General features: G+C 61.0%; 51 protein-coding genes, 1 pseudogene and 1 riboswitch (1 of these 53 running past the window's edge). Of the genes and pseudogenes, 15 read left to right on the top strand and 37 right to left on the bottom strand.

Annotated elements, in window-relative coordinates:
• The 5 genes from IDH44_RS01250 to IDH44_RS01230 form a co-directional block, all read right to left on the bottom strand.
• Positions 1-319: the 5' end (the start) of a carbohydrate ABC transporter permease gene (locus IDH44_RS01250; protein WP_190913929.1), read on the bottom strand. The gene continues 563 nt to the left of window position 1, outside the view; only the first 319 of its 882 coding nucleotides appear in the window; its start codon is at positions 317-319; its stop codon lies off the left edge, out of view.
• Positions 320-336: 17 nt separating this feature from the next.
• Positions 337-1,230, bottom strand: a complete 894-nt coding sequence (locus IDH44_RS01245; RefSeq protein ID WP_317890085.1) for an ABC transporter permease — start codon at positions 1,228-1,230, stop codon at positions 337-339.
• A gap of 175 nt (positions 1,231-1,405) precedes the next feature.
• On the bottom strand, positions 1,406-3,205 hold the full coding sequence (locus tag IDH44_RS01240; protein WP_190913928.1) for a sensor histidine kinase: 1,800 nt from the start codon (positions 3,203-3,205) through the stop codon (positions 1,406-1,408).
• 51 nt (positions 3,206-3,256) lie between these two features.
• Positions 3,257-4,315: an alpha/beta hydrolase family protein gene (locus IDH44_RS01235; RefSeq protein WP_190913926.1), complete on the bottom strand. Its 1,059-nt coding sequence runs from the start codon at positions 4,313-4,315 to the stop codon at positions 3,257-3,259.
• 14 nt (positions 4,316-4,329) lie between these two features.
• Positions 4,330-5,604: a response regulator gene (locus tag IDH44_RS01230; protein ID WP_190913924.1), complete on the bottom strand. Its 1,275-nt coding sequence runs from the start codon at positions 5,602-5,604 to the stop codon at positions 4,330-4,332.
• 194 nt (positions 5,605-5,798) lie between these two features.
• Here IDH44_RS01230 and IDH44_RS01225 point away from each other — a divergent pair, with 194 nt between their 5' ends.
• Positions 5,799-6,692, top strand: a complete 894-nt coding sequence (locus tag IDH44_RS01225) for an AraC family transcriptional regulator (RefSeq protein WP_190913923.1) — start codon at positions 5,799-5,801, stop codon at positions 6,690-6,692.
• Positions 6,693-6,785: 93 nt separating this feature from the next.
• On the opposite strand, the gene IDH44_RS01220 is transcribed toward IDH44_RS01225, so the two are convergent.
• From IDH44_RS01220 to IDH44_RS01155, 14 genes are all read right to left on the bottom strand, one after another.
• Positions 6,786-7,499 (bottom strand): PIG-L deacetylase family protein, encoded by a 714-nt coding sequence (locus IDH44_RS01220; RefSeq protein WP_190913921.1) that lies wholly within the window; start codon positions 7,497-7,499, stop codon positions 6,786-6,788.
• Positions 7,500-8,032: 533 nt separating this feature from the next.
• Entirely contained in the window at positions 8,033-9,148 is a 1,116-nt protein-coding gene (locus IDH44_RS01215; protein ID WP_190913919.1) for an AbrB family transcriptional regulator, read from the bottom strand.
• Between the two features lie 23 nt (positions 9,149-9,171).
• Complete coding sequence (locus IDH44_RS01210) at positions 9,172-10,443, bottom strand: TRAP transporter large permease (RefSeq protein WP_190913917.1); 1,272 nt, start codon at positions 10,441-10,443, stop codon at positions 9,172-9,174.
• A 41-nt stretch (positions 10,444-10,484) separates the two neighbouring features.
• On the bottom strand, positions 10,485-10,946 hold the full coding sequence (locus IDH44_RS01205) for a TRAP transporter small permease (protein ID WP_190913916.1): 462 nt from the start codon (positions 10,944-10,946) through the stop codon (positions 10,485-10,487).
• A gap of 36 nt (positions 10,947-10,982) precedes the next feature.
• Entirely contained in the window at positions 10,983-12,089 is a 1,107-nt protein-coding gene (locus tag IDH44_RS01200; RefSeq protein WP_190913914.1) for a TRAP transporter substrate-binding protein, read from the bottom strand.
• Positions 12,090-12,116: 27 nt separating this feature from the next.
• A complete protein-coding gene (locus IDH44_RS01195) occupies positions 12,117-12,590 on the bottom strand; it encodes an aromatic-ring-hydroxylating dioxygenase subunit beta (RefSeq protein ID WP_190913912.1) in 474 nt (157 codons plus the stop codon).
• 102 nt (positions 12,591-12,692) lie between these two features.
• Entirely contained in the window at positions 12,693-13,859 is a 1,167-nt protein-coding gene (locus tag IDH44_RS01190; protein WP_190913910.1) for an aromatic ring-hydroxylating oxygenase subunit alpha, read from the bottom strand.
• A gap of 12 nt (positions 13,860-13,871) precedes the next feature.
• Positions 13,872-14,951 carry a zinc-dependent alcohol dehydrogenase gene (locus IDH44_RS01185; RefSeq protein ID WP_190913908.1) on the bottom strand — a complete coding sequence of 360 codons (1,080 nt, stop codon included), beginning with the start codon at positions 14,949-14,951 and terminating at the stop codon, positions 13,872-13,874.
• Between the two features lie 75 nt (positions 14,952-15,026).
• Complete coding sequence (locus IDH44_RS01180) at positions 15,027-15,239, bottom strand: hypothetical protein (RefSeq protein ID WP_190913907.1); 213 nt, start codon at positions 15,237-15,239, stop codon at positions 15,027-15,029.
• A 27-nt stretch (positions 15,240-15,266) separates the two neighbouring features.
• On the bottom strand, positions 15,267-16,082 hold the full coding sequence (locus tag IDH44_RS01175) for a DUF3891 family protein (protein WP_190913905.1): 816 nt from the start codon (positions 16,080-16,082) through the stop codon (positions 15,267-15,269).
• Complete coding sequence (locus IDH44_RS01170; protein ID WP_190913904.1) at positions 16,079-16,831, bottom strand: isochorismatase family protein; 753 nt, start codon at positions 16,829-16,831, stop codon at positions 16,079-16,081. Before IDH44_RS01170 ends, IDH44_RS01175 begins: the two co-directional genes overlap by 4 nt.
• A gap of 10 nt (positions 16,832-16,841) precedes the next feature.
• The gene (locus IDH44_RS01165) at positions 16,842-17,210 is read right to left on the bottom strand and encodes a DsrE family protein (RefSeq protein ID WP_190913902.1); all 369 of its coding nucleotides are present in this window, start codon (positions 17,208-17,210) and stop codon (positions 16,842-16,844) included.
• A 339-nt stretch (positions 17,211-17,549) separates the two neighbouring features.
• Positions 17,550-18,170, bottom strand: a complete 621-nt coding sequence (locus tag IDH44_RS01160) for a TetR/AcrR family transcriptional regulator (RefSeq protein ID WP_190913901.1) — start codon at positions 18,168-18,170, stop codon at positions 17,550-17,552.
• Between the two features lie 110 nt (positions 18,171-18,280).
• Positions 18,281-19,717, bottom strand: coding sequence for an NAD-dependent succinate-semialdehyde dehydrogenase (locus IDH44_RS01155; RefSeq protein ID WP_190913899.1), 1,437 nt, complete (start codon positions 19,715-19,717; stop codon positions 18,281-18,283).
• Positions 19,718-19,865: 148 nt separating this feature from the next.
• Here IDH44_RS01155 and IDH44_RS01150 point away from each other — a divergent pair, with 148 nt between their 5' ends.
• Positions 19,866-21,269 (top strand): MDR family MFS transporter, encoded by a 1,404-nt coding sequence (locus tag IDH44_RS01150; protein ID WP_190913898.1) that lies wholly within the window; start codon positions 19,866-19,868, stop codon positions 21,267-21,269.
• Between the two features lie 519 nt (positions 21,270-21,788).
• Here the strand turns inward: IDH44_RS01150 and IDH44_RS01145 are convergent.
• Both IDH44_RS01145 and IDH44_RS01140 read right to left on the bottom strand, forming a co-directional pair.
• Positions 21,789-22,865, bottom strand: coding sequence for a hypothetical protein (locus IDH44_RS01145; protein ID WP_190913896.1), 1,077 nt, complete (start codon positions 22,863-22,865; stop codon positions 21,789-21,791).
• A gap of 273 nt (positions 22,866-23,138) precedes the next feature.
• Positions 23,139-23,287: riboswitch (cyclic di-AMP (ydaO/yuaA leader) on the bottom strand.
• A gap of 200 nt (positions 23,288-23,487) precedes the next feature.
• Complete coding sequence (locus IDH44_RS01140) at positions 23,488-25,866, bottom strand: serine hydrolase (protein ID WP_317890084.1); 2,379 nt, start codon at positions 25,864-25,866, stop codon at positions 23,488-23,490.
• Positions 25,867-26,148: 282 nt separating this feature from the next.
• Between IDH44_RS01140 and IDH44_RS01135 the strand changes: the two genes are divergently transcribed.
• The 3 genes from IDH44_RS01135 to IDH44_RS01125 all read left to right on the top strand — a co-directional run bounded on the left by IDH44_RS01135 (position 26,149) and on the right by IDH44_RS01125 (position 31,123).
• On the top strand, positions 26,149-27,522 hold the full coding sequence (locus IDH44_RS01135) for a dipeptidase (RefSeq protein ID WP_190913895.1): 1,374 nt from the start codon (positions 26,149-26,151) through the stop codon (positions 27,520-27,522).
• 114 nt (positions 27,523-27,636) lie between these two features.
• Entirely contained in the window at positions 27,637-30,684 is a 3,048-nt protein-coding gene (locus IDH44_RS01130) for a UPF0182 family membrane protein (protein ID WP_223869265.1), read from the top strand.
• Between the two features lie 202 nt (positions 30,685-30,886).
• Positions 30,887-31,123, top strand: coding sequence for an MDR/zinc-dependent alcohol dehydrogenase-like family protein (locus IDH44_RS01125; protein WP_190913893.1), 237 nt, complete (start codon positions 30,887-30,889; stop codon positions 31,121-31,123).
• Between the two features lie 207 nt (positions 31,124-31,330).
• Here the strand turns inward: IDH44_RS01125 and IDH44_RS01120 are convergent, their stop codons facing one another.
• Entirely contained in the window at positions 31,331-32,194 is an 864-nt protein-coding gene (locus IDH44_RS01120; protein WP_190913892.1) for an AraC family transcriptional regulator, read from the bottom strand.
• A 173-nt stretch (positions 32,195-32,367) separates the two neighbouring features.
• Here IDH44_RS01120 and IDH44_RS01115 point away from each other — a divergent pair.
• Together IDH44_RS01115 and IDH44_RS01110 are read left to right on the top strand one after the other, a co-directional pair.
• Positions 32,368-33,054 (top strand): annotated as a pseudogene (locus IDH44_RS01115) (phytanoyl-CoA dioxygenase family protein); the annotation flags it as partial.
• A gap of 474 nt (positions 33,055-33,528) precedes the next feature.
• Positions 33,529-34,818 (top strand): hypothetical protein, encoded by a 1,290-nt coding sequence (locus IDH44_RS01110; RefSeq protein WP_190913888.1) that lies wholly within the window; start codon positions 33,529-33,531, stop codon positions 34,816-34,818.
• Positions 34,819-34,943: 125 nt separating this feature from the next.
• Here IDH44_RS01110 and IDH44_RS01105 read toward each other — a convergent pair whose 3' ends face one another.
• The gene (locus tag IDH44_RS01105) at positions 34,944-35,663 is read right to left on the bottom strand and encodes a phosphatase PAP2 family protein (RefSeq protein WP_190913886.1); all 720 of its coding nucleotides are present in this window, start codon (positions 35,661-35,663) and stop codon (positions 34,944-34,946) included.
• 276 nt (positions 35,664-35,939) lie between these two features.
• Between IDH44_RS01105 and IDH44_RS01100 the strand changes: the two genes are divergently transcribed.
• Positions 35,940-36,368, top strand: a complete 429-nt coding sequence (locus tag IDH44_RS01100; RefSeq protein WP_190913885.1) for an organic hydroperoxide resistance protein — start codon at positions 35,940-35,942, stop codon at positions 36,366-36,368.
• A 256-nt stretch (positions 36,369-36,624) separates the two neighbouring features.
• Here the strand turns inward: IDH44_RS01100 and IDH44_RS01095 are convergent, their stop codons facing one another.
• Together IDH44_RS01095 and fur are read right to left on the bottom strand one after the other, a co-directional pair.
• Positions 36,625-37,275: an SDR family oxidoreductase gene (locus IDH44_RS01095; protein WP_190913883.1), complete on the bottom strand. Its 651-nt coding sequence runs from the start codon at positions 37,273-37,275 to the stop codon at positions 36,625-36,627.
• Between the two features lie 515 nt (positions 37,276-37,790).
• Positions 37,791-38,267 carry a ferric iron uptake transcriptional regulator gene (gene fur, locus IDH44_RS01090; RefSeq protein ID WP_190913881.1) on the bottom strand — a complete coding sequence of 159 codons (477 nt, stop codon included), beginning with the start codon at positions 38,265-38,267 and terminating at the stop codon, positions 37,791-37,793.
• 446 nt (positions 38,268-38,713) lie between these two features.
• On the opposite strand from fur, the gene IDH44_RS01085 reads away from it, so the two are divergent.
• The 3 genes from IDH44_RS01085 (at position 38,714) to IDH44_RS01075 (ending at position 41,152) form a co-directional block, all read left to right on the top strand.
• A complete protein-coding gene (locus tag IDH44_RS01085) occupies positions 38,714-39,169 on the top strand; it encodes a MarR family winged helix-turn-helix transcriptional regulator (RefSeq protein WP_190913879.1) in 456 nt (151 codons plus the stop codon).
• A gap of 19 nt (positions 39,170-39,188) precedes the next feature.
• Complete coding sequence (locus IDH44_RS01080) at positions 39,189-40,247, top strand: LLM class flavin-dependent oxidoreductase (protein ID WP_190913877.1); 1,059 nt, start codon at positions 39,189-39,191, stop codon at positions 40,245-40,247.
• Between the two features lie 80 nt (positions 40,248-40,327).
• Positions 40,328-41,152: an alpha/beta fold hydrolase gene (locus IDH44_RS01075; protein ID WP_190913876.1), complete on the top strand. Its 825-nt coding sequence runs from the start codon at positions 40,328-40,330 to the stop codon at positions 41,150-41,152.
• Positions 41,153-41,434: 282 nt separating this feature from the next.
• Here IDH44_RS01075 and IDH44_RS01070 read toward each other — a convergent pair whose 3' ends face one another.
• The 3 genes from IDH44_RS01070 to IDH44_RS01060 form a co-directional block, all read right to left on the bottom strand.
• Positions 41,435-42,289, bottom strand: a complete 855-nt coding sequence (locus IDH44_RS01070; RefSeq protein WP_223869264.1) for a protein kinase domain-containing protein — start codon at positions 42,287-42,289, stop codon at positions 41,435-41,437.
• A 100-nt stretch (positions 42,290-42,389) separates the two neighbouring features.
• Positions 42,390-42,584 (bottom strand): hypothetical protein, encoded by a 195-nt coding sequence (locus IDH44_RS01065; RefSeq protein WP_190913872.1) that lies wholly within the window; start codon positions 42,582-42,584, stop codon positions 42,390-42,392.
• A 33-nt stretch (positions 42,585-42,617) separates the two neighbouring features.
• Entirely contained in the window at positions 42,618-43,499 is an 882-nt protein-coding gene (locus IDH44_RS01060; protein WP_190913870.1) for a hypothetical protein, read from the bottom strand.
• A gap of 135 nt (positions 43,500-43,634) precedes the next feature.
• On the opposite strand from IDH44_RS01060, the gene IDH44_RS01055 reads away from it, so the two are divergent.
• Positions 43,635-43,895, top strand: coding sequence for a hypothetical protein (locus IDH44_RS01055; RefSeq protein WP_190913868.1), 261 nt, complete (start codon positions 43,635-43,637; stop codon positions 43,893-43,895).
• Entirely contained in the window at positions 43,892-44,281 is a 390-nt protein-coding gene (locus IDH44_RS01050; protein ID WP_190913866.1) for an aspartyl protease family protein, read from the top strand. Before IDH44_RS01055 ends, IDH44_RS01050 begins: the two co-directional genes overlap by 4 nt.
• Positions 44,282-44,600: 319 nt before the next feature.
• On the opposite strand, the gene IDH44_RS01045 is transcribed toward IDH44_RS01050, so the two are convergent.
• From IDH44_RS01045 to IDH44_RS01005, 9 genes are all read right to left on the bottom strand, one after another.
• Positions 44,601-44,915, bottom strand: coding sequence for a hypothetical protein (locus IDH44_RS01045; protein ID WP_190913864.1), 315 nt, complete (start codon positions 44,913-44,915; stop codon positions 44,601-44,603).
• Between the two features lie 489 nt (positions 44,916-45,404).
• On the bottom strand, positions 45,405-46,607 hold the full coding sequence (locus tag IDH44_RS01040; protein WP_190913862.1) for an MFS transporter: 1,203 nt from the start codon (positions 46,605-46,607) through the stop codon (positions 45,405-45,407).
• An 80-nt stretch (positions 46,608-46,687) separates the two neighbouring features.
• Positions 46,688-47,422 (bottom strand): isochorismatase family protein, encoded by a 735-nt coding sequence (locus tag IDH44_RS01035; RefSeq protein ID WP_190913860.1) that lies wholly within the window; start codon positions 47,420-47,422, stop codon positions 46,688-46,690.
• Between the two features lie 50 nt (positions 47,423-47,472).
• A complete protein-coding gene (locus tag IDH44_RS01030) occupies positions 47,473-48,189 on the bottom strand; it encodes an isochorismatase family protein (RefSeq protein ID WP_190913858.1) in 717 nt (238 codons plus the stop codon).
• Positions 48,186-49,436 carry an MFS transporter gene (locus tag IDH44_RS01025; protein WP_190913856.1) on the bottom strand — a complete coding sequence of 417 codons (1,251 nt, stop codon included), beginning with the start codon at positions 49,434-49,436 and terminating at the stop codon, positions 48,186-48,188. The genes IDH44_RS01030 and IDH44_RS01025 overlap by 4 nt, the downstream gene beginning before the upstream one ends.
• Before the next feature lie 28 nt (positions 49,437-49,464).
• Entirely contained in the window at positions 49,465-51,906 is a 2,442-nt protein-coding gene (locus IDH44_RS01020; protein WP_190913854.1) for an ABC transporter ATP-binding protein, read from the bottom strand.
• Positions 51,907-52,008: 102 nt separating this feature from the next.
• On the bottom strand, positions 52,009-52,899 hold the full coding sequence (locus IDH44_RS01015) for an ABC transporter permease (protein WP_190913852.1): 891 nt from the start codon (positions 52,897-52,899) through the stop codon (positions 52,009-52,011).
• A gap of 66 nt (positions 52,900-52,965) precedes the next feature.
• Positions 52,966-53,913 carry an ABC transporter permease gene (locus IDH44_RS01010; RefSeq protein WP_190913850.1) on the bottom strand — a complete coding sequence of 316 codons (948 nt, stop codon included), beginning with the start codon at positions 53,911-53,913 and terminating at the stop codon, positions 52,966-52,968.
• A gap of 116 nt (positions 53,914-54,029) precedes the next feature.
• Positions 54,030-55,637, bottom strand: coding sequence for an ABC transporter substrate-binding protein (locus IDH44_RS01005; protein WP_190913848.1), 1,608 nt, complete (start codon positions 55,635-55,637; stop codon positions 54,030-54,032).
• A gap of 164 nt (positions 55,638-55,801) precedes the next feature.
• Between IDH44_RS01005 and IDH44_RS01000 the strand changes: the two genes are divergently transcribed.
• Positions 55,802-56,692: a LysR family transcriptional regulator gene (locus tag IDH44_RS01000; RefSeq protein ID WP_190913846.1), complete on the top strand. Its 891-nt coding sequence runs from the start codon at positions 55,802-55,804 to the stop codon at positions 56,690-56,692.
• A gap of 267 nt (positions 56,693-56,959) precedes the next feature.
• Positions 56,960-57,391 (top strand): VOC family protein, encoded by a 432-nt coding sequence (locus tag IDH44_RS00995; RefSeq protein WP_190913844.1) that lies wholly within the window; start codon positions 56,960-56,962, stop codon positions 57,389-57,391.
• Positions 57,392-57,671 lie beyond the last annotated feature (280 nt).

Below are 57,671 nucleotides of genomic sequence, written 5' to 3'. Positions count from 1 at the left end.
TGCGTCCCTTCAGATACCCCTTGGAGAGCGGGTAAGCAGTCACAATATAGAGCAAGATGCCGAAAAAGACGCCGCACACCGTGACGATGATCGTGTTCAGGTAGCTCGACCAAAGGATCGGCTTGGACAGCATCTCCCGATAAGCCGCGAAGCTGAATTCGTCCGGCCAGATGCGTGTCGGATTTTCGATATAGGCGCTGTATGAGCTCAAGGACACCGCCAGCACGTTGGCGAACGGATAAAGCATGGCCATCGAGACAAGCACGATTAAGCCGTAATTGATGACGTCGAATCCGGTCAACCGTTTTAGGCTGCGCATAGCACGCCCCCCCTTTCCTACCAGATCGATTTTTTGCTGATTTTGCGCGCCAGCGAGTTGGCGCTCATGATGAGTGCGAAGCCGACCACCGCTTTGAACAAGCCGACGGCCGTGCCGTACGAAATGCGCCCCTGCTGCAGGCCGATCCGGAAGGTATAGGTCTCGAACACATCGCCCGTCGCATACGTCATCGGATTGTAGAGCAGATAGATCTGCTCGAAGCCATTGTCCAAAATATTGCCCAGCTTGAGCAGCAACAGGATGACGATCGTGGCGGCGATGCCGGGCAGCGTAATATGCCACATTTTCTGGAAGCGGTTGGCGCCGTCGATGGTAGCCGATTCGTAGAGCGTCGGGTCGATCCCGGATATCGCGGCGAAATAGATGATCGTCCCCCAGCCGACCTCCTTCCACACCTCCGAGCTGACAATGATCGAGCGAAAGTATTCCGGCTTCAGCAAAAACGCCACCGAATCGAAGCCCAGCGTATGCAACACGTAATTGACGATCCCGGTCGAAGGGGAAAGGAAGCTCATCACGATGCCCGCCATGACGACCCACGAAATAAAATGCGGGAAATAAATGATCGTCTGGGTCACCCGCTTGAACGCCAGATGGCGCACCTCGTTGAGCATGAGCGCGAGCAGAATCGGGGCCGGGAAGCCCCAGACAATCTGGTAAAAGCTGAGCAGCAAGGAATTCCGAAGCACGCGGTAAAAGTTGCTCGAAGTCAGCAGCGTTTCGAAGTGATACCACCCTACCCAATCGCTGTTCAGAATGCCCTTGGTCAAGCTAAGGTCCTTGAACGCGATGACAATGCCGGCCATGGGCACGTACTTAAAGAGAAGCAAATACGAGAAACCGGGAATCAGAAATATGTAGAGCCAGTAATGCCGTTTGAGGTATTGCACCGGATCACACCTTTTTTCTTCTGGTTTGTCTCTCTATTATAAAGAAGCCAAGGCAGGCGAAAAATCCGGCGCACCCTATGTTTTAGGGGGCTGTGAGAAGGTTTACATCGCGGCGTTTGGTAGGGGAAGGAATAGGTGGCGCTTCGACCTTGTCTGTGCACCACCTCGCGCAGCTTCAACGGCCGGGGCGCTTCGGAATACGCAGCTCGACCAGCGCTCCCTCGCCTTCCTTGCTGGCGATTCGCAGTCCGTACGCGCTGCCGAATACGAGCTTGATCCGTTGATTGACGTTGCGCAGGCCGATGTGCTCGTTTTCTTTGATCGGCGATTGCAAAAAGCTCTGATTGAGACGGTCGGCGACGGCCCGCGCCATGCCGACGCCGTTATCCTTGATTTTCAATACAATGGACTCCCGCTCCGCATAGCCGATCACGCTGATCGCGCCGGGTCTGCGCGAGGGCTGAATGCCGTGCACGATGGCGTTCTCCAGGATTGGCTGGAGCGTGAGCTTGATGACCGCGCAATCCAGGATGCTCTCGTTGACGAGCCACGTCACCTCCAGCCGGCCCTGTCTGCGCATCTGCTGCATCTGCACGTACAGCCGCGCATGCTCCAGCTCCGTCCGCAGCGGAATCATATCATCCTCCGTCATCAGGCTCAGACGCAGCAAGCGCGACAGCGTCTGGATCATCTCGGACACCTCGTTTTTCCCCTTCGTCAGACGCATCGCCCGCAAATTAATGGATTCCAGCGTGTTGTAGAGGAAATGGGGCTTGATCTGCGCCTGCAGCGCAATCGACTGCGATTTTTGCAGCAATTCGTAGCGCCGCTGGAGCTCCAGTTCCATCGCCTTTCGCTTTTCGTTCGAGTTGGCGAGCGCAGCGGATATGACGTTCACTTCGTTAAATTTGGCCGGACGACGTCGCAACTCCGCCTTGTCGCCCGGATGCAGCATCGAGAGGATGCCGCTGATCGGCCGGTAGCTCTGCAGCGACAAGATCATGGCGAACAGCAGGCTGGAGACGACGGCCAGGAGGACAAGATACGTCATGAACTGCTTGAATTTCACCTGCTTGGGATAATAGTGCTGCAGCGGCACCAAGGACACGTACCGCCAGTCTTGATAAGCGGAGGGCGCCGCCGACAACACCAGATCAGTCTCCCCGAGCCGGACAAGCCTGGACAGCGAGCCGTCGCCGATATCGGCGGCCGCCTCCGGATACAGATCGGCGAAGCGCCGACTCAACTGCCCGCTGTCCGGGCCGTAGACGATCCGGCCATCGGCGTCGAGAATGAACAATTGCTGCGTCCGGTCGTCCACGCCCAGCAGCTCCTGCAGCCGGGACATGTCGATCGAGATGAACAATACGCCCCTCCGGTCGGCGCTGTACACCGGCAATTGCCGGAAATGCGCCAGCGTATCGGGCGCCGCGCCAGCGGTACCCGATACGCTCTGCAAAAATTCGATCCATGCGCGTTCCTGCGTTTGCTTCTTCCGGTAGGCGTCGATCCACCACGCATTGTCAAACTTGCCGCGTTGTCCTCCGCTCGCCCCGGTAATGACAAAATCGCTGTTCTCGACATAGAGCGAGATGGCGCTGAAATTTGCGTTCGTCAGCTGCACCATATTCATTGACGCCTGAATGCTGTGAATCTTGTCGATCAGCGCCGGAGACAACGGGTAGCGGAAGTCCTCGCCCATGACCGAGGCATAATCGGAATAGCTCGCCATTTGAAACGAGACATTCGCCAGGCCGAGCAAGGTGTTGTCGATGGCGTCCAGCACACGAACCAGCTCCGTCAGATTTGAGCGCGTGATTTCATCCTTCAGCATTTCGTCGTTGTACTTGTAGACCGCCAATTGCACCAGTCCGATCGGCACCATTAGCAGCAGCACCGTCATGACAAAATAGCGCACCAGCACACTGTTGAACTTGTACGTGCGAATATCGTTCCATACGCTCCATCTTGCCACGGCGCTGCCCCATTTCGCTTGTGGAATCCCGAAGAATCGCTGACCTGGCTTCTAAACGGTCGGGTCCGGTGTGCAGGTTCCGGCGACAGTCGCCCCGTCGGCCAGCGTGATCGTATAGCGATACGGTCCGCGCGCAGTCATCCGGAAGCGCGACTGCGCCAGATCGTAGTCCAGCCAGGCGAACTGGCCCATATGCTCCAGCCGCACGCGCAGCGGCTGCGTCACCACATAGCCGCCGACGGCCAGTCGCCCGCTGGACGGCAGGACAGGCGGCGCCGCGTGCCGCCGGCGATTGTCCTCCGAGGCCTGCAGCATCATCGTCCGCTGCTGCTCACTCATCCCATCCTGATGCCCTTTGCCGCCTACACCGTGCAAGACGTCTAGCTTGGCGAGCCGCTGCTTGCCGCAGGCGCGCAGCGTCTCCATGTACGCACGGCTATGCGACACCGGCACCCGGATATCGTGCTCGCCATGCGCCATATAGAGCGGCGTCAGCAGATTTGGTGCGAGCGCGCAGCCGCTCCTGGCGCGATACCGCTCCGTGTCCTCGGCCGGGGGACCGCCCACCCATACGTCCAGCTCGTCGCGGAATTCGCCCGTCTGATCCTGCTCGTACCATGCCGCGTAGTCGGACATACCGTAATACGCGGTCGCCGCCGCGAACAGATCGGGGAACTTGCCCACGGCGGCCATCACATTGCCTCCGCCGCCGCTGCCGCCTTCGAGATAGACGAGCTCGGGGGCGCTGATCCACTGCGCATATTCCGCTCGGACGAACTGCACCGCGTCGTAGAGATCCATCAATTCCAGACCGTTGCAGTCCGGCCGCCCGTCCGAGAATGCCCGTCCCCGCATATCCACCTGGACCATCAAGTAGCCGTTGCCGGGCAGCGGACTGTCCCTGCGCGCCGGCGCGGGCATGCTCATGTGCCAGCCATGCAGCTGCATCAGGACGGGACCGGGCCGCTGCGGCTTGATCACGTTGACCCCGAGCCGGATACCCGGAGTCACCGATGAAGCATGCTTGCGGAAGTCCTGGTAGGGCGAGACGAATTCCGCCATTTCGGTACGCGCTTTGAGACGAATGTTGTCCTCGTATTGTTCGAACATGGATTTCCCTCTCCTTATTCCATAGGCTGCTGCCCATCGCGATATTCGCTCGGCGTGACGCCGACGTGCCGCTTGAACAGCTTGTAGAAGTGCTTGATATCCTTGTAGCCGACGCGCTCGCAGACCTCGTAGATTTTGAGAGCGGAAGTCCGGAGCAGTTCCTTGGCATGGCCCAGACGCACCTCCAGGAGGTAGTCGGAGAAGTTTTTTTGCGTTTCCTGCTTGAATAGATGGCCGAAATAGACCGGATTCAGGTAAATTTGGGCCGCCACGACCTCCAGCGAAAGATTGTCCATGTAGTGATCGTGAATATACGCCTTGGCATGACGAATGGCATATTTGCCGTCGCTCTTTTTCGGCACGGCTTGCGGGGGAGGCGTCACACCGGTGTTCGGCGCCGCCGCATGCGGCTTGCGGCAGGCGTCCAGCAGCGGCGCGAGCATGTCGAATCGCTGCGGCTGCTCGACTGCCGCGCGGATGCCGGCAATTGAGGCGAACCGCCGCATCGCCGGTTCGATCGCACGCAGCCAGGCGTCCGTCTCGGCTGTATGCCGCGACTCCTCCGGGCCGCCATCGGCTCCGCCGGCGGAGAACACGACCGCCTGGAACGCCTCCGGACCGGACCGTTCGACGAAGACGGGCCGGGCCGGATTGGGCGTGCCGAGCGCTTTTTCCAACGCCATCTTGCAGCTAGCGCGATCATGCTCCGAGAGCGGGGCGCCGCTTTTTTTGGAGAAGCCCGCGTGCAGCAAGAGGCATGGCCCATGCCCCGCGCTCGCGCTCCAGCCCTGCCGCTGCATCTGCCGGACCACTTCCTCCGGCCCCATCTCCGTATGGAACAGCAGATAGGCGATATATCCGCGATCGCGGTCCTGGTTGCGCTCTTCCTTGCGCCGCGCGGCCTCCCCGGCCTGATCGAGCTCCTCCTTCATCGTCCGGAACACCTTGTACAGCTCGTCCAGATCGGTCGGCTTCAGCAGGTAGTCCTTTACATTGTAGCGGATCGCTTCCTTGGCGAGCTCGAATTCCTGGTAGCCGCTGAGCAGCACGACACGGGTCCGCAATTTCCGGCGATGGATGTACGCAGCGATGTCCAGGCCCGATTGGAAGGTCATCTTGATATCGCTCAAGATGACGTCGACTTCGAACTTTTGCAAATACGCAATCGCCTCCTGCCCGTCCTCCAGCGTGCCGATTACCTCGAACCCGAGCCCGGACCAGTCCACGATTTCGGGCAACACCTCGCGCACCTCTTCCTCGTCGTCTACAAGCAGCAGGCGATACGTCATGCCGCGTCCCCCCTTTATCCGAGTTGCAACGTACTCTTTCGGCAGCGTTCGTCATATTCCTCTTCCATCTTCCATTTTGATATCGTTTTCACAAGACGAAACGGCTGACGCCATCCTTTGGCGCCATGCGGGCACCGCCAAGTCTATGGTAAACTAAAACCGAACAAGTCGATTGGCATGCTGGAGGCGTCGCAATGAACCAACCACGCTATCCCCGTACTCCGCTTCATGAAACCATTGCCGTGAATCAGCTCGTGTCGCTGCACTACTTTGAGTTTTCCAAGGATTTTTCGTTTGAAGGCGAGAAGCACGACTTTTGGGAGTTTGTGTACGTCGACAAGGGTGAGCTTGCGGTGTTTGCCGATACGGAGGGGTATGTGCTCAGGCAAGGCGACATGATCTTTCACCAGCCGAACGAATTCCACGGCGTGTGGGCCAACCGTATCACCGCGCCGAACGTGATTATCTTGTCCTTCGTCTGCCGCTCGCCAGCGATGGCTTTTTTTGCGCACAAGATCATGACGCTCGCGCCCGCGCACCGGGAGCTGCTGGCCGAGATCGTCCGCAATGGCTTCGCGGCGTACGAGCCGCCCTACGACGATCCGCGCAATCACACGCTGGTGGAGCGCGCAGATGCTCCGATCGGAGCGGTCCAGCTCATCAAAATCCATCTCGAGCTGCTGCTGCTCCGGCTGCTGCACGCGGAAGGGCTGGCCCGCCGCGAGCAGCGGCGGTCGCGGACGGTCAGGAAGCGCAGCGAAGCCGATCTGGTACAGCGCATGCGCACCTATATGGAGCGCCATCTGCACGAGGACCTGCAGCTCGAGCAGATCTACCGCAGCGTCAACCTGAGCAAGACGCACGCGCTTACGCTGTTCAAGGCCGAGACCGGCCAGAGCATCATGAAGCACTATCGCGCTCTGAAGATCGAGCGGGCCAAGCAGCTGATCCGCGAGGAGCGGCACACCTACACGGAGATTGCCGGGTACCTGGGCTACAGCAGCATCCACGCCTTTTCCCGACAATTCAAGTCCGTCACCGGCATGTCGCCCTCGGAATATGCGCATACAGTCAAGGCGAAGCTGTGAAATTAATGAATCTCGGCGTCGAGCGGCTTCCAAAACGCGATATGCAGCATACGACCGATACCGCGATCAGCCACTTTCTGTAACGCTCTGCTTCTACGGCAGCAAGCGCTCCGTCGTCAACCGCGGCCAGGCGCGGCATTGCGTGAAGCCTTCGGCATACGCTTTGCCGCACTGCAGACCGCGGAACTTGGATACGGTGCGGACAAAATCGAGAAAGTCGATGCCGTCGTGCTCGCGCAACCATTTAATCTGACTTTGGTGACAGTCGTTCATTTGAATCTTCAGCTCCATGTAATCGGTGATGTCCACGTACTCCGTCGGCAGCGAGCCTACGCCGGCGAGCGTGTCCATGTAATAGATCGGCACCACGCCGTCCTGCGCCGCCGATCCGCCCTCCGTCTCGTAGTGCGGCACGGTCGCCGCAAAGCTGGCGTCGAATACGGCGCGGGACACCTCCATATGGTCCTTCATGTAATCCTCCGGCGGGTGGGTGATGATATAAGCCGGCCGGACCCGGCGAATGAGCGCCGTCAGCTTGCGAATCAGCGCATCCGTGTCCTGCTTGACGCCCAGATCCGGCTCGTCCAGGCTGATCACCTCCGCGCCGATCAGCCGCCCCGCCATCTGCGCTTCCTCGCCGCGAATACGCCGCAGCTCATCGGGCGCGATGACGCGATGGCCCTTGTCTCCGCTCGCCACATGCGCCATCGTGACCCGATGTCCTGCAGCTGCCAGCTTGGCGAGCGTACCGCCGCAGCCGATCTCCAGATCGTCCGGATGGCAGCCAACCGCCAATACGTTCATCATGGCGCGCTCCCCCTTTCGTCGCTCTCTTATTTGTCCATGCACGGATAACCTCATTGTAGCGATGCCGGAGCGGCGTTGCTTTAGCCATTCGAACGTTATGTTTATCAATTGGTAGATGTGATTGCTGCTGGCAGGTGTTGTGCTGGAGCGGATCGGGTAGGATAGTGCTCCTTGGTCCGTCTCGGTTCCGCTCGCGTTTGCCTTGGTAGATTGAATGGTCAACGCGCTCTGGCTCAGGATGCTCGCCAGAATGCGATCGAGTCGTGCGGGGGAGAGCAGCCGATTGCGGAGCAAGCGAGACCCTGGAAGCGGCGATTTTTTTGTCGATGAACGGGAAGGCCGCCGAGGCAGTCGCGTTTTACGAGCAGCATCTGGGTGCGCACCGCAGGTGCGAATGAAGGTGACCTACGAAGAGATGGCGAGGATGGACCGGACGTTTACCCATGTGGAGAAAGATCGGCATCGCATTGCCCATTCGGTGCCGACGATCGGCAAGACGAAGCCGATGCTGGCCGAGAGAGGTCTCGGGCCGGTCATCCCCCATCCGCCGACCGCTCGCGCGCCGCGAGCCGGGCGGCGACCGCCTTGGCGAGCAGCAGCACGACCAGCAGACGCGCCATCTGGTAGGCCGTCACATGCGACAGATCGGCATCCAGCGCCAGCGCAGTGACGGAGACTTCGCCGAGTCCGCCCGGCGCCAGCGACAGGAACCAGGTGAGCATCGAGATCGGCGTCAGCTGCGCAAGCCCCCACGCGAGCAGCACCGTCACAGCCATGAGCAGCAGCGAGGTCAGCACCGCCAGCGGGCCGAGCCGCTTGTTCTCCAGCAAGAGCCGCAGCCGGACCCGATTGCCCAGGTAGCTGCCGAACAGCCACTGGCCGGCGCCGACCAGCGGCTCGGGCGCCTGCGGCCAGCCCCAGCCCGCGATCGCCAATCCGCCGACGAACAGCAGCGGGCCGAGCAGCTCCCCGGCGGGCAGGCGGAGCCGGCGGGCCAGCCAGGAGGAGACAGGCACGAGCGCGAGCAGCGCCCACGTCCCCCAGCCGAATGCGGCGCTCCCAGCCGCGCCGTCCGCAATACTGGCGACACCTGACGCGGCGGCTGTCACGCCCGCCGCGCCATCAGAGTCGACTACCGCGCGATGCCCCAGCAGCGCATGCGCCGCCAGCAGCGGCACGGCGTACAGTACCACAATGAGCCGCGCCGTCTGGATGAGCGCCACCGTACCGACGTCGGCCCCCTTGAACTGTTCGGCCATGTAGACCATCTGCGCGAGCCCGCCCGGTACGCTGCCGAGCAGCGCGCTCGTCCGATCGACCTGCGCGCGCCGTGCAATCGCGAGCCCGGCCAGCAGACAGAGCACGAACCAGAACACCGCGGCCAGCACCATCCACGGCAGCTGCTCCAGCATGAGCCGGCCCGTCTCGCCGTCCATCCGGCGGCCGAGCGAATACGCGATCACGAGAATGCCAAAGTCGCCGCACAGGCGCGGCCAGAGCGCCAGACCCGGCCGCACGGCATTGAGCACCATGAGCGCCAGCGCCGGTCCCAGCATCCAGGCAAGCGGCAGATGCAGGAGCTGGAAGAGCGCGCCGCCGCAAAGGCCGATGCCCGCCGTCGCCGCCAGCCTGCCGATGGTGTCGGGCAAACGGTGTCCATCCTGCCTGCCCATCATCCGAGGCCGGGCAGGAAGAGCGAGATGGACGGCACATAGGTGATCAGGACGAGAATCACCAGCGAGACCGCGATGAACCGCATCAGGCCGGGCAGCAGCTCGCGCAGCGTAAGTCCGGTCACACTGTTGCTGACGAAGATATTGAGCCCGAACGGCGGCGTGAAGGTGCCGATCGCGAGATTGAGCACCATGACGATGCCGAGGTGAATCGGGTCGATGCCAAGATTGAGCGCGGCCGGCAGCACGAGCGGCGCCACGACGATCAGCGCGATCGACGCGTCCAGGAACATGCCCACGACGAGCAGCACCAGGTTGAGGAAGAGCAGGAAGGTGAGCGCAGTCGAGAAATTGTCCGTAAGAAAGGCGGACAGCGTCTGCGGCACTTGACCGATCGTGAGAATCCAGCTGAGCGAAGAGGCCCCGGCTATCAGGATCATCACCTGCGCCGAAGTGACGGCCGAACGCAGACAGAGCTTGTACAGCCCCTTGAGCGAGATTTCCTTGTAGACGAACATGCCGATCAGGATGGAATACAGCGCCGCAACGCCCGCCGCTTCGGTCGGCGTGAACGTACCCGAAAATATGCCGCCGATGATGATCACCGGCACGAGCAGCGCCCACCACGCCGAGCGGGTCGCGCGGCCGAGCTCGCGCGCAGTGGCGCGCTGCGCGGTCGGCAGCTTCTGCATTCGGGCATACAGATACACGTAGAGCAGCACGCCGCAGCCGAACACGACGCCCGCGCCCAATCCGGCCATGAACAGATCCCCGACCGACGTATTGGTGGCCGTCGCATATAGAATCAGCGTAATGCTGGGCGGGATCAACAGCGACACCGAGCCGGACTGGATGATCAATCCGCTGGCGAAGTTGCGCGAGTAGCCCTGCCGGATCAGCTCGGGATACAGGATCCGGCCGATCGCCACGACCGTCGCCGGGCTCGAGCCCGACAGCGCGCCGAACATCATCGACGCAGTCTGGGTCGCCATTGCCAGACCGCCGCTGAGATGGCCGACGAGCGCCTTGGCCCAGGCGATGATCCGACCGGACAAGCCGCCAGCATCCATCGCGTTGGCGCTGAGGATGAACAGCGGCAGCGACATCAGCACGAACTTGTCGATGCCGCCGAATGCCCGCTGCACGGCCATCATCGGGGAGATATCAGTGAAGAAAAGCAGCGCCAGCATCGTCGACAGAATGAGCGCCACGAAGATCGGCACGCCGATGACCAGCAGCGCAAGCAACAGCACGAACAAAAAGCCAATCACGTCTTCTCCCCCTTACTTGCCGCGAAGGGCAGCCGAGTCTTTCACCGTCCCTGCGGACGCCAAATGCGAATCAGACGATACGCGTAACGCAGTGCCATCAATATGCCGGACACCGGAATGATGCCGTAGATCACGTAGATCGGGATACGCAGCGAAGGCGTCCGCTGCCCCGTCTCCATGCTGAACTGACTCGTACGCCAGCCGTAATACGCGAGCAGCACGCTGAACAGTAGCGCCACCAGGCAGATGAACGTGGCCAGCGCCTGGGCGGAGCGCCCCTTCAGTACCTGCGGAATGAGGTCAATGCTGAAATGCGCGCCTTCGCGGATGCCGATGCCCACGCCCAGGAACGTAATCAGAATGAAGAGATAGCGAACCGCCTCTTCCGACCAGGTGATGCCGCCGCCGGCAGCCCGCAGCGCGACATTGACGCAGACCAGCAGCGTTGCGGTCAGCATCGCCGCCGCCAGTATGCCTTCCTCGGTATAACGCAATAGCTTCACAGGACGCTCCCCCTTCCCTGCTTCGGCGCTGCCCGGTTACTGCGCCCGAATCAGATCAAGCAGCGCCTGCTGCTCGCCGCTCTGCACCAACGCATCGTGAAGCGGCAAGGACAGTTCGCGGAATGCGTCGATCTGCTCCTCGCTCAGCGTGTGGAGCTCCATGCCCTCTTCCTCCAACTGCGCCAGCAGATCGGCCTTTTGCTGCTCGTATTGCTCGCGGTAATCCGCCGTCACCTCGTCGTGCGCCTCCTGGATGATCGCCTGATGCTCTGCGGAGAGACCGTCGAACCACGCTTTGTTCACCGTAATGATATTGAGCTGATACGCATGATTCAGCATCGACAGATGCTCCTGCACCTCGTACATTTTGGTCGAATAGATGGAATCGACCGGATTCTCCTGCGCATCGGCCGTTCCTTGCTGGAGCGCGGTATACAGCTCGGCGAAGTCGATCGCCACCGGCGTCGCCCCCCAGGCTTCATATTGCTTGACCAGGATGTTGGACGGCACGACCCGCATTTTCACCCCGCGCATATCCTCCGGCGTCAGCAGCGGCTTATTGGAGGTCAGCATTTTATAGCCTTGCGGCCAGAAGCCGAGCGCTTTGAGGCTATAATTTTCAAAGGAAGCCAGCACGGCATCCCCGACCTCGCCTCCCAGCAGCGCCTGGATCTCATCCTCGCTCGTCGGCATGACATACGGATATTGGAGCACCTCCAGCTCGGGCACGAAGCCGCTGTAGACCGAGTCGATGCTGCGCGTCATCTGGATGGCGCCCATCTGGGTCGATTCGACCAGCTCCCGCAGGGAGCCCAGCTGCGAATTCGGGTAGATCTCGATCACGATTTCGCCGCCCGATTTCGCCTCCACCAGCTCCTTGAAGCGGTAGGAGCCCTGGGTCAGCGGATGATCCTCCGCCAGCGGCTCGCCGAATTTGACCGTGACCGTCTCGCCGGTTGGCGCGGCATTGGCTGTGTCTGGTCCGTTATCGGCGGCATTTCCCGCATTCGCGCTGTTCCCGCCATTCATGTCGGAGACTCCTCCCTGTCCGCCATTGGAGGAACCCTCGCCCTCAGAAGAACCGCAAGCCGCCAATACGAACATCAGACCCAGCACCAGCAATAGTCCTTTGACCTGTTTCATGAACCCCATCCTCCATTTCGTTCCTGTTTACATCATGAAGCTCAAATTGCCCAAGTACGCCTCGCCCGACAGCAGCATGATTTTTTTGGCGCGAATGCGCCACCCTTCCTCGCCGGGCACGGGCACGAGCACGTGCTCGCAGCGTCCGGCATATAGCGTCGTCTGTTCGCGACGCAGCTCCGTCACGAGGAAATTCGAGGCCGCTCTCGTCACCGCCCCCTCCCCCTCGATCTCCTCCTCGATCACCAGGTTGGTGATGAGATGGATGGTCTTGGAGGCGGGCATTTGCGCATAGGCCATCGAGCCCAGCAGCCGCGATACCCGGTCGCGCAATCGCTCATAATCGTCATAGATGATGTTGACACGCAGCTCGGGGTCCTCCCGACCGTCGCCGCAAGGCATCCAGTAGATCGCGTCCGGCGTGAAGAGCTCGAGCCAGGCCGCCCAGTCGCCGCGATCGAGCAGCTCGGCTTCGTAATACAGGAATCGCTCCGCCGACATCGTTGCAGTTGTAGTCGTCGTGATGGCCCTCCCCTTCCTTCGGTTGTCCCCCCGTTATACCGTCCTGCCCGCGCTATAGCGGGCGCGCGTCGGCTCTGCCGACTATCCCCCTGCTGTCATCAACCGCCGCCACTCCCGATACAAAGAGCGGAACGGCACCTCATCGCTCGGATGCGAGCAGGCCAGCCCGTTCGCATCCGGCTGCTCGCGATGCAAGCCGCGCCGCATCGTCAGCCGCGCCCCGTCCCCTGCTCCGGCGAGGCCTTCCGCCACGCGATCGAACGCCACCTCCAGATCGTCGGCGGTGCCTTGTCCGGCCGGACCGTAGAAGATCTCGTGCTTGCGCAGACGGGCTGCGTTGTCCGCGTCGCTGCTCGCCTTGCCCAGCATCGGGTACAGCGTTACCTTCGTCGCCCCTGCCGACACCGGCTCGATGACGCGAATCTGCGAGCCGAGGATGCCCAGATTGGGGAAGACAAGGAGAATGAACGGCAGCTCGCCGATGCCGAAGTCCGCGTCCATATGGTAGATCGAGCTGCCACCGCCCAGATCGTTCACCCGCTCGACCTCGTACTGCTTTTTGAAGTTGATGCGCTTGCCCATTTTTTTGCCCAGCATGTCGAAGAAGCTCTGGTGCGTAATGCTCGCATGATACGGATCGATCGTATTCTCCAGCTGCAGCTTCCAATTGTTCGGGTAGGCGTAGCGCTGCGCGCCTGCCCGGAGCGCGATGCCGCCCGGCGCCGAATCGGCGGTCTGATCCAGGTACGGCAGCACATGCCGCAGATGCTCCTCCAGCGGTGGCGCCGCCTCGTTCATGCTGGCGAATACGAAGCCGCGGTAAGCCGCTACGCGCGGCGCCTGCGCCAGACCGAGCTCGCGCTTGTCCAGATCCGGGCCATAGCCGTCCTGGAAGGGCATGCCGATCAGCTCGCCCTTGTTGTTGTACGTCCAGCCGTGATAGGCGCAGCGGAAGAAATTCGCGCTCCCGCACGGCGTCTGGCACACACTGGCAGCCCGGTGGCGGCACCGGTTGAGCATCACCCGAATGACGCCGTCGTCCGCGCCGCGGGCAACGATGACTGACTGTAGCCCGAGACGGGTCGTCTTGTAATCGCCGGGGCTCTCCAGCTCGCTCTCGTGCGCCACATAGACCCACGTGCGATTGAAGATCCGCTCCATCTCTTCCTCGAACACCGCCTCGTCGGTATACATCCGGCCGTTGACGGCCTCGCCGTCGAACAGCCCGTCCGCTCTTGCCGCCTCCATCGTCAGCACCTCCTATTCGTTGACAATTGCGACATGGATGCAGCCATCCTTGCCGAAGGCGTGAATATCCATGGCGCGCGCCGCCTCGTCGACAGAGAAGGCGTGCGAGATCATCTTATCCAGCGGATACTTGCCCGATTCGATCAGTTTCAGCGCCGCGCCGACCGCTTTTTTGGGCCGACCGAGCACGCCCTTGATCGTCAGCAGCTTATACGTAATATTGGTCGCGATCATGTCCTGCGTCGGACGATGGTCCGAGCCGGAGTGGACGACCGTGGCGCGCTCGCCCGCGAGCTCGACGGCGGTCGCCAGCTGCTGCGGCGAGGTCGAGGCGTTGATGACCGCGTTGGCCAGCTTGCCATTCGTGACCTCCTTGATCTCCTTGACGAGATCCTGCGTGTCGGCATAGAAGGTGTGGTCCGCACCCAGCTCCCGCGCGATCTCCAGGCGCCGCTCGTCCTTGGACAGGCCGGTGATGATGATGTTGCCCGCGCCGGCCTCCTTGGCCGCCACGACCGAGGCCAGTCCCATCGGCCCCGGCCCCTGAATCACGACCGTGTCGCCGACCTGCACGCGGCCGACATGCACCCAGTCGATGCCGTTGGAGATCGGGATGAACAGCTGCAGCAGCTCCGCCGAGGCCTCCGAATCGATCTTGTGAATGATCGAGTGCGGGTGCAGGTACATGTATTCGGAGAAGCCGCCGTACAGCGCGGTGCGCGGATCGTGGATCGACATCGCGCCGTAGCGCGTCTCGAAGCACTGCCGGTAGTTGCCGGTCAGGCAGTTGTCGCATTGGCGGCACGGGATATACTCCTCGACCGCGATCCGGTCGCCCGGCTTCAGCCCCCAGATGCGAGCCGCCTCGTCGCCGAGCGCCTCGACCCGGCCGATGATCTCGTGACCGAGCACGTTCGGCAGCTGATACATGCCGTTGCCGCCGTAGCGGTAGGCTTCGCTGTCGAAGCCGCATACGCCGCAGGATTCGATCTTCATCAAGCCCTCGCGCTCGCCGATCTCCGGAATCGGGAATTTCATGATCTCGACTTTTTCCTTCGCGGTCAGGACGGCCGCAGTAGAATATTGCTGCATGTTGGCATGCTCCTCTCGAGTGCAAAGATATGACGCGATTCGCGCTTTGTAATCCGGCGTTCTTCTAGCCGTCGTTCATTCCGGCCGCCATCTCGTCAGCGACGGGTCGAGCAGATCACGCAGGTCCTCGTGCCGGCTCCAGGCCAGGCATTCCAGCTCGAGCGGATCGAGGGAGCTTGATTTTCCGGTACGCAGATCGGTGATCTTGAGCCGGTCTCCGCCGCCCGCCGTATCCCTCTCCACCCGCACATATCCGAATTCGCTGCGCAGTACAATTGCATGGTCCACCTTCGCTTCACCGGCCTTTCTCTGGCGCTATCGCCGCTTCGGCGCAATCATCCATTCGAGCGGCTCAGGCTGTGCCTCCGCCAGCGCGGCCTCCAGCTGCGCTGGCCCGGCGTAGTCGAGGTCGGGGATGTGTCTGCGCCGCACCGTGCTGACGAAGGGCTCTGCGAATGGGAACGGATCGACCAGCAGCCTGCCGTCTCCGGGAGCCGCGACCCGAATCTCCACCGCCGGCGCCGCGAGTGCCGGACGGATCGTACCGACGGCCGTCTCCACCGCTGCCCGCCCGGGATGGCCGAGCGACATGTACAGCGACATCCGGTCCAGCACTTGCAGCCATTCGTAGCCCATCCACAGTCCGGCCTCGAACGCGCCTCTGGACTGCGAGCTGTCCCAGCATGCCAGACGCAACTCGAGCAGCTCGTGCTCCAGCCGCAGTATACGCGCATCCATGCTCGCCCGCAGCCGCTCCGGCACCGGCAACGTCAGCGTCGGATCGTAGCCGTAGCGGCTCCGGTACAGTCCGATCCAGTGCATCCCGACCAGCAGACCGGCATAGCGGCTGCGCTCGAGCACCTTGCGGTATCCTTGCTCGTAGAAGCGCGCATGCTCCTCCAGGTCGAACTCGTGAAAATTGCGCGGCCGCCCGGTCGCCTCGTGATAGGGCAGCGCATCGTCCACCGGCGTCCATCCCCAGTCGTGGTGCGCGACCGCCAGCCGCACCTCCCCGGCCTGCGGCGGAGCCTCGAAGCTGCCGCCCCAGCGATCGGCCAGCTCGCCGCACTGGCCCATGTGATCATCTTGCCGCACCAGTGCGAGCCCGCCTTCTTGCGCCGAGATAATCATGCCTGTCCCTCCCTTGTCGTCAGCATTCGATCGAGCGTCTCCAGCACATCCGCTACCGGCAGCACTTCGGCGTACTTCTGCTGCATGTCGAACAGATTGACCGCATGCGACGCCTTGCCGCGGTCGAAGACCGCCTCCTCCGGGACGATGACACGCAGATTGTGCGAGAAGGCGTCCACCACGGTCGCCCTCACGCAGCCGCTCGTCGTGCAGCCAACGACGACGACGGTGTCGACCCCGGTCTCGGTCAGATAGGCGATGAGCGGGGTGCCAAAAAATGCGCTCGGCTTTTTCTTCGACAGCAGCCGTTCCCCTGGAAGCGGCGCGAGCGGCTCCACGATCTGCGTGCCCCGCGCGCCGCGCTGCAGCGTAGGATGATCGTAGAGCGCGCCCTTGACGCCGACATTGCGATTCATGCCCGGAGCCTCGCCTTCCATGTACGTGTACATCACAGGAAGCCCGAGCTGTCGGCAGCTCGCCAGCAGCCTGCCGATCTCGCGCACAGCCTGCCAGCTCTCCTGCCCGCACTGAATCGGGTGGTCGATGCCGCCTGCGTCTACGGCAATCTTCGGATTCGGCTGCTCGCCTGCGCTGGCCTCCTGTCCGTCCGGCTCTCCGGTGAAGCCGTACTGCACGTCGATGATCAGCAGCGCCGCCCGGGCGCCGAATCCCGTCTGGCCGCCAAGTCCCGAGCGGGCATAGATCGTACGATCCGCCGCGTCAATGTAGCTCTCCCATCCCTGTCCCATGCCGCACCCCTCATCCGTAGGTAATCATCTTGTCACAAGCTTCCGTCATCCGTACCAGATCCAGCGGCTCGCCGAGCTGCCATTGCCCGTTGGTCTGTGCATCCGGCTCGATTCCGCGCGTCTCGCACGACAACCGGGAGAGCACGATCCGCCCGCCCAGCTGTGCGATGCGCGCGGCACGATCCGCTACCGGCACCGCATCCGGTCCGAGGCCGAGCTTGCTCGACCACACCGGCTCCTTCCACATCCGCACAGCGTCTCCGGCCAGGAACATCGCTACCTCGTGGCCTTCCCTCAGCGCCGTCTCGGCGATGAGCAGCGCGCGGTCGGCCTGGCTCGGAGCCTCGGGGCCATGCGTCGAGTGAATGAATAGCCTCATGTCACATCTCCGTTCTCAAAATGTTATTAAAGGCTAACATATTCATCAAAAAAAGAGAGCTTATCCGTTATTCAACACGTTCAAGCACATCTTTACATCATTCACCGCTCCAATGTTAGTTTTCACTATCATTTGAAGCCATTTTAAACAATTCACCAAGCAATTGTCAAACACTTTTTATTATTATGTAATATTACCTAACGTATATACAACATATTTAATGCGCCGATCGGTTGGACTGCTCGTCAACTTTTCATATATTCATCAAATTATAAAACGAAAAACCGGACCTTTTCAGGTCCGGCTTTTCGAGAAAGGGCATCGGCCCTCGCAGCTCGTTCATACGGTTAACGCGTTATAAAAAAGTTCGACGCTTTCGTCAATGATCTCCTGATCGGTCAAAAAGGAAACCCGATTGCCTTCGACAAAGGTTCTTGCCAAAATCGAGCCGTAGTGCAGGGCAATAAACATCAGGGCGTGGCTCTCCACCTTGAAGGTATTAATGGCCTTGACCTTCCCCAACTCCTGCATGCGCTGAATGTATTCCATCATCAGCTCCTTCAGCTGCCGGGGATGCCTGCTCACCCATTCCAATAGTCCGGGAATCGCTTGGCCTTCCTTGTAGGCAATGTGGACAAGCTTTACATTCTGACGCATCAGTTCATAATAAATTTCGCAAATCAGACGCAAATCGCTCCTGAGCTCATACGTCATACGCTCCTCGAAAATTTTTTGCACCGGAATCGGATAGTAGAACCGGTCGACCGCTTCCTCCAGCATATTCATCTTATTGCCGAAGTGACGAAACACCGTCATCGCACTGACGTCCGCTTCCTTTGCAATTTCTTCGATGGTTACGTTTTTATAGCCTTTGGCCGAGATCAGATCAATGGCCGCATGCAGCATTCGGTCTCGGGTTCCCATTTTTTTCCGCTCGGCAAGGTCCTGGACATGATTCATACTTTCCCTCCTTGCCTCTTCCTGATCCATGGAAATGATATAGTCGAATAACATACAGTATAGAATTTCCCAATTTTGCTGTCAAGCGCTTTCGAACAAGTATGAGCAAATTACCCCAGCCGCATCGACACGAACTTGGTCTCCAAAAAGTCGCTCAAGCTGCCCGGTCCGCCTTCGCGGCCGATGCCGCTCTCCTTCCAGCCTCCGAACGGACCTTCGACGGTCGTCGGCACCGCATCATTGCAGCCGATGATGCCATACTGCAAGCCCTCGTAGACCCGCACCGCCCGACCGAGATCGCGGGTGTAATAGTAGGCGGCGAGGCCGTATTCGGTGTCGTTGGCTTTGCACAGCGCCTCTTCTTCCGTCTCGAACGTATACACCGGCGCCACCGGTCCGAACGTCTCCTCGTGCGTAATCGTCATGCGCTCGTTCACGCCCGCGAGGATCGTCGGCTCGTAGAAGCAGCCCTCCGGATGCGATTCGCTCCGCTTGCCGCCGAGCACGACGGTCGCGCCCTTGTCCACCGCATCCTTGACCTGCTCGTCCACCTTCGCCAGCGCATCCTCGTCGATAAGCGGCCCTACCGTGGTGCCGTCCTTCATCCCGTCGCCGACGATCAGTTCGCGCGCCGCCTTTTCGAATCGCTCCAGGAAGGCATCTCGGATCGAAGCCTGGACGTAGATGCGGTTGGCGCAGATGCACGTCTGGCCGGCATTGCGGAATTTGCTGCCGATCGCGCCGAGGGCCGCGGCGTCCAGATCGGCATCGTCGAACACGAGGAACGGCGCATGTCCACCCAGCTCCATCGAGATCTTTTTCACTTGCCCGGCTGCCAGTTCCATCAGCTTTTTGCCGACGGCCGTCGAGCCGGTGAAGGCGACCTTGCGGATCGCCGGATGCGTGAGCAGCGCTTCGCCGATCTCGCTCGAGCGGCCCATGACGAGATTGACGACCCCTTCGGAGAAGCCCGCCTCCCCGGCCAGCTCCACGAAGCGCACCGCCGCGCCGGGCGTCTTGCCCGCCGGCTTGTGTACGACCGTGCAGCCTGCCGCGAGCGCCGGCGCGAGCTTGCGCGCGCCCATCGACAGCGGGAAGTTCCACGGCGTGATCGCCGCCACCGGCCCCACCGGCTGGTGCAGCGTCAACAGTCGCTTGTCCGGCGACGGCGACGGGATCAGCTTGCCGTATACGCGCACCGCCTCCTCCGCATTCCAGCGCAAATAATCGGCCGAGATCGCCACCTCGCCCGTCGCTTCCTTCAGCGGCTTGCCCATCTCCCGCGTAATCAGGCGGGCCAGCTCGTCCTTGTCCCGCTCGAGCAGGTCGGCGAGCCGGTGCAGCAGCGCCGCCCGCTCCTTGGCCGGCGTCGCAGCCCACTTCGGGAAGGCCGCCGCCGCAGCTTCGGCCGCCGCCTTGGCATCCTCCGCGCCGCCGTAGGCCGCGACTGCGACCTGCTCGCCGGTTGCCGGATTAATCACCTTCGACGTGTCGCCGGACAGCGCGTCCTTCCACTCGCCATTATATAGATTGCGCCATGTGTGCATCGCCATCATCCACCTTTCCTTGCAGTTTGACCCTGACTCTATATTAACGCATCCAGCGGTTTTGTGAATCGCCTCACAGACGCGTTTGTATTCGACCGCAGTTGCGTTAATATAAAGGGACAACCTATGCGAAGGGATCTGGAACCATATGGCCGAGAACGTAGCAATTAGCTCCACGCAGAAACGGTGGATCGTCGCCGTGCTCTTGATCGGGGCCTTCATCGCCATCCTCAATCAGACGCTGCTGGCGACGGCACTCCCGCCGATTATGGCGGATCTGGGCATCGGTCCCTCCCAGGGGCAATGGCTGACCACCGTCTTCATGCTGATGAACGGCATTATGATTCCGATCACCGCCTTTTTGATCGAAAAATTCACGACGCGCCGGCTCTTCCTGACCGCGATGACGCTCTTTGCCATCGGCTCGCTGATCGCAGCCGTCTCCCACACCTTCGGTCTGCTCATGGTCGGCAGGATCGTCCAAGCGACAGCCGCCGGCATCATGATGCCGCTGATGCAGACGACGATGTTCCTGATCTTCCCGCCCGAACGGCGCGGCACGGCCATGGGCATGGTCGGGCTGGTCATCTCGTTCGCGCCGGCGATCGGGCCCTCGCTCTCCGGGTGGATCGTGGACAGCCATTCATGGCGGCTGCTATTCTATGTCGTCATTCCGATCGCGCTGATCGACATCGTCCTGGCTGCGCGGTATATGAGCAACGTGACCAAGCTCTCGAATCCGAAGGTCGACGTGCCGTCGATCCTGCTCTCCTCGCTCGGCTTCGGCGGACTGCTGTATGGCTTCAGCAGCGCCGGTCATCTCAGCTGGACGCACGTCGAGGTCTGGGGCTCGCTGGCAGTCGGGGCCGTCACGCTCGTGCTGTTCATCCGGCGTCAGCTGCGCATGTCGCACCCGATGCTCGAATTCCGCGTCTTCAAAAATCCGACCTTCCGGCTCACGACCGGCATCGGCATGATCGTCTTCACGTCCATGATCGGCGCGCAGCTGCTGCTGCCGCTGTATGTCCAAGATATGCGCGGCTTCAGCGCGCTGGAGTCGGGGCTCTTGCTGCTGCCGGGCGCGATCGTCATGGGGATCATGTCGCCTATTACCGGACGGATCTTCGACAAGGTCGGAGGCAAAGGGCTGGCGGTGGTCGGGCTCGCCTTGCTCAGCGGCGGGACGTTCCCGTTCATGATGCTGGACGAGCATACGTCGCTTACGGTAATCGCCGCGCTCTATGCGGTTCGTATGCTCGGCGTGTCGATGGTGCTGATGCCGCTTACCACGGCCGGGCTGAATCAGTTGAGTCGGGAGCTGCTGCCTCACGGCACAGCCATGAACAACACAATGCGGCAGGTTGCCGGCTCGATCGGCACCGCGCTGCTCATTACAGTCATGAGCCGGGCCGGATCGGCAGCCGGAGCAGGAATATCCGGGAGTATACATGGGGTGAACGTCGCGTTTGGCGTAGCGGCGTGGATCGCCGTGCTAGGCTTCGCGCTGGCCTGGTTCATCCGCAAGCCCAGAGCGGCTGCGGAGCATACGTGAGCGAAGGCAACGACACGACATTTGCAACTTACAACACTAACTACACTAACTACACTAACTACACTAAGGATGCTTCACGAAATAACCAAAGACAGCTCATCCATCACGTAATCCATCACGCAGGCAAAGGGACTCACCTCAGCTAACGGTTGCCAGCGCGCTTATTTCGATTGATTTCAGGCGATTTCCAGGCTAGCGGTTGCCACAGCGCTTATTTGGCCTCAATCGCGTTTTTTCGATGGATTTCAAGAAAATAAGACCTGTGGCAACCGTTACAATTCAATCGGCGCTTTTTTGGGCGAAATAGCCGCTGTGGCAACCGTTAGGTTCGTTGGCCGATGGTGAAGGGATAAGGACGGTTTCAATCGCACCAGGTTATTCTGTAATGGATACTAACGAAGGGCAGCCGTTGAGGGCCGCATGCAACTTACGAAGATAGTAATGGGCAGCCTTGGTGGCCGCGCGCAATTTACGAAGATAGTAAGGGGCAGCCGTCAGCGGCCGCGCGCAGACACGGCGTCAGTCGCCGATGATGCGCACCGGGCCGCGGGTCGGCCAATCGGTATCCAGCGGCAGGTCCTGAGCTGGCTGCCGCTCTTCCTTGTCTCCGGATGGAGACTCGGGCAGATCCTCGAACCAGAACGCCCCCTCCGGACAGCGCCGGATCGCGAAGCGCGTCTCGGTGCCGGGCAATGGCGCCATGTAATTCAGATAAGCGTGTCCGTCAGCAATTGCCAGCAATTCAATCTCTCCTTCCTTGCCCCCCAGCAGCAAGCGAATCTGCTTGCCGGGGCCAATCATGCGCGCCCGCGCCTCTTCCGCCAGCCGATACACCGCATGCAGCGGCAGGGCTGCTGCCACCTTCTCCAGGTTCGGATGGCGCAGGTAGAGGCCATAGGGCACAACATTGTGCTCCATGCCCTCCAGCATCAGCCGCTCCAGCAGCGCCGCGTCGTCGTTGACACCGGGCAGCAGCGGGATGAGCGAGGCGACCGCCGCCCCTGAGCGCTGCAGGGCTGCAATGGAACGGATCGCATCGGTCGTCAGCTGATCCGGATGCGCGAGCTGCGCCAGTACGAAGATGCGGAAGCCGGGCGCTGCGCAAGCACGGATCGCGCCGAGACGGCCTGCATCACAGCAGAGCGTGCGCGGCCGGGAGGCAGGCATCTCGGAATGCAGGCGAACGGCCCGTACGTGGCCGAGGCGGCGCAATCGGCCCAGCACGTGGCGCAGCAACGGTGCCGGCAGTGCCAGCGCATCCGCGCCAAGCAGGCGAACGCTGCGGATCTCCGGGTGCGCGGCAATGTAAGCCAGGCCAGGCTCCAGCCGGGCGGCCCAGGCCTTGGCCTCGGGTCCGAGGCCCTCTCGGCCGGGCTCGCCGGCGGGCAGCGTGAGCAGCGCGGTATTGCCATAATGCCGGGCCGCGCTCGGCTCCTGCTCCGCGCTGGGCGGCGCCCGCAGGACATCCCAGGCGCGCGGGACATCCTCTCCGACCCCGCCGGCATTCGCATTCCCCGGGGACATGCTCGGCGGCAGCGGCTTGACCGGTTTGGCGCGTCCGCGCTTGCCCGGCATCCGCGGTCTCGATTGCAGCATCTGTCGTCACCTCGCCCTCCTATTGTCGCTTATGCTTCGTCGCATGCGCATCGTCGCATACGTATCGCCGCACACGAGCAAAAAGTGTTACTTTCCATCGCCAATTTCTATCGCCATTGGGGCCCTCTCATTGGGGGCCTCTAGTTGTCTCAGTCGACTTGGCGCCACAGGCGCAATAGCTTTACTTTTTCGCGAGCCGGACAGATCGCCTAGTCCTCTGGCGTAGACGAAAAAAAGACCCCGAAGGGTCCGATGTGAACAATCGCACAATCGCTATGACCCATCTTCCGCTGACGAGGTTAGCTGACGGACTCGGGAAAGATGGTTCCCTACGATCGGCATACGATCGATTCGCCCCACTACATTGGGTCCCCCGCTTTCCGGAACAAGACAGAAGTCCGGAAATTAAGCGCTACATTAATAATATGTCAATCACCGACGAACGTCAACAAAAATTTTGAGAAAAGCGCTTCCCGATAACACCTCGTGCTCCCTGCTCAAATCGTGTTACAATCCTGCTACCCTCCAGAAGAGCAGGCCGCCGGTGCCGGAAAAACCGGAGACACGCCATCGGCGGCAGGAACTCCATCCTCGAAAGGAGCCCTGGCGCTGCGGACCGTCCCTACGCAGCGTCTTGGGCGTCAGGCGCCTGCTCGTCTGGCCCTTGCCCCGCTGATGCGGGCGCGGCAGGGCTCGCTTCGGCGGGCGTCTGCAACTGTTCCTCCGCAGGCGCACCGTCTGTAGCCGGCTCTTGCGCCTCGCGAGGCGCGTCCTGGCTCGTTGCGGCCTCGCCGGGCGCATCCTCACCGGGCGCGGCTTCGCCCGGATCCGCCTCAGGCGCTGCCTGCTGCGCGCTCTGCTGCGCCGCTACAATCTGATCGGTCGGCTGGGTCAGGATGCGATACAGCAAGGCGGCGAGCTGCTCGCGATTCATCGCGACGCGGCTCCTATAGTCCGCCGCCCCCTGGCCGTCCAGCTCGACCTCCGGCCCGTACAGACCGAGCGCGACCATCATGCGCACCGCCGGCTCCGCCCAAGCGGCGGTCTCTCCGGCGAGCGCCACATCCGCGAACAACTCATTCGGGTACTGCGCCTGCAGCAGGCGCCATACCATGACGGCCGCCTCCTGGCGCTGCACCGGACGATCCGGCTCGAAGCGCGCGTCCCCGCTGCCCTGAACCATGCCCAGCTCATACGCCGCCTGCACATAGCCTGCCAGCGGATGGCCCTCCAGGTCCGCGAAGGCCAGCTCGCTCGAGGCGCTCGGCTGCACCATGCTGACCGCCAGCAGACGCTGCACGTACTCGGCACGGCTCACCGCGACCTCAGGGCCGAACATGGCCTCGTTGTCATTCGGATAATAGCCGAGCGACTGCAGCGCGTGAATGAATGCGGCATACGGATCGTCAGCCGACACATCCGCGAAGCCCGCGGCGGCCTCGCCCTTGACCGCGTAGCCGAGCGGGTTGAGATACGGCTCCTTCATATACGTCGGCTCGCCCATCTCGTCGAGGCGGAAGCCGGTGAACTGGCCGGTCAGCTCGTCTACGAACAGATTGTCGTCCACCTGCTGCAGCTGGCGCGCGCCGAGGAACGCGTCGGCAATCGTCAGTGTCCCGTCGCCTTCGCCTGGCGTCAGCTGCGTCACGAAGGGACGCAGGCGCAGGTCCGCGTAGTAGCCCGTGAACTTGTCCAGCTCCCCGGCAGCCTGCGGCGTGAAGTCGTCAAGCGCCGCCGGCGCGGCGTATTCCGGAAAAAACGCCGCCATAAAGGCCGGGTAAAACAAATTCCGCAGCACGCCCTGTTGATTGTACGTCAGGAAGAAGCCCGTCTCCTCCTCCGGCAGCAGCACGAGATACGAGCTGAAGCCGATCAGGTCGCCCGCCTTGGTCACGATCGCATCGCTGCTGCCCGCGCCGGGAAGCTGCATCGGCGCTTCGAAGCCGTAGGTCGTATCCGGCAGCAGCTCGTGCACATACGCACGGTATTGCTCCATCTCGCGCACCGAAGCCTCGCTCAGCACGCGCTGCCCGTCCAGCTCGCCCTCGCCCAGGAAGGCCAGCATGAACCGGGTCATATCCCCGGCCGTGGACAGCATGCCGCCCTCGGGCATGACCGTCGGCGTGACGGCATAGGGCTCGAGCGGATTGCCCGCCGGATCGTAGCCGGTCGCGAGCTGCTCCAGCGCTTGGTCGGTCAGCACGAAGGTGCTGCTGTCCATGCCCAGCGGCTCGAAAATATGCGTCTGAACGTAATCCTCGAACCGCTCTCCGCTGACCTCCTGCACGATCAGACCGAGCATTTGGTAGCCGAAATTGTCGTACATGTAGGCCGAACCCGGCTCGCGCACGACATCGGGCATCCGCGACATGACCACATCCTCGATCTCGACGACCCGATCCAGATCGGGATGCAGATCGGTTGGCTTCGGATCCCGCACCTCGAGGCCGGACAGATGCAGCAGCAGGTCCGCCACCGTCACCGGCATGCCGGTCGTATTGTCGAACTCCAGCTCCGGCAGGTAATCGCGGATATCCCCGCCCAGCTCGATGAGTCCCTGCTCGACGAGCTGCATGATCGCCACAGCCGTGAAGGTCTTGGATACGGACGCCACCCGAAAGAGCGTCTCCTGCGGGTCCACCGCGGCCTCTTGCTCCGCGTCGGCCAGGCCGTATCCCGATTCGGCGAGCACCTCGCCGTCCTTGATGATGGCGACCGAAGCTCCGGTATAATACGGATCCGTCGTCGGATCGGCGAAAAACTCATCCAGAAAAGCTTTCGCGGATTCTGCCGTAAGCTCCCGGGCCTCCGCGAGCCCCGGCGCTGCCTGCGCCACCGACGCCTGGGTCGACTCCGACAGCGGCGCCTCATCCGGCACATCCTGGGCCATCGCGAGCGGCGCGCCCGCGACCGTCAGCGAGAGCGTCAATACCCCTGCCAGCAGGGGCCTTACGCGCCGGCGCGGTTTTTCATGCATTTCATTCGGCAATGTCAATCTCACTCCATTCTCCCGTCATTCATTTTTTCGTCCGACAAGCGCCGAAAACAGTGATCCTTACCCGTTCCGAACGGGTGTGAATCGCGAACGCGTGTGAATCGCAGCCATGCTTCCGTTCATCCCCGCTGGCTCGCCCCCGGCCGCACGGCGCGGCCGGCGGCTTTGAATTTGGCGCGCGATTCGGTACAATTAGGCCACATCCACCGATTCTCGATTGCCGGACATTCCAGTACTACGCACCGGCTCGGCGAAAGGCTTCAAAAAATAAGCAAAGGAGGCTTCACCTTGACAAGTCCCCATACCTATCTGAACCATCACCGCGAGCGCCATCTGCAGGAGCTGAGCGAATGGCTGTCGATCCCGAGCGTCTCCGCGCTCAGCGCGCACAAGGCGGACACCGCCCGCGCCGCCGAGTGGCTGGCGGAGGCGCTGGAGCGCGCCGGTCTGGAGCATGTGGAGGTGCGCCAGACGGCCGGTCATCCGATCGTCTACGCCGACCATCTGCATGCGCCGGGCAAGCCGACCGTGCTCGTGTACGGCCATTACGACGTGCAGCCGGTCGATCCGCTGCACCTGTGGACGACGCCGCCGTTCGAGCCGCAGGTGCGGGGCGGCAAGCTGTACGCCCGCGGCGCAACCGACGACAAGGGCCAATTGTTCCTGCACATCAAGGCGGCCGAGGCGCTGCTCGCGGCGGGCGAGCTGCCGGTCAACCTGAAATTCTGCATCGAAGGCGAGGAAGAGGTCGCCAGCCCCAATCTGCCGCCGTACCTGGCGCAGGAGCGGGAGCGGCTCGCCTGCGACGCCATCCTCATCTCCGACTCGTCGCTGCTCGAGCCCGGCCGGCCGTCGATCTGCACCGGACTGCGCGGCCTCTGCTCGCTCGAGCTCACGCTGCGCACCGCCGCTACCGATCTGCACTCGGGCCTGTACGGCGGCGGCGTGCCCAATGCGCTGCACGCGCTCGTCGCCCTGCTCGCCACGCTGCGCGACGAACAGGGCCGCATTGCCGTCGACGGCTTCTACGAGGGCGTCCCGGAGCTGACGGCGGACCTGCGCGCCGAGCTGGCCAAGCAGGACGTCGACGAGACCATGCTGCAGGGCGAGCTCGGCCTGCAAGCGCTCGTCGGCGAAGCGGGCTATACGTTCGTGGAGCGCACCGGCGCCCGGCCGACGCTCGAGCTCAATGGCGTGTGGGGCGGCTTCCAGGGCGAGGGGACCAAGACGGTCATTCCGAAGGAAGCGCACGCCAAGATCACCTGCCGCCTCGTCGGGCAGCAGGATCCGGCGCAGGTGCTGGAGCGCGTCGCCCGTCACCTGCGCGCGCATGCCGGGCCCGGAGCCGAGCTCGCGATTGCGCCCGGCGAACAGGCGCCCGCCTTCTCCATCGACCCGGGCCACCCGGTGCTGCAGCTCGCCGCCGACGCCTACGAGGCCGCCTATGGGACGCGCGCGATTTTCACCAAGGACGGGGGCTCGATTCCGATCGTCGCCGCATTTGCGCAGGAGCTGCGAGCGCCCGTCGTGCTGATGGGCTTCGGGCTGCCGACGGAGAATCTGCACGCGCCCGACGAGCATTTTCACCTGGACAATTACGACAAGGGGCTGCAGACGATCGTACGCTACCTGGAGCTGCTCGGCTCCCAATCGCCCGCGTGACCCGTGGCGGCGACGCTGCAGGTCCGCCAGTCCCTGAGCCCGGTGTGAAACCAATAACCCGCCAATTGCGTAAAGGTACGCAAAGGAAACTGCAACAGGGGAGTGATACGGCACTTGGCTAACAACGAATTCGAACAATGGAAAAAGCAAATGAACAACATGCGCATGCCGCGTCTGTCGAAGCGGGCTTCGGGTCTGCTCAAGCTGGCGGCCGTGCTGCTCGTGCTGCTGCTCGCCGCCGTCGCCACCGCCGGCTGGTGGGCGGACTACGTGTGGGCGTCCTCGCTCGGCTTCAAGGGGACGTTCCTGACGATCTTCGCCTCGCGCATCGGGCTCGGCGCGCTGGGCTTCGTGCTGTTCTTCGCGACGACGTTCTGGCTGCTGCGCAACATACGAGCCACCTTCGTCAAGCAGCGCGGGCTGAACAATCTGCATGCCTTCCTCAAGAACGGCAAGCTGTATGCCTGGTCCAACGCCGCAGTCTCGCTGCTGCTCGGCTGGATCGGCTACTCCTGGGTGCAGGGGCTGGGCTGGCAGCGGCTGCTCGGCTATCTGTACCAGACCGACTTCGGCACGGCCGATCCGCACTTCGGCCTGGACGTCTCGTTCTTCGTCTATACGCTGCCGATGTGGAAGTTCGCGCTCGGCGTGCTGCTCTTCCTCGCCGTCCTCAACGTCGCGGCCAAGCTGATCATCTACGGCTCGGGCGGCATGATCGGCGAATCGCGCGGCGCGCGGGTGCACTTCATCGGCGGCGTCGTCTGGCTCGGCCTGCTCGTCACGGCGCACTTCGCGCTCAGCCCGTATGAGACGGCGCTGACGGCGCAGGTCAACGCCTTCCAGCAGTCGGTCGTGCACGGCGTCAGCTTCACCGACAAGTACGTCAACATCCCGGCCGACTACGCCATGGCCGCGGTCTCGCTGATCGTGACCGCGATGCTCGTGCTGGCCCTGATCCGCAAGCGTGCCGGCTTGCTCAAGGGAGCGGCCGCGCTGTACATCGGCGTGCTCGTGCTCGGCCAGGCAGCCTCGCTCGGCGTGCAGGGCATGCTCGTCTCGCCCAATGAATTCGCGCGCGAGGAGCCGTTCATCGCCGACAGCGTGGCCATGACGCGCCAGGCGCACGAGCTGGACGGCATCGAGGTGATCGACAAGCAAGTGAACGCCTCGCTCGACCAGGGGATGCTCGACCGCAACGAGACGACGATGCGCAATATCCGCATCAACGACGCCCGCCCGCTCGGCGAGGTGTACAACCAATTGCAGACGATCCGGCCGTACTACAACTTCGCCGACGTCGACATCGACCGTTACATGATCGACGGCGAGTACCAGCAGGTGTTCATCGCCGCCCGCGAGCTGACCCAGGCCAATCTGCCGGAGCAGGCGCAGACGTGGGTGAACCAGAATCTGCGCTACACCCACGGCTACGGCGTCGCGGTAAGCGCGGTCAACGAGATTACCGCCGAGGGACAGCCGGAGTACCTGGTGGAGAACCTGCCGCCGGAGGGCTCGATTCCGATCTCGCGGCCGCAGATTTACTTCGGCGAGAATCGCTACGACTCGGTCATCGTCAATTCCAAGGTCACCGAGTTCGATTATCCCGACGCCATCGAGGATGAGCCGTACGTCTACGAAGGCGAGGCGGGCATTCGCATGAACGGGATCAATCGGCTGCTGTTCGCCTGGAACGAAGGCGCGTACCGCTATCTGATATCCGGACAGATTACCGGCGACAGCCAGCTGCTGCAGACGCGCAACATTTACGACCGCGTGCATCGCATCGCCCCGTTCCTGGATCTGGAGCCGGACGCCTATCCGGTCATCCGCGAGGACGGCACGCTGGTCTGGCTGATCGACGCCTTCACCAGCACCGACCGCTATCCGTTCTCCGACGACGACGGCTACGGCGACAACTATATTCGCAATTCGATCAAGATCGCAGTGGAGGCTTATACCGGGGAGGTGACCTTCTACCTCGTCGATCCGGACGACCCGCTGGCGCAGACGTACAACAAGATGTTCCCCGGTCTGCTGACGACCGAGGTGCCGGAGGACATTCGCAGCCACTTCCGCTACCCGGAGACGCTGTTCAAGCAGCGCGCGAGCCTGTACCGGGCGTACCATATGACGGATCTGCAATTGTTCTACAATCGAGAGGACTACTGGCAGTTCCCGACGGAGAAGTACTTCGGCGACGACATCGAGATGGACCCGTATTACGTGACGCTGAAGCTGAACGAAGCCGATCAGGAGGAGCTCGTGCTCATGACGCCGTTCACGCCGAACCGCAAGCAGAATCTGATCGCCTGGATGGGCGTGCGCAACGACGGCGACCGCTACGGCGAGATGCTGGTCTACGAATATAGCCGCCAGCGCAACATCTACGGGCCGCAGCAGATCGAGAACCGCGTCAATCAGAACGCCGAGATCTCGCAGCAGCTCAATCTGTGGTCGCAAGGCGGATCGAACGTCATCCGCGGCAACCTGCTCGTCATCCCGATCGAGGATACGCTGCTCTACATCGAGCCGCTGTACATCGAATCGAGCAACGAGACCTCGCTGCCCGAGGTCAAGCGCATCATCGTCGCCTACGAGGACTACATCGTCATGGAGCCGACGCTGGAGCAGTCGCTGCAGCGCCTGTTCGAGCGGATGGGCGAGCCGTATGGCGACGCGGACGAACCGGAGGACGACGGCCAGACCCAGACGCCGGATACCGGCACGCCGGTCGGCGGTACCGGAGACGGCACGCCCGGCACGGACACCGGCGCAGCGGCCGATGTGCTGCAGCAGGCGGAATCGGCCTTCGAGGCCTATCGCGCAGCCAATCGCGAGGGCGACTACGAGGCCGCCGGGCGGGCGCTGCAGGAGCTGGAACGGCTGCTCCAAGGCGCAGCCGGGACGTCGGAAGGAGCCAGTGCGGGCAGCACCGGCGACGGCATTGACGCCGGTGGCAGCGACGTCGGCGGGACGGGCGACGGCATTGACGGCGGTAGCAGCGACGGCAGCGGGACGGGCGACGGCAGTGACGGCGGTAGCAGCGACGGCAGCGGGACGGGCGCTGACGCCAGTATGACCGACGGGGTCGGCGCTGGTGGCGACATGACCGGCGGCGCCGGTGCTGAAGACGCTGTGACCGATGGTGCTGTCGCTCCGTGAGCGATGCTGCGGCTCCGTGAGCGATGCGGCCAGCCCGCGCTGACGGCGGTATGATCGAGAAAAAACCTTTCCTTCGGTAATGGATACCGACCAGGAAAGGTTTTTTTGCCTCCGAACCTAACGGTTGCCACGGAAGCTATTTAGCTGAAAAAAGGGCCGATTGAATCGTAACGGTCCAGCAATTGTCCCGTTGTGATACCGCGTGCAGAGCCTGCTGCTCGTCAAACGCGCGCTGATGCAAGGCTTCCTCATCGGCGATCACGCCTCGCGGTTTCCCGAGGCGCGCGAGGCGCTGACCCGCTACATCCGCGAGGGTCGGCTGCGGTACGAGGAGCATGTCGTCGACGGCTTCGCGCATACCGTGGACGCCTTCCTCGGCCTGTTCAGCGGGGACAACATCGGCAAGCAGCTCGTCAAGGTTGAGACGTCGGCATCTTGAGCAGCATGGGGCAGCATCCAACAACCAAGCGACAGATTATGCGGCATGCATCAGCATGAGGCAGCATTCGTCAGCATCTGGCAGTATCCAGGCAGTATGACGCAGAATTAAGCAAGTCGAGGCAGCGTTGCTATTTTCATCTTGCAAGTCACCTCACGCCAAGCCTGTCAGCGGGTCGCAGTCGCGCACTGTGGCCGCTGCCGGGCTTTATTTTTGCGCTTCATTCCGATTGATCAGGCGATACCGGTGCGGACTGGTGCCCATTCTTTTTTTGAACACCTGGCAAAAGTACGAGGGGCTGCCCAGTCCCACCCGAACAGCGATCTCCGGAATCGCCAGTGCGGTCGAGGTGAGCAGGCGCCCGGCTTCGCGCATCCGGCGAGCGGCGATGTAGTCGCCGATCGTGCTGCCCGTCGCTTCGCGGAACAGATGCGACAAATGGCTCGACGACAGATACAGCGCACTGGCCAGACGCTCCATGCGGAAGACCTCGGCATAATGCCGATCGATCCACGCCATCACCTCCTCCGCCCGGTGCTGCGGCCGCGGCTGGGCGGCCCCCCGCTCCTTATCGGCGCGCCAACGATGCTGCACCAGGCGCAGCAGCATCAGCAACAGCTGCACGTACTGCTCCCGATTGTCCGCCTCGGACAATTGCGGCAGCACGTGGGCATATTCCGCCAGCAGCGCCGTATAGACGCTGTCCTCCGTCCAGCCTGTCAGCACCGGCGTCTCCAATCGATCGTCGTGCAGATGGCGAAAAAAACGCTGCAGCTCCGGAAACAGCGGCAAGTGATCGGCCAGCAGCGCCGGATCGAATTGCAGGACCGTGCGCACAAACGGTGTCTCCGCCGACACCTCCATCTGCACCCGATGCAGCTGAAACGGCTGGAAGATCAGCAGCATGTCCGGACCGACGCTGTAGTGCCGCTCGTCAAGCCAGAGCCGGCCGCGGCCGGCGTGCACGTAACACAGCTCCAGCCCTGGATGCGCGTGAAACGTCTCCAGATGGCGGTCGCTCGTTCTGCGGCGGTAATGATAACCGTACTGAGGCTGCAGTTGTCGCTTCATCCCCATCCCTCCCGTATGTACGCATTGCAGCGCATGAATTCGGAGCGCTTCCGAGCGCCCTCAATTAACCACAGTATAGCAACATTTCTTCGCATTTTCACGATCATTCCCCGATTATGTCGCTGTTATAATGCAGCTAGCAGCAAAAATAATGCGAAGGGAACGTGAAAAACATGCGATTGACCGAAGCGCAAATCGACTTTTACCGCCAGCACGGCTACCTGATTCTGAAGGACGTATTTCGCGAGGAGGACCTGCGCCCGGTGACAGAAGCCGTCGAGGCTCACCTCGACGAACGCGCGCGTCAGCTCCACGCTGAGGGCAAGCTCAGCGAGCTGCATGCCAGTGAGCCGTTCGAGCGGCGTTATGCGCTGCTCTACGCGCAGTCCAGGGAGATCGGGAGCAACCTTGATATTATGAAGTCCAAGCTCCAGGCGCTTTTTGACTTCCTGCGCAACGAACGCTTGCTGGATGTGGCCGGGAGCCTGCTCGGCGAAGAGCTGACGTGCAACCCGATCCAGCATCTGCGGGCCAAGGTCCCCGCAGGCTATGCAGGCACCGCAGACACCTTCCAGAATGTGCCCTGGCATCAGGATGCGGGCGTCACGCTCGAGGAAGCGGACGATTCGGAGATTATCACCTTCTGGCTGCCTCTGGTCGATGCGATGGCGGAGACGGGCTGCATGGAAATCATGCCGGATGTGTTCCGGCAGGGGCAACTGGAGCATCAGGCCGCCGGCGGCACCACCATCGTGCCGGAGCAGCTGCCGGACCGCCAGCCCGTACTGGCCGAATGCCCGAAGGGCGGTCTGATCGTGATGAACAAGTACACCCCCCACCGGGGCACGCCCAACGTATCCGGGATCGTACGCTGGAGCATCGACCTGCGCTACCAGCGCACGGGCGAGCCTACCGGCCGCCCGTTCCACCCGGCATTCCCGGTCCGCAGCGCCAGCCGTCCGGAGACGGTCGAGCGCGATTACGACGGGTGGAAGATGCGCTGGGATGCAGCGCTCAAGGAAAGCGCCGGACAGCAGCTTCACCGCGTCAAGTAGGCCCCACAAGGCGAGGCGAAACGGAGGGAGCCGTCCTTTGACGGCGGCTCAAAAATCAGTGCTCGAAAGGCCCTTATGCCGGGGCCTTTCGGGCTTTTTGCAGTCGGGCCGATGCGATTGGAGGAACGCGAGAGAGGACGGCTCTTCTCGATTTAAAGTGCCAAGGCACGGTTAATGAACGATAGCTCTGCATACAAACCGCAACAATTCGGTCTCGAAATGCGTATGTAGGTACGGGAACGCTTGCCCGATTATACCGGCTTCAAGGAGGACGAAGACATGAACCAATACGATTCACACACGATCGCTTCGGCGCTGCGCGTCGATCCGCCCGCCCACGCCGTACGGAAGCCCCGGTCTGTCCATAAAATGATCACGGCGCTGACATTGGCCACGGTGCTGTCGAGCTCAGGAGCCGCTCTGGCTGGAGCCTCCCCAGAGCTCCAGCGCTCCGCTGCAGCAGTTGACGCTGCGCTCGCGTCCGAGCAAGCCAAGGTCCAGGAAGCGGGCAGCATCGAGCTGTTGCCGCATACGATGACGATCCGAATGAACGCAGACAGCGCCCGTCTGGACGACGCGGCGCTGCAGCCTGTCGCACCGGCCCTCCTGCGCGAAGGCCGCGTCTACTTCCCCATCGTCGTACTCGAGCAGATGGGACTCGGCGACGTGCGCTGGAACAAGGAGCTGCGCCAGGCAGAGATTCACTTCAATGCGCAGAGCGGCGGCGCCTATGACGCGCTCGCCTTCCGCGATGGCATGGCCATGATGTATACGGCAGACGGCTCGGAGGTGCGCGTTCCCGAGCTGCCGGCCGCTTTTATCGAGGAGGGCCGCCTGTACGTGCCGATACGCGGCCTGGCGGCGGCAGGCATCAGCCCCAGCTATGCCAAGGGGACATTGTCGCTGACCTGGTCGGACAAGCGCCTCGCACTGACAGGGGGCCCGCTGAACACGGAAGGCGAAGAAGCCGTCTTTACCTTGCTCGTGCCCGAGCGCATCCATGCGCCGGATGTGCTGCGCAACACCGCGCCCGGATTCTGGGTAGGCGACTACACCCGCTCTGTCGTGGAGACAGGTATCGAACGCGCCGGCGTCGTCTACGAGCGGATCGAATACCGAGTGCCGGTGCTGCCGGGCGGCAATACGCTGGAAATACACGCGTCGTCGATTCATCGCACCGCCCAGCTCCAAGCGATCCGCAGCGTCGAAGAGGCGGCCGATGTGGAGGTGGCCTTCACCCCGGGAGCCGACAAGCGGCTGGACCTCGCGGCCCCGGCGGCCGGCTATGTGCGGCTGGCCGCCGGGGAGGCGCTGCCGCTGCGCGGCGAGGCGCTGCTCGAGGCCGATCGCCAGGGCCCGCTGCACGTCAATGTATACCGCTATGCGCCGGAGGGATACAGCGATTATGAGACACGGGAGCTGCGACTGGATGACGGGCAATTCGACGAGCAGCTCGCCATCGAGGAAAGCGGCACGTACTTGGTCCAGCTGCGCAGCCCGCGCAATCAGGCATCGCCCGGCGGTCCGGTGTCCGAGGTATGGGCCCGGTTCGTGGTGGAAGTGAACTAGCCGACAATTGTCAACGAAGCAATAAGCAAACGAAAAGATGCGCGCCTTCCGCCCGGGAATGGCGCGCATCTTTTCGACTTGGGCTCGGCACTCGTTCGCAGGAGGCATTCGCTCTGGTGCGTCAGTCAGCGCCGGATCTCCGTCCCGCCCCAGCGGCGAATCGCCGCCAGACCGCCGATGCAGGAGAGCAGCCAGGTGCCGCCCGCGGCAAAGCCGGCGACCACATCGCTCGCGTAATGGACGCCGAGGTAAATGCGACTGAAGCCGATCAATCCCGCCAGCAGCAGGCCCGCGGCAAAGAACAGCGCGCCGTACGCGCGATCGCGACTGCGCCACGCCCCCCAGGCAAGATAGCCCAGCATGCCGTAGAAGCACATCGATACCATCGCGTGGCCGCTCGGAAAGCTGTAGCCGCCCGCTTCGACCAACCTCTCAAGCGCAGGGCGCGAACGCTGAAACAGCGCCTTGAGCGCATAATTGAGCAGCCAGCCGCCCCCCAGGCACACGGTCAATACCAGCGCCCGAGCCTTGTGCCCCGTGCGAAGCAGCAAGGCGACGCTCCCAAGCAGCAGCCCGACCTGGACCCAGCCCGAGCCGACATGGGTAATTCCAACCATCACCGGGTCCCACCGACCTCCCGTCCAGCTCCGCACGATCGATTCGACCGCACTGTCAAAGCCCGAGAGCTCGTCCTCCAGCAGCTCCTCGGTGAGCTCGGCAAAAACGAGCAGCAGCAGGGCGACGACCATGCCGCCCGCCAAATACGGAAACAGTCGGCGATAGTGAATCCCTATCCATTTTGAAAGGGAAGGCAACTTCAACTTTGCAAGTGAGAACAATTTCATCGGCTTCGCTCCGTTATTCGCGTCATCATAAAAGCTGGAAACAACAATCGTAAAGCAGGAGATAAACAATACTCATTACACCGGTCCGGCACGTTTGAATCGAAAAGCCAGGCAACCTGTGCGAACGCCGTTTATCCATGAGATGGAACGGGTAAAATGTAGTGTCGGCACGTAAGGAAGAGTCAGGATGAGCTGCAATGAAGACGAGCCATGAGGAGGCTGGGTCCGAACAGGCCATCCTCACCCAAACAATAGCAAGAAAGCGAGGCGGAAACAATGGAAGCACTCTACACCACAACAGCAACCGCAATTGGCGGTCGAAACGGTAAAGTCGAGACGGCAGACGGGACGCTCAAGCACGAGCTATCCATGCCTAAGGAGCTAGGCGGCAGCGGCGGCGATGGAACAAATCCGGAGCAGATGTTCGCAGCGGGTTACGCCGCTTGCTTCGAAAGCGCGCTGAATCTGGTGGCGCGTCAGCAGGATGTATCGCTGCAGGAGGTGTCGGTGTCCGTCCATGTGTCGCTGGGCAAGGACGAGGCCGATGACGGCTTCAAGCTGGCGGTCAAGATCGACGTCTATTTGCCCGGACTGGAGCAAGACCAGGCAGCCAAGCTCGCCGAGGCGGCGCATCAGGCTTGCCCTTATTCCAAAGCGACGCGCGGCAATATCGAGGTCGAAGTTAACTCCGCTTCCAAACCCTGACGCCCCTTCTCACGCAGGAGCAAAAAATGTAGAAACAGCAGCCATAGAAAAAGCGTTGAAGACGCAATGTAGACAAAATGCCCGCCGGACGCATGCCGTCGCCCGGCGGGGTTTTGTGCGTTAGATCGCGCAACTGCGACAGCGGCGACTTATTAGGGGACTCGTCAGTCTCGTTAGGCGACTCGGTAGGCGACTCGGTAGGCGACTCGGTAGACGTCTCGTTAGACGTCTCGGTTGGCGACTCAATTAATCGTCGTTAATCGAGCGCAGCGCCCAGCGCTTCGTCGATCGGGGTCTCGCCCGATACAAGGTCGAAGGCTTGTCCGACGGTGCGCGGCTCGCGCAGTGCGGCGGCCAGAACTGCTGCGACATCCGCTCGCGGGATGCTGCCTCTGTCAAGCCGTCCCGCGGCTTGGACGCGGCCGGTCCCGGGCCCGTTTTCCAGTCCGCCCGGCCGTACGATCGTATACGCCAGCTTGCTGCTCTGCACGGCGCGATCGGCGTAGTGCTTGGCGACATAATAATGGCGAATGCTCTCGTTCCAGCGCTCCCGGTCGCCTGCGCCGAGCGCGCTGACGAGCAAGAAACGGCCGATGCCGGCCGCTTCCGCCGCCTCTACCGCTTTGACCGCTCCATCTAGGTCAATCAACAGCGTCTTGTCCGGGCCGGTATGACCTCCCGAGCCCGCCGCGAAGACGACCGCGTCGCAGCCGGTAATCGCCTCGGTCAGCTTGCGCACCGGGCCTTCCAGATCGGCCACCGCCGTCTCGGCCCCCATTTCCTCGAATCGCGCCGCTTGCCCGGCATCCCGAATCACGGCCCGTACCTTGCCGCTCGGCTCCTGGAGCCACTGCTCCGTGAACAATCGTCCGATTTGACCGTTTGCTCCGAATACCGCTACTTTCATCGCTTGCATCCTCCTTCGCTGATCCTGGTCTCCCTTATACTTACCATTTTGCCTTCTTCCGAAACCAAGGCATCGCTTGTCCGATGCCAGATCGTTACAGATCCCTGTCCGATGCCAGACCAAGACCCATTGGCCAGATCCCCGCCCCCGCCACAAAGTAAACCGGCTCGTCAAATCGCACCGCAATTACAGGCGGCACAAGCGGAAAGTCGCGGCATGGAAGTTCAAGTAGAAAGGCAGCATGGCTAGACAGGCAGGAGCTCGGATAGACGAGCGTGGGCCTGGTTAGACAGACGAAGATGAGGATAGACGGGGGAGGGCTCGGGGATAAAAGCCCGGGTAGGGCAGTTAGCGAGGGGACACACCAGCGGGGCGGGCCTATGCCCGTGGCGCTTACCCCCAGCGCTTGTCTGCGGCCTATGTCCACGGCCTATACCCGTATTCACGCGGCGCTTGCCATTGCAAAAAACCGCCTGCCTCCGGGGCGAGACCCGGTACAGACGGTTGAAGCATGCTCAAACGGCTTTCTTTCGTTTTTTGCAATTCGTGCTCGTGCACGCTTGGTAGGTGCCGGTGAAGTCGAGCCGATGATCGGTTACCTTGAAGCCATACTCCTGCTCGAGACGCTGTTCAAGTGCGGTTAGCCAATCTTCCTTAATCTCGCGCACTGCGCCGCAATCGCGGCAGATCATGTGGTGGTGCATGTGCTCGTGATCGTCGTCCCGCAGATCGAAGCGAACGACACCATCGCCGAAATTCATCTTCTCCACCACGCCCAAGTCGCTCAGCATTTCCAGCGTCCGGTACACGGTTGCGAGCCCGATATCCGGGGACTTCGCCTTTACCAGCATGTATACGTCTTCCGCGCTGAGATGATCGTTCTCGTTTTCCAGCAGCACACGCAGGGTCGCTTCGCGCTGAGGCGTAATTTTATAGCCCTTCATCGTCAGCTGCCGGTTGATTTTTTCCATTTCTTTGGTGACGGTCAACATCTTCCCCAACACCTCCATTTGCAGATTTGCAGTCGGTGTATCGGCAGGTAGACCGAGCGCTCCGGTCGCTCATCCCTCACCCGCATGTTTAGAATTATTCTAATCTGATTGTAACGCAAATGGGCGGCGCCTGTAAAGAGGCGGACTTTGACATTCGGGCGCTGCATGCGTATACTATTAGTCAACTTCTTGTTAGTCAATGTCTTGACTATTAAGCGTTAATTACAATACTGGCCAACCGAAATACTGGCTATTCGAGCGCCGTCATGCCGCCGGAGCCATTGAGCTGCTGCCTATTATTCAAGTCGAGCCGCTGATTTTTTTCGAGCTGCTTTATTTCAAGCTATTTTCTATTTCGAGTTCGAGCTTCTTCCTATTTTAGGCTACTTTTTTCAAGCTATTACTTTCAAGCTACTTCCTACTTATACGATGCGAGGGGGATTCGAATGAACAACGAACGGCGCTGCTGTCCGGAGCTGCTCGTCGAGCTGTTCCGCGTGTCGAATCTGCTCGATCGCAGCGGACGCGCAATCACGAGCGCGGCAGGACTTTCCAGTGTGCATCAATGGTATATCCTGGAGGAGCTCGCCGACGGACGCGCCAGACCGCTCAAGGAACTGGGTGCTCATACCCAGGTGACCAAGCAAAATATGAGCAGCATGATCGAGCGGCTGCGCCAAGCAGGCTTCGTCGCTTGCCGCGACTGCGGCGCCGACCGGCGCAAGCGGCTCGTCTCTATCACGCCGCAAGGCCTGGCCGCGCTGGAGCACATCGCCAGCCAGGGCGCTGCGAGCCACGAAGCCGCTCTGAAGGGCTTCACGGCCGAGGAGCGCGCCCGGCTGCACGAGGACCTCAGGCGCATCGCCGCCAATCTGACGACGCACACCACCCCAAGCCCCTGAAAGGAGCATGAACGCTACTATGACTGAATCGTCTCAACCCACCGTCCGCACGCACGACGCGCTGGACGTCGACCTGTCCGTACTCGACCTCGCACCCGTCACCGAGGGCGGCACCGTAACCGAGGCGCTGGACCATACGCTCGATCTGGCGCGGCACGCCGAGCGGCTGGGCTACCGCCGCTTCTGGCTCGCCGAGCATCACGGCATGCCCGGCATTGCCAGCTCCGCCACCTCCGTGCTCATCGGCTACGTGGCGGGCGGCACGCGCACGATCCGCGTCGGCTCCGGCGGCGTCATGCTGCCCAATCACGCCTCGCTCGCCATCGCCGAGCAATTCGGCACGCTGGAATCGCTCTACCCCGGCCGCATCGACCTCGGACTCGGCCGCGCGCCCGGATCGGACCAGCCCGCGGCGCGCGCACTGCGCCGCGGCCTGCCGATCGGGGGCAACGACTTCCCCGATCAGTTGGAGGAGCTGCGCGGCTACTTCCGCGGCGAGACCGAGAGCGGCGCCAGGCCGCTCGTCCGAGCCTATCCCGGGGAAGGGCTGAACGTGCCGATCTGGCTGCTCGGCTCGAGCGGCTTCAGCGCGACGCTGGCGGGTCAGCTCGGCCTGCCGTTCTCGTTCGCGAGCCATTTCGCACCGGACTACCTGCTCGAAGCGCTCGATCTGTATCGCAGCAACTTCCGGCCTTCGGAGACGCTGCAGCAGCCGCATGTGATGGTCGGCCTCAACATCGTCGCCGCCGACGGGCAGGCCGAGGCCGAGCGGCTCGCCACCTCGCATCAGCTGCAATTCCTTAGCCTAATTCGCGGCAGACCGGTGCGAATGCAGCCGCCGGTGGACAGCATGGAGGGCATCTGGTCGCCGCACGAGGCCGCGCTGGTGCACAAGCAGCTGCGCTATTCGCTGATCGGCGACCGTGCCCGGGTACGTGACGGCCTGGCGCGGATCGTCGAGGAGACCGGCGCCGACGAGCTCATCGTCTCGGGCCCGATCTACGACCATGAGGCGCGCCTGCGTTCGTACGCCATCGCCGCGGAGGCCGCCGGCATCCGGCCCGCTGCCGTTTCCTGATTGGCCGATTGGCTCCGCCCCGCTGGGGGTAAGGAGAGTAGGAGATCATCCATTCCGCTCTACCGAAAGGAGTCTATATAATGGGTCACTATATCGAGGTTGAACCGAATGTGAATGTCTATGTGCGGGATACGGGCGAAGGACCGGCCGTGCTGCTGCTGCACGGCTGGCCGCTTAATCACGCCATGTTCGAATATCAGATCACCGCGCTGACGCGCCGCGGCTTCCGCGTTGTCGCGCTTGACCAGCGCGGCTTTGGCCGCTCGGACGCGCCGGCTGCGGGCTACGGCTATGACCGCCTCGCCGACGATGTGCGGGCGGTGATCGACCGTCTGCAGTTGGACAACGCTGCGCTTGTCGGCTTCTCGGTCGGCGGGGCGATCGCGACGCGCTACATGGCCCGTCATGCCGGACACGGCATCGCCCGGTTGGCGCTGCTCGGCGCGGCGGCGCCGCTGTTCACGCAGCGCGACGGCTACCCGCATGGCATGACCAAGGATGAGGTAAATGAGCAGCTTCAGGCGCTGCAGAGCGACCGGCCCGCTTTCCTCAAGGAGTTCGGAAGCCTCTTCCTGGAGAACGCGGACGGCAGCATCAGCGAGCCCTTCCAGCAATGGCTGCACCAGCTCGGACTGCAGGCCTCGGCATGGGGCACCGTCGGCACGCTCGAGACGCTGCGGGACGAGGATCTGCGCGAGGATCTGACCCGCATCGGCAGCGTCGACACCGTCATCTTCCACGGCGCGCTGGACAAGATCTGTGTGCCGGAGCTGGCGGTGTCGCAGCAGCAGGCCATCCCGGGCGCGCGCCTCGTCACCTTCGAGCGCAGCGGCCACGGCATGCTGTTCGACGAGCCGGACAAGTTCAACGAAGAGCTGCTGGCGTTCCTGTCCACCAAGTCCTGAGCAGGGCAGTTCAGGTCAGGGCTTGTGGCCCTTGGAGGATGGGAAGCGCGACAATGATCCAGCTCGCTTTGCGGGCTCCCCTGCGTCATCTGACGCGCGGGCGCCCTGTTTGATTGCGGCGGATGGATTTCCTGGGATAGCTCCGGCTAGCCCCGACGCCGCGCGATCCTTACAGCGTCAATGCGATTTTTGGCCTCCAGCTTTTGCATGACCTTGGAGATGTGGTTTGAAGTACGCCGGAAGAGATAAATGGAGATTTACCTAATTCAGGTTTGCTACATTTTACGGGGTAACAATTACAGGTGTTTTTTCATAATCATCAAAGTACCATGTTTGATAATTATCTATTGATCGATCTGTAGCATTCACTCCCTCGACCCCAGTACCATAATAGGAGGACATATATTCGTAATCCGCCTTGTCTTTTTGATTGCTGTGAAATCGAATAATAATGTGTGGGTAGGGCTGGTCATCACCTTCAGCATAATGTTTAAAATAGCTCTTTTCTATTGTAGTTTCCTTAAACTCCTCTGTAAGGATCAGTTCTCTTGTCTCTATAAAAATTTTCTCGCTGACCTCTTTATCTGTATTTTCTTTGAGATAATAATTAAACGCTACCCGGGTCGGTGCCATTTGGATTTTCAGATCAGCTATTTCTTTATATTCCGTGCGAACACTCTTTTTAAAATCGGTCAATTGTTCTGTTTTGACATTTTTATAGGTCGTACAACCGGTTAAAAACAACATAAAAATGAATAAAAATGAAATGCTTCTCTTTATCATAAAGCCACCTCCCACTATAAAGTAAAATGTTTTTGCCAAAGAATAAACATCTGCTGGCTTACCATTCGCGTTAATTGCATCTCGCTTCATCTCGGGTGCAATAGTATTTTTAGGTCCCACCGACTCCCCCTTTTCAGTTAAATCAGTCTTCTCGGGGTAATCCACCAACCCAAAATCACCAAATACCCATACATCATTATAATAGTAAATGTTGCTTGGCTTAATATCTCTATGAACAATTCCTTTCTCATGAAGCATAACTAGCACTTTGCTTAAAGAATGAATACACGTAACAACTTCAACAACATTTTCGAGCCTCTTTGAATATTGACTTAAAGGATCAGCGATTGGCATTGTATACCAAGGTCGGTTATTTGAATCCGGTTTATTGGAAGATAAATATCCAGCACAGGAATGATACCCTGAATTTCATCTTGGTTCTGTTTGACAACTTTTATTTCATCCTTGAAACGAGCATATTTTTTTCAAATCTGCTTTTAGATACAATAAGTAATTTCATTGCAACGTACTGTCGTTGTCTATTCATTACTTTGAAGACATCAGCATTCCCTCCAGAACCTAAATGCTCAATTATTTTATAGCCTCCAATAGTCAGACCGCTCATTTTCTCTACATGATATGAAGCCACTATTACTCTCCTCTCAGCTATTACTCATCTCATTTAATACAATTTCAAATAATATAAGAGTTCGAACATTCGAGATAAAAACTTTGAATAATCAAAATTTTCTCCTCGCCTCAAATTTTTCATCATTTCTTGTAAATCATTCCACTTATCAAGCATCACTGGATACGTAATTCTATGCTCATGCTCCCTTATTAGCTTTAAGTTAGCTAAGTGTTGAGATATTACATCTTCATAAGTCACGGATTGAATTCTTGAAGGGGAGTATAAAGAAACGTCAGAAGAACTAACGAAAGCTGATTGGCGCATGCGTAATTGTGCTATTCTGTCCAGTTCTCTTTGTCGTCTTACTTGCAATAATTCATGCTGAAACATTTTCTCAATCTTATTAACTTGAATAGATGAGAAAGGAAGACCAATATCAATTTGTGTTCTCAAATCTTCCGTCAAAGGCAGTTCGTTATAATCAGTCGGCAAATCCCAGCCCTGCTCATATCGAATGAGTATCTCGTCACGTTCAAGATCAATTTTATGAAAACCATTCGTAATATCTTTAATCAGTTCAGCAGACATCATCGTATAGTTCCCCAAGCAAGTTTCTCCAAGCTGGTATGTCTTATTCTCCTTGCGATGATGAACGATATAGCAGTATCTAAGCGTTATTCCGCATTCACATTTATACGGGCGGTTACCATAACCACCATCTAGTATCTCTTTCAGCTCCCAGTCGTTTAATTTTTCCCAAACCTCATCTATTGAAACGTTGGAATGCAGCACAATTCCCTTTTTATGAGCGAGTTTCTCTAACCATTTACTTTTTTTACTTTGCTTCAAATAGCTCTGCAAAAAGATTAATTGATTGTCATCCAACAATTGAAATAATCGATTAACTTCCTTTTCAGTTAAAGGGGATGGCATTTCTCTCCCTCCATTCAAAGCTAGGTCTTAGTAACTAAATCGTACCATATAATTACAAACTCCGCACTCACATCCTTTATCCGAAGATAACTATGCTATAATAGGAATACTACAATTTCACGCGAGGTGAAGCCGATGAAATGGGGAGAAATTACCGAACTACATCCAAGTCGTTTTGTGCTAGTTGAGGCAATCAAGGCAAGCTCCAGCAATCGTGTACGTCAATTAGAGGAAATGGCAGTCATTCAGGATTATGTTAATCCGCAGGAAGCATGGAGCGGTTATAAAGAACTGCATAAGTTACATCCGACTCGTGAGCTGTATGTATTCCATACGAGTAGAAGTGATGTTGAGGTTGTAGAAGAGTTTTTTTCAGGAGTGCGGCAGCAAATATGAAGATAAGACTTCAGAGCGGCTTGCCTATCGTTTCCTTGACATTAACTCGAAATGACCAATCTGTCGTTCTGCACAATGTGCTGTTTGACACGGGCTGTGCGGCAACAGTGTTTGATACCGATGCATTAGATGCAATAGGCATCCACATTGATTTCATCAATGGACGAGCCAAGCGAATGTATGGGGTAGGGGGAACCAGCGAGATTTGCTATGAACAGCAAATTTCCGAACTTCATATTGAACAGGTTGCTTTAAATGATTTTTCGATTCAGCTTGGCTCGATTCGAGAACCTTATGGATTTGATGGAATCGTTGGCATTGATTTTATGATGAAAGCAAAATGCAAGGTGAATTTCGAAACCATGAATATCGAACTTGAAAATTAGACCAAGCGATGACATCCAGCAATGGACAGCATTCGCTTGGTTTGTTTTTGCTTATTAAAGCATAGCCCTTTTATGTGAGGGCTTATTCACTCTTGCCGACATAAATCGCTCGATCAAACAACTGATTTGTCGTAAACCTCTGGAGCTTATGGTACCAAAGTGTGTAATTATTCGTGAAATCATCTTCGCTCATCGCATTTCCCCATGCTTCGAACAAAATCTCTTTCAGTTTTTGTGGTACCTCTATTGTCCTTTGTACTTCAATAGAGCGGAGCGGTTGCGTCGTAATATCAATCAACGAAACCTTGAAGTCTCCCTGTTATTCATTTTCGCCCCCGAATACCGCCTTCTCCTTGACGACCAGGATGCTTCGCTCTGCCTGGGCTTCCCGCCGCTTGCGCGGCTTCTGACTCGCTTCGAATCGTTCCTTGGGCGGCTGCTTCGTGCTGCCGTGCTCGCGCACATGGTAGTAGCCATCCAGCCAACTGCGCAGGGAGGCATTGAGCTGCTCTAGCGTACTCACTTCCCCGCTATGGATGAGCGTCTGCACCTCGGGGCGGAAGCTCGAGTCCACAAATTGGAACAGGCGCTCAACCTTCCCGCGGTTATGTGAAGCTTCACATAACCGCGGCAAGCTTGGCGATCGGCTCCCCTTCTTCGCATGCAGCCACGACCGCCAGGCCAAGTGCTCTTTCATTTGCCGGAAGGGCAAGCTGTGGTGGAGGACACGCACATTGGGCGTGTGCAAGCGGGTGAAATAGCCATGGCGGTGCGGCATGCGCGGTCACTCTTCCCCGTCTTGCTGGCCGGGCAGCCGGAGCTGCGCAAAATAAGGGTTTTAGCCTTTATTGAATGGGTGTGTTTCAAACCACATCTCCTTCGAGATGTAATTGCGCACCGTTCCCTTCGATAAGAAAAATATCCTACCGGTCTCCACCACCTTTACTTCTGCGCGCCCGCCATGACGCCGAGACTTGACCGACTCGTCCACACAGCGGAGACCGCTCCACCTTGGCATCATGTCGATTCCGATTCGAATGTGTGGGTCCTGCTTGCATTCATGCCATACATACAAAATCACCCCGACCGACCGGCCGGGGCTGGACCACCTATGCAACAACGATCAACTGTAACGCTCGCGCTCCGGCTCGGTCATCGCGCCTCGCATCGCCAGGCTGAAGCCGAGCAGCGACGCCGCGATGAGGCCGAAGCTCCAGGTGAGGCCGATCAGCGCCGAGATGCCGCCGATCGCCACCGGATTGACGACCTGGATGATCCGATTGGCCATCGTGCGCAGGCTCATGCCCATGCCCTGGCGCTCGCTCGCCACCGTGCGGGCGACCAGGATGAGCGCGATCGGCTGATTCACGCCGGTGCACAGTCCCCATACGAAGACGATGGCGGCGATGCCCGCATAGCCGGGCTCCAGCATCAGCGCCGCCAGACAGGCACACCCCGCCCACAGACTGCCATGCAGAATCCAGCGCGGTCCGAGCCGATCCATCAGCGTGCCCACGAGCGGACGGATGACGATCGACGCGACGCCGCCGATCGAGAGCAGCGTGCCGATCTGCGTGTTGGAGTAGGCGAGATTCGCCAGATAGATGGGCAGGAACGTGCTCTTCACATCGACGAGAATGAACAGCACGCCGTTGAACAGCATCGCGATACTGAACGCCCGGTTGTGCCGCAGCAGGTCCACGCCGCTGCCGTAGCTGCGCCAGAATTGAAAGTCCACCTCCGCGCTGCTTGTACGCCGCTGCATGCGCGGCACGAACAACGCGCTCGCCCCGCACAACACCGCACAACCGCAAAACGTGAGAAACACCCAATTGAAGCTGCCTGCGTCAGCCAGGATACCGCCGAGGATCGGGCCGGCGAATTGCGCCAGGGCATTGGCAAATGCAAAATTGGCCAACAGGCGATTGCCTTGCCGGGACGCCCGCCCCTTGGCGCTCTGGCCGATCGCGGCCTGCATGGCGCCCCAGCCGAGCAGACTGCCGACGCCGTTGCACAGCTGCGCGATCAGGATCGGCAGCAGCAGCCCGGCGCTCGCGCCCCAGACGTAGCAGAGTCCGCTCAGCAGCATGACCGCCGAGCCGAGGCCGATCGCGCGGCGGGTGCCGATGCGGTCGATTACCTGCCCGGCCGGCATCGCCAGCAGCACGGGCACGAAGGCATGCAGCGCCATCAGCAGGCCGATCCACGCCATGGCGTAGCCCGCATCGTTGAAATATAGGGCCACCATCGGCCGCAGCATGCTGAAGCCGATCCAATACAAGGTGGCCGAGACGAATAAAATCGTCACCGCCGCGCTACGCGCCATAAGACTGCTCCCTCCCTCGGACGTTCATGCCGCTCCCTTTATCCGGCCCGCGACTACCCGACTTCCACTGCTTAGCGCCGCTAGACGCTGGCAGCCGCCGCTGCGGCGGCGCTGCCGACCTGCTCGAAGTAGGCGATTGCGCCGGCCAGCTTGACGACGTCGGCGTACTTGGCGTCGAGGTCGAACAGATTCACCCAGTGGCTCATCTCGGTGCGGTCGAACGTGCATTCCTCGACGACGCCCATCTTGAAGCTGTGCGTCGTGCCGTCTACGACGGTCGCCCGCACGCAGCCGCTCGTCGATTCGCCGCAGGCGATCAGCGTGTCGATGCCCCAGCTCTGCAGCATGTGCGGCAGGATCGTGCCGTTGAAGGCGCTCGGCGCAGCCTTGCGAAGGATCAGCTCGTGCTCCAGCGGCGCCACCTCGGCGACAATTTCGGCCGAGCGCGCCTTCAGCTCGTCGGAGAGCTTCGCGTCCGACGCGTCGGATTGGCGCTTGCGGGCGACGCGCTTTGCCCAGCCGACCGCATTGTCGCGGTCGAGCTTGGTGACGTGCACGACCGGGATGCCGTTTTTGCGCGCCGCCTCGAGCAGGATCGCTGCCTGATCGACCGCGGCCCACCCCTCCAGGCCCATGCCCCCGGGATGCGTCTTGATCTGCTCCATCAGCGGCTGCCGCGTCAGACCGAGCGCCCCGTAGTAGAAGTCGATCATGATCAGCGCCGGCTTCGTGCCGAAGCCGAACGGTTCCTTTTTGCCGCGCGCCTCATTGTGTTCCCTGTCGCGCTCCGTCATGAATTGATCCCATCCTGCCATACGTTACCACTCCCTTAGTTTTTTTTTCGTCCAAGGCCAACCGTATTGCCTTAGCTGCTCGTCACGCTCGTCGCAGGGACTGCCCGCGCCTCGAGGTGGCCGAGCGCCTCGTCAATATGCATGACGTCGGCGTACTTGTGATGCAGGTCGAACAGGTTGACCTTGTGCGAGAGCGGGCTGCGGTCGTAGCAGCACTCCTCGACCATCGTCACGTGGTAGCCGTGCGAATACGCCTCGACCACGCTCGCCCGCACGCAGCCGCTCGTCGATTCGCCGCAGACGATCAGGCTGTCGACATCCATAATGTTGAGATAGGCGGACAACGGCGTGCCGAAGAAGGCGCTCGCCCGGCTCTTGTAGATCACCAGATCGCCCGGCTCCGGGGCGAACGCCTCGAAGATGTCGTATGCGTCGTCGGTGATGTTCTTGAGCCGCCGGTTGGTCGAGCCGATCCGCTTCGGCGCGACCGTATGCGTGTCGCGCGTCGTGTAGATGATGGGGATGCCGAGCTCGCGCACCTTGGCGAAGAGCCGCTCGGTCGGCTCGATCGCGTCCCACGCGTGGATACCGCAGGAGCTCGGATATTCGCCCTGCAGCTCGATGACCGGCTTGCGTCCGCCCTTATAGCTGGCATTGTACAGATCGATGGCGAGCAGCGCCGGGCGTTTGCCGATGTACGTGGCGCGCTCGTACGCCTTGTAGATGTCCAGCAGCTCTTGCGACACGATGTCCTTCCAGCAGTGATCCTCGAATCCGTAGGTCTTCATTTTTCTACCTCCACACGTTGTTTGATCGCGACGGCAGCGCCGCGCGTCCGGTGATACACGCTGAAGCCGAGCATGGCGGCGAGCAGCATCGCTCCTCCGGCATAGAAGGCCGCGGCCAGCCCGAGCAGTTGGCCCACCAGGCCAAACAGCATCGGCGCCGCGACTTGGGAGGAACGGTTGGCGAGCAGGCGCAGACCCATGATCTTGCCGCGATCGCCCATCGCGTCCTCGACCATGATCATCGTGCTGACCGGCATATTGATGCCGACCGCCGCGCCGATCAACAAGGACACGGCGCCGACTGCCGCGGCATGCCACCCCATGCCGGGCAGCAGCAGGAGACAGACAGCGGCGGCGCAGCCCGCGCCGATCAAGAGCGCCTGATGCGACCAGCGCCGCGTCAGCCGGCCGATGAACATGCGCGAGACCATGCCCGCCAGTCCGCGCAGCGAGACGAGCACCGAGATGACGAAGGCGCTGTAGCCGAGCATATCCAGATACAGCGGGAAAAAGCCGATCCAGATCGACTGGATAAAATGAATCAGGAATGTGCCGAGCAATCCGAACTGAATACCCGGACTTCGCACGAGATGAATGCCCTTCAGATAGCTGTCCGCAATCTCGCGCGGCTGGAAGACCGTGCGCAGTTGGGCGCCGAAGCCTGGATCGGGACGCACGTGCCGGCTCGCCCAGCGGAAGAGGGCGCCGAACAATAGCGCTGCGAATAGCGCGATCAGGAACGCCGTGCGATAGCCGTCAGTCAGTGCGCCCAGCCAGCCCTCGAGCCGCAGGGCCGACACGGCGGACACCGCCGCGCCGCCGACGAGCGGTCCGACCATGCTGCCGCCCGAGCACCAGGCGGAGTAGCGCGTAATATTGCGCTCGCGCTCGGCCTTGTCGCCCTCGGAGACGATGACCTGCAGCGACGAAGCGACGATCATCGTGCCGGCCCCGATCAGCAGCTGCGACAGCGTCAGCAGCAGCAGATTGGGACTCCACACCATCAGCGCCAGCGACAGGATCGTGATCCGATTGCCCCAGCGCATCAGCTGCGGCGCGCCGAGCCGGTCGATGAGCTGCCCGGCAGGCAGCGCGATGAGGAGCGGCAGCACCGCCTTGAGCGTGAGCATCCCGCCGATGCTGGCAGTCGAGGCGCCGAGCTGCGCCGCGTACAGCGCGAAGAACGGTTGGGTGAGCGTATTGATGCCGAAGTGCAGGCCCCCGCCCACGATGCTTGTCTTTTTCAATGTGCCAATCCCCTTACGTGAATTGCCGTTACGAAGCGTAAAAGCAGGCCACCTTGCGATCCGGCTCGGCCGCGGATTCGAGCGGCGGCATCTCCTGCTTGCAGGCGTCCTGCACGAGCGGGCAGCGCGTGCTGAAGCGGCAGCCCTGCGGCGGATTGGCCGGACTCGGCAGCTCGCCCTTCAGCAGCTCCAGCTCGCGCCGGTCCTCGAGCTGCGGATCGGGCACCGGCGCGGCGTACAGCAGCGCCCGGGTGTACGGATGCTTGGGCGCTGCGAATACCTGCTCGGCCGGTCCCGATTCGACCACCTGGCCGAGATACATGACCGCGATATGGTCCGAGATATGCCGCACCACCGACAGATCATGCGAGATGAAGACGAGGCTGATCCCGAGCCGCTCCCGCAGCTCCGCCAGCAGATTGATGACCTGCGCCCGCACCGACACGTCGAGCGCCGAGGTCGGCTCGTCGGCGACGATGATCGACGGCGAGAGCGCCAGCGCCCGCGCGATCGCGATCCGCTGCCGCTGTCCGCCGCTTAGCTGATTCGGATGGCGGTCGAGGTACGAGACGTCCAGCCCGACCGTCTGGATGAGCTCGCGGATGCGGCGCTCGCGCTCCGCCGCCGTACCGACCTTCATCACTTGCAGCGGCTCGCCGATCACCTGACGGATCGTCATCTTCGGATTGAAGGAGGAATACGGGTCCTGGAACACCATCTGCACCTTGCTGCGGAAGCCTCTGAGCTCATCTCCCTTCATATGGGCGATGTCCACGCCCTCCACGAGGATGCTGCCCGCGGTCGGCTCCTCGAAGCGCAGCAGCAGGCGCGCCATCGTGCTCTTGCCGCAGCCGGACTCGCCGACGATGCCGAGCGTCTGTCCCGGCATGAGCGTCAGATCGATGCCGTCGACGGCGCGCACGAGCCGCTTGCGCTTGCGTAGCAGACCGGCCGGCTGCGTCGTGGCGAAGTGCTTGGCCAGCGACCGCAGCTCCAGCACCGGCTGCACCGGCGGCGCTGCGACAGACGCGTCGGGGGCCAGGCCCTGCAGCGTCGCGCCTGCCGACACCCCTTCAGCCGCCTCCATCGCTGCCGCGGCGCGGGCTGCGACCGGCGCAGCGGCGCCGTGGACGGCCGCGCCTCCAATCGTCACGCGCGGCCCGTCGCCCGTCACCGCCGATGCCGTACGGTCGGCCGATGCCGCACTCCCGGCGGGCCGGCTCGCCTGGCGATGCGCGTCCGCCGCCGCCTGGAGCGCCTCCCTGCGGATCCCGCCCTCCACGAAGCAGGCGGCCTGATGCGTGGGCGAGCGCTCGCTGAGCAGCGGCGCGGCCGCGCGGCAGCCCGGCTGCACCGCCGGGCAGCGCGCCGCGAACGAGCAGCCCGGGAGCGGCTGCCGCATATCCGGCGGGAAGCCCTCGATCTGCAGTAGCCGGTGCGCGCGCTCGCCTCCCGCGCTCGGAATCGTCTGCAAGAGGCTCTGCGTATACGGATGCTGCGGATTGGCGAAGATCTCGTGGACGCGGCCGTATTCCACGATTTTGCCGGCGTACATGACCGCGACCTTCTGTGCGAAGCGCGCCACCAGGCCCAGATCGTGCGTGATGAACAGCATCGCGCAGCCCGTCTCCTCCGACAGCCGCTTGAGCAGCTCGATGATCTGCGCCTGAATCGTCACGTCAAGTGCTGTCGTCGGCTCGTCGGCCAGGATGAGCTGCGGATTGCAGGAGAGCGCCATCGCGATCAGCACGCGCTGGCGCATGCCGCCGCTCAGCTCGAACGGGTAGCAGCGCACCCGCGCCTCGGGATCGGGGATGCCGACCTGGCGCAGCAGCTCCACTGCCCGGGCGGCAGCCTGGCCGCGAGTCAGCTGGAGGTGGCGGCGAATCGTGTGCACGAGCTGATCCTCCACCGTCATGACCGGATCGAGCGACGACATCGGATCCTGGAACACCGTGCCGATCGCCCCGCCCCGCACCGCGCCGAGCTCGCGCTCGGACATGCGCAGCAGATCGCGGCCCTGCAGCCGCACCTCCCCGGAGACGATCTTGCCCGGATGCGCGACCAGCTGCAGCAGCGACATTGCCATCGCGCTCTTGCCCGAGCCGCTCTCGCCGACGACGGCGAGCCGCTCGCCCGCGCGCAGCGCGAACGAGACGCCGTTCACCGCCCGCACCGCGCCCTGATCGGTGTGGAAGTGCGTGTGCAGGTCCTCCACTTCCAGCAGCGGCTCTCCGGCGGCGCCGGTGACTGCTTCGGCGCTCTGCACAGCTTCGACAGCACCGGCAGTACCGGCAGTACCGGCGACTGCCTCGGATCTACTGACAGCTCCGCTCACGACGTCCGCGCTTCCCGTTGCTCCGGCAGCCGCTTCGGCTCTGTCCACCGCTTCGGCGCTTGCCGTCGCAGCTCCGGTCGCAGCTCCGGCCGCAGCCCGTACCGCCTTGCCCGGTTCGATCCATTGTGCCATGGGCCTCCCCACCTTCCTCTTTATTTCCTCTTAATCCTTATAGCCTTCCATCCTCATCACGCTTCGTCTCAGCAGACGCCAGCCCTCCCGACACGCCCGCCCCTACTGCCGCGAGCGCGGGTCCATCACCTCGCGGATGCCGTCGGCGATCAGGTGCAGACTGACCGCGATGGCGAAGATGACCAGCCCGGGAAAGGTCGAGATCCACCAGGCTTCCTGCAGATACGGCTGGCCCTCCTTGATGATATTGCCCAGCGACGGCGCCGGCGGCGTGATGCCGAGCCCGAGGAAGCTGAGGCTGGCCTCGGTCAGGATCGCGCTGGCGGCGACGATGCTGGCCGAGACGAGCATCGGCGCCAGCGTATTGGGCACGATATGGCGCGCCATCAGCCAGTGCGTCGGCGCCGATACCATGCGGGCCGCGTCGATGTAGGGGCGCGACTTGACGCTCAGCACGAGCGAGCGCTGCAGCCGGATCGAGCGTGGCAGGTCGGCGATCGCGATCGCGACGATGACCGGCAGGATGCCGGCGCCGAAGATCGCGACGAGCGCGATCGCCAGCAGCAGCGACGGGAAGGACAGGAAGACATCCACGATCGCCATGATGATGCGGTCGAGCCGCCCGCCGAAGTAGGCCGAGATCGTGCCGACGAGCAGACCGCCGGCAAGCGTGATCGCCGCTACGACGAAGCCGACGACGAGCGAGGTCTGCATGCCCGAGATCGTGCGGCTCATGATATCGCGGCCGATCTTGTCCGTGCCCATCGGATAATCGAGGGCCGGGGCGTGCAGCCCCGCCTTCACATTGGACGCGAGCGGATCGGCGAGCGGCAGCACCGGCGCCAGCAGCGCCACGGCCACCAGCGGCAGCAGGATCAGCAGGCCGATCATCCCTTGCTTGTTTTTGCACAGTCGGATCACGTTGCCCAGCCTCGGCCATGTCAGCGGCAGCGAGGCCGAGCGTCCAAGGGTGCCTTCGGCACTTTTTTCCATCTGTCATGCATCTCCCTTCGCGCCGTCCGTGGCCCGGCGCCAGTCTGACCTACTACGATCTAAGATCTAATACTTCACCCGCGGGTCCATATACCGGTAGATCAAGTCCGTCATCATGTTCACGACGATGAACAGCATCGAGTAGACGAGGATGACGCTCTGCACGAGCGTGTAGTCGCGCATCTTGATACCGCCGATCAGGAGCGAGCCGATACCCGGAATCGAGAAGATGAATTCGGTGATGACCGTCCCGTTCATCAGACTGCCGAAGGCCAGCCCGGCTACGGTGATGATCGGCATCGCCGCATTCTTGAGCGCGTGGCGAAAGACGACCAGCAGCTGCGGCGCCCCAAATGCGCGGGCGGTACGAATGTAGTCCTCGTTCAGCACCTCCAGCACCGAGGTGCGGGTGATCCGGGCAATCGTCGAGATCTGTCCCATGCACAGCACGATCAGCGGCAGCGCGATGCGCCGGAGCAGGCCGAGCGGATCGCCGTAATCGATCGAGCCCGTCGCCGGGAGCCAGCCGAGCGTGAGCGTGAACAGCAGCATCAGCAGCAGCGCCATCCAGAACGACGGCATCAGATCGACGAGCATCGTGATCCACGTCAGCACCGAATCGACCAGCTTCTTGCCCTTGTGCGCGGTGAACGCCGCCAGCGTGCCGAGCGTGATCGCCACCAGGCAGGAGATGCCGACGGTCAGCACCGAGATGAGAAAGGTGACCGGCAGCGCCTCCAGGATCAGCTTGGCGACCGGCTGGCCGGTGACCATCGTGGTGCCCAGATCGAGGCGCACGAGCTGCAGCAAGTAATTGAAATACTGCTGCCAGATCGGCACGTCCAGCCCCATGCGCTCGCGCATCGCGTTGAGCGCATCGCCAGACAGATTGTCGCCGGCCATATGCGAGGTGGCGTCGCCGGGGATGAGGCGCATGACGATGAAGACGAGCGTGACGACGCCGAGCACGGTCGGAATGAGCTGCCATGCTTTTTTGACCAAATACTCCTTCATCCCGATCCCTCCTGATTATGCGATTGGGCGAGCGGACCGCCGCCCGAATTGTTCAGAGCCCGCGCCTGCCTGGTACGGCCGATCGCCGCTGGGACAGAGCCGGTCCGCCCCACCGGTTAATTCGTCATGTCCACTTCATAGAAGTTGACCTGCGACAACGGATTGATGACGACATTCTCGACATAGTCGAAGCCGGGCCAGAAGCCGTTGGCCGAGAGCCGCGGAATGTACGGCAGATCGGTAAGCGCGATGCGCTGCACCTGCGCATACAAGCTCTTGCGCTTGTCGGCGTCGATTTCGGCGCGCGCCGCCTCCAGCAGCTCGGTCAGCTCCGGATTGTCGTAGCGGGCGCCGTTGAGCCCGTTGGGCGCGATATTGTCTGGGTGCAGGTAGCTGAAGAGGATCATGTCCGGATTGATCGCCGGCAGCTGCCGGCCGGATACCTCGAAGCTGCCGTCATTGCGAATCTGATTGTACATCGCCGCCTCGACGATCTCGAACTGCATGTCGATGCCGACCGCGCGCAGATTCTCCTGCTCGAGCTGATCGATCTCCTCGACGCTGCGCACATGCATCGTCACGCTGAAGCCGTCCGGATAGCCTGCCTCGGCGAGCAGCTGCTTCGCCTTCTCCGGATCGTAGTCGTACACCGGGACGTCGTCGGTATAGACCTCCATCCACTTGGGCAGCAGGTTGATCGTCGGCGAGTCGCCCATCGGATTGGTCGCGGCGATGTTGCTCGCCCAGTCGACGGCATGCGCCCAGGCCTGACGGACCTTCACCTCGCCGAGCGGCTCGACGTCGGTATTGAAGATGCGCAGGTTCACCGCCCGGTCGTACAGCGGATTGAGACTGAAGCCGTCGGCCTCGAGGCGCTCCAGCAGCTCGGTGCGCTCGATCCGCATCGCCAGGTCGACCTCGCCGTTCTGCAGGGCGATCGCCGCCGTGTCGTCGTCCTTGATGATGCTGAAGACGAGCCGCTCGATCGGTGCCGGACCGCGGTAATAATCCTCGTGGCGCACCATGACGATCTCGGAGTTGGTCTTCATACTCTCGATCATGTACGGGCCCGTCCCGACCGGATTCCACATGAATTGGTCGCCGAGCTCCTCGACCGCCTCCTGCTTCACGATCTGGCCCTGATGATAATTCGCTACGACGTGAAGGAAGTTCGCGTCCGGCGACTTCAGCTTGATCACGACCGTATAGTCGTCCGTTGCCTCGTAGGACGCCACGTTGGCGAATTCGCTGGCATACGGCGAAGCGGTGGCCGGATCGAGAATGCGGTCGTACGAGTACAGCACGTCCGCCGCGGTGAATTCGCCATAGCCTTTCTGCCATTGCACCCCTTCGCGCAGATGGAAGGTCCAGGTCATGTTATCGTCCGTTTCCCAGCTCTCCGCCAGATCCGGGATGATCTCGCCGCTCGGGCTGTAGGAGGTGAGGCCGCTGAATAGGTTGAAGGCGATGTTCTCATTCTCCACGCGGAAGATGGTCGCCGGGTCAAAGCCGGCCGGATCGTCGTAATACCGAATGCGCAGCACCTTCTCCGCAGCGGCCGCAGCCTCCGCCTCGCCGGCTGTCGCATTGCCCGTTCCGTCGGTTCCGCTGTTCCCTGCTGCTCCGTTCCCGTCCTCGTTGCCCCCGCTGCAAGCCGCCAGCAGCAGCATAGCAGCCATGATCAGGCCGCTCCACCCCCGCCGTCTCTCTGTTCTCCATTTCATGATTCCCCTGGCCTCCTTGTCGATTTTTTTTAATTTTATGTTAGTTAATCTTACTCGTAAATGACCAGTTCTGAATATTACCATTCAAAAAAGTTATGGATTCGCTTTCTATCTGACTTATAATGTTCTTATACCGATCATCATTGTGAACGGAGGCGGACTCTATGAATCTGGAGCAGATCAAGACGTTTTTGACCGTTTATCGTTCGGGCAGCTTTCAGAAAGCGGCTGAGCTGCTGTTCATTCCGCAGCCGACCGTCTCGCACCGCATCCATCAGTTGGAGAAGCAGGTCGGCAAGCCGCTCATCATCCGGCGTAAAAGCGGCAATCTGCTGACCACGGAGGGCAAGGCATTCTACCCGTACGCGCTGCAGCTGCTGGAGGTGCTGGAGCAGGGTCAGATCGCCATTGACAAGGCGGCCAAGCACGAGGAGGTCCGACTGGAAATCGGCTGCACCAATTCGCTGAGCAATCCATTCCTGTACGACATCCTGCAAGGCTTCACCTCCCATTTTCCGCATATGCACATCAAGGTGCATTCGTTCTCCACGACGGAGATCATTCACGCCATCCGCATGGGCACCTTCAATATCGGCCTGAGCCGCTATGCGATCGACGACACCGAGCTCTCCTTCCGCATGCTGGACAGCGAGCACGTCACCTTCATCGTCTCGCGCAAGCATCCGTGGGCAGGCAAGCGTTCGGTAACGCTGGAAGAGGTGGCGCAGCATCCGCTCATCGTCTATCAGGAGGGCAAGCAATACCGCGAGACGATCGAATTCGTCTTCAACCAGCGCAACCTGGTCTACCAGGTCAAGTACGAGATGCACAATCTCGAGCTCATCAAGCAGATGGTCGGCGGCAGCCACGTCGCTACCCTGTTCGCGCCGTCGTACATGGGCAATGAGCTGGCCGGCGGCCAGCTCGTCGCGATCCCGATCCAGGGCCGTCCGTTCCCGATGCGGCAGACCTTTCTCGTCTACAACAAGGCCAAGCTGACTGCCGCGGACAAGCTGTTTCACGACCACGTCCTGACCATGAAGATGCCGGGATGAACCGTCCGCGCTCCGACCGGTGATCTCCTATATGCGAATGAGCGAGAGACAGGCGCGCGATAATTAGTCGTGCGATAATAAGGCGTCAGGTGAAAATCAGATCATCGTCGGGAATACGAGCAAGATAGAGGCGTTCGGATCATTTTAGGAAAATGTCTTTACGGGAATATTCCTGTTATGGTATATTTATTGGGGCAAATAAAATTGCAATAAATACTGATTCTGTGCGAACAGCTTTACAAAATCCAGGGGTTGAGGTGATTGGAAATGGCATTGACATCTTCTCAAATATTTGTGAATCTGCATGTGAACGATCTGGAAAAATCGAAAGCGTTTTTTACGGAGCTGGGCTTTGCGTTCAACCTGCAATTCACAGATGAAAAAGCCGCCTGTCTGGTAGTCGGAGAGAACATCTTCGTCATGCTGCTGGTCGAGGAATTTTTCAAGTCGTTTACGAAAAAAGAAATCGTCGATACCTCCAAATACGCGCAGCTGACCGTCGCCATCTCCGCCGAAAGCCGGGCAAAGGTGGACGAAATCGTCAATCAGGCGGTGGCTGCGGGCGCAACGGTCTATGCCGATGCGGTGGACCACGGCTTCATGTACCAATGGGGCTTCCAGGACCTGGACGGTCACATCTGGGAGATTGCCTATATGGATATGGGCGCGTTCGAGGAACAGCCGGACGGGCAAGCTTAATCGCGAGCACCGGTCGCCTGGCGCATGATGAAACCGGAAACGGATGTCTAACGCATCGTTGAGCCACCGCCTATACGCCTGAAGAAATTACGCATTTTCAAAAACACTCATTTGCGCGAATGCTATCATGAAAAGACCGCAGCGCGCGGTCTTTTTGGCTTGCCAGATTTATTAAAAAAGCGGACCTACTATTAATATAGCCTCGCATTTTGCGCTTATTTCCAGTGTCGAAGCCAATTCGCTCCTGTAGCCTCATATTTTGCGCTTATTTCCGCCATCA

Origin of the sequence: Paenibacillus sabuli (assembly GCF_014705605.1) — a bacterium.
GTDB classification, from domain to species: Bacteria; Bacillota; Bacilli; order Paenibacillales; family Paenibacillaceae; genus Paenibacillus_D; species Paenibacillus_D sabuli.
This window is presented reverse-complemented; position numbering and strand designations above follow the sequence as displayed.

Coding starts and splice junctions, on each gene's coding strand:
- IDH44_RS01195 (WP_190913912.1), bottom strand. CDS start 12,590: ATGTCGGCGGAGCGATTCCTGTATTACGAAGCCGAGCTGCTCGATCGC.
- IDH44_RS01100 (WP_190913885.1), top strand. CDS start 35,940: ATGGAAGCACTCTACACCACAACAGCAACCGCAATTGGCGGTCGAAAC.
- IDH44_RS01060 (WP_190913870.1), bottom strand. CDS start 43,499: ATGCCATCCCCTTTAACTGAAAAGGAAGTTAATCGATTATTTCAATTG.
- IDH44_RS01000 (WP_190913846.1), top strand. CDS start 55,802: ATGAATCTGGAGCAGATCAAGACGTTTTTGACCGTTTATCGTTCGGGC.
- IDH44_RS01170 (WP_190913904.1), bottom strand. CDS start 16,831: ATGGGACAGGGATGGGAGAGCTACATTGACGCGGCGGATCGTACGATC.
- IDH44_RS01150 (WP_190913898.1), top strand. CDS start 19,866: ATGGCCGAGAACGTAGCAATTAGCTCCACGCAGAAACGGTGGATCGTC.
- IDH44_RS01095 (WP_190913883.1), bottom strand. CDS start 37,275: ATGAAAGTAGCGGTATTCGGAGCAAACGGTCAAATCGGACGATTGTTC.
- IDH44_RS01075 (WP_190913876.1), top strand. CDS start 40,328: ATGGGTCACTATATCGAGGTTGAACCGAATGTGAATGTCTATGTGCGG.
- IDH44_RS01110 (WP_190913888.1), top strand. CDS start 33,529: ATGAACCAATACGATTCACACACGATCGCTTCGGCGCTGCGCGTCGAT.
- IDH44_RS01085 (WP_190913879.1), top strand. CDS start 38,714: ATGAACAACGAACGGCGCTGCTGTCCGGAGCTGCTCGTCGAGCTGTTC.
- IDH44_RS01230 (WP_190913924.1), bottom strand. CDS start 5,604: ATGACGTATCGCCTGCTGCTTGTAGACGACGAGGAAGAGGTGCGCGAG.
- IDH44_RS01035 (WP_190913860.1), bottom strand. CDS start 47,422: ATGGCAGGATGGGATCAATTCATGACGGAGCGCGACAGGGAACACAAT.
- IDH44_RS01225 (WP_190913923.1), top strand. CDS start 5,799: ATGAACCAACCACGCTATCCCCGTACTCCGCTTCATGAAACCATTGCC.
- IDH44_RS01005 (WP_190913848.1), bottom strand. CDS start 55,637: ATGAAATGGAGAACAGAGAGACGGCGGGGGTGGAGCGGCCTGATCATG.
- IDH44_RS01235 (WP_190913926.1), bottom strand. CDS start 4,315: ATGTTCGAACAATACGAGGACAACATTCGTCTCAAAGCGCGTACCGAA.
- fur (WP_190913881.1), bottom strand. CDS start 38,267: ATGTTGACCGTCACCAAAGAAATGGAAAAAATCAACCGGCAGCTGACG.
- IDH44_RS01185 (WP_190913908.1), bottom strand. CDS start 14,951: ATGCAGCAATATTCTACTGCGGCCGTCCTGACCGCGAAGGAAAAAGTC.
- IDH44_RS01055 (WP_190913868.1), top strand. CDS start 43,635: ATGAAATGGGGAGAAATTACCGAACTACATCCAAGTCGTTTTGTGCTA.
- IDH44_RS01190 (WP_190913910.1), bottom strand. CDS start 13,859: ATGGAGGCGGCAAGAGCGGACGGGCTGTTCGACGGCGAGGCCGTCAAC.
- IDH44_RS01145 (WP_190913896.1), bottom strand. CDS start 22,865: ATGCTGCAATCGAGACCGCGGATGCCGGGCAAGCGCGGACGCGCCAAA.
- IDH44_RS01040 (WP_190913862.1), bottom strand. CDS start 46,607: ATGGCGCGTAGCGCGGCGGTGACGATTTTATTCGTCTCGGCCACCTTG.
- IDH44_RS01165 (WP_190913902.1), bottom strand. CDS start 17,210: ATGAGGCTATTCATTCACTCGACGCATGGCCCCGAGGCTCCGAGCCAG.
- IDH44_RS01020 (WP_190913854.1), bottom strand. CDS start 51,906: ATGGCACAATGGATCGAACCGGGCAAGGCGGTACGGGCTGCGGCCGGA.
- IDH44_RS01010 (WP_190913850.1), bottom strand. CDS start 53,913: ATGAAGGAGTATTTGGTCAAAAAAGCATGGCAGCTCATTCCGACCGTG.
- IDH44_RS01080 (WP_190913877.1), top strand. CDS start 39,189: ATGACTGAATCGTCTCAACCCACCGTCCGCACGCACGACGCGCTGGAC.
- IDH44_RS01220 (WP_190913921.1), bottom strand. CDS start 7,499: ATGATGAACGTATTGGCGGTTGGCTGCCATCCGGACGATCTGGAGATC.
- IDH44_RS01030 (WP_190913858.1), bottom strand. CDS start 48,189: ATGAAGACCTACGGATTCGAGGATCACTGCTGGAAGGACATCGTGTCG.
- IDH44_RS01070 (WP_223869264.1), bottom strand. CDS start 42,289: ATGCCAATCGCTGATCCTTTAAGTCAATATTCAAAGAGGCTCGAAAAT.
- IDH44_RS01160 (WP_190913901.1), bottom strand. CDS start 18,170: ATGAATCATGTCCAGGACCTTGCCGAGCGGAAAAAAATGGGAACCCGA.
- IDH44_RS01050 (WP_190913866.1), top strand. CDS start 43,892: ATGAAGATAAGACTTCAGAGCGGCTTGCCTATCGTTTCCTTGACATTA.
- IDH44_RS01155 (WP_190913899.1), bottom strand. CDS start 19,717: ATGCACACATGGCGCAATCTATATAATGGCGAGTGGAAGGACGCGCTG.
- IDH44_RS00995 (WP_190913844.1), top strand. CDS start 56,960: ATGGCATTGACATCTTCTCAAATATTTGTGAATCTGCATGTGAACGAT.
- IDH44_RS01015 (WP_190913852.1), bottom strand. CDS start 52,899: ATGGAAAAAAGTGCCGAAGGCACCCTTGGACGCTCGGCCTCGCTGCCG.
- IDH44_RS01175 (WP_190913905.1), bottom strand. CDS start 16,082: ATGATTATCTCGGCGCAAGAAGGCGGGCTCGCACTGGTGCGGCAAGAT.
- IDH44_RS01105 (WP_190913886.1), bottom strand. CDS start 35,663: ATGAAATTGTTCTCACTTGCAAAGTTGAAGTTGCCTTCCCTTTCAAAA.
- IDH44_RS01120 (WP_190913892.1), bottom strand. CDS start 32,194: ATGAAGCGACAACTGCAGCCTCAGTACGGTTATCATTACCGCCGCAGA.
- IDH44_RS01200 (WP_190913914.1), bottom strand. CDS start 12,089: ATGAAACAGGTCAAAGGACTATTGCTGGTGCTGGGTCTGATGTTCGTA.